The sequence below is a fragment of the Ureibacillus sp. GCM10028918 genome, from assembly GCF_042666115.1.
Classification (GTDB): Bacteria; Bacillota; Bacilli; order Bacillales_A; family Planococcaceae; genus Ureibacillus.
Window position 1 is genome coordinate 344,266 of sequence record NZ_JBHTFK010000007.1, and the last position, 55,842, is coordinate 400,107.

Annotated in this window: 66 protein-coding genes, 2 pseudogenes and 1 riboswitch (2 of these 69 cut by a window edge); of the genes and pseudogenes, 44 read left to right on the forward strand and 24 right to left on the reverse strand. The window is 37.0% G+C overall.

The window, feature by feature from the left end; all coding sequences use genetic code 11:
• Together ACFQU5_RS10960 and ACFQU5_RS10965 are read left to right on the forward strand one after the other, a co-directional pair.
• Positions 1-2,012 carry the 3' portion of a sensor domain-containing protein gene (locus ACFQU5_RS10960; RefSeq protein ID WP_390287673.1) on the forward strand. 64 nt of this gene lie to the left of the window's left edge, so the window shows 2,012 of its 2,076 coding nt (coding positions 65-2,076); its start codon lies beyond the left edge, outside the window; the stop codon is at positions 2,010-2,012.
• A gap of 157 nt (positions 2,013-2,169) precedes the next feature.
• On the forward strand, positions 2,170-2,613 hold the full coding sequence (locus ACFQU5_RS10965; protein ID WP_390287675.1) for a GyrI-like domain-containing protein: 444 nt from the start codon (positions 2,170-2,172) through the stop codon (positions 2,611-2,613).
• A gap of 395 nt (positions 2,614-3,008) precedes the next feature.
• On the opposite strand, the gene ACFQU5_RS10970 is transcribed toward ACFQU5_RS10965, so the two are convergent.
• A complete protein-coding gene (locus ACFQU5_RS10970; RefSeq protein ID WP_390287677.1) occupies positions 3,009-3,149 on the reverse strand; it encodes a hypothetical protein in 141 nt (46 codons plus the stop codon).
• Positions 3,150-3,292: 143 nt separating this feature from the next.
• Complete coding sequence (locus tag ACFQU5_RS10975; RefSeq protein WP_390287679.1) at positions 3,293-3,496, reverse strand: hypothetical protein; 204 nt, start codon at positions 3,494-3,496, stop codon at positions 3,293-3,295.
• Between the two features lie 1,050 nt (positions 3,497-4,546).
• On the opposite strand from ACFQU5_RS10975, the gene ACFQU5_RS10980 reads away from it, so the two are divergent.
• From ACFQU5_RS10980 to ACFQU5_RS11005, 6 genes are all read left to right on the forward strand, one after another.
• Positions 4,547-4,672: a hypothetical protein gene (locus ACFQU5_RS10980; RefSeq protein ID WP_390287681.1), complete on the forward strand. Its 126-nt coding sequence runs from the start codon at positions 4,547-4,549 to the stop codon at positions 4,670-4,672.
• Positions 4,673-4,675: 3 nt separating this feature from the next.
• Positions 4,676-4,873: a hypothetical protein gene (locus ACFQU5_RS10985; RefSeq protein ID WP_390287683.1), complete on the forward strand. Its 198-nt coding sequence runs from the start codon at positions 4,676-4,678 to the stop codon at positions 4,871-4,873.
• A 42-nt stretch (positions 4,874-4,915) separates the two neighbouring features.
• Complete coding sequence (locus ACFQU5_RS10990) at positions 4,916-5,143, forward strand: ATP-binding protein (RefSeq protein WP_390287685.1); 228 nt, start codon at positions 4,916-4,918, stop codon at positions 5,141-5,143.
• A gap of 578 nt (positions 5,144-5,721) precedes the next feature.
• Positions 5,722-6,018 (forward strand): hypothetical protein, encoded by a 297-nt coding sequence (locus ACFQU5_RS10995; RefSeq protein ID WP_390287687.1) that lies wholly within the window; start codon positions 5,722-5,724, stop codon positions 6,016-6,018.
• A gap of 486 nt (positions 6,019-6,504) precedes the next feature.
• Positions 6,505-7,464: an oxygen-dependent tRNA uridine(34) hydroxylase TrhO gene (trhO, locus tag ACFQU5_RS11000; RefSeq protein ID WP_390287689.1), complete on the forward strand. Its 960-nt coding sequence runs from the start codon at positions 6,505-6,507 to the stop codon at positions 7,462-7,464.
• A gap of 338 nt (positions 7,465-7,802) precedes the next feature.
• Positions 7,803-8,819 carry an AI-2E family transporter gene (locus tag ACFQU5_RS11005; protein ID WP_390287691.1) on the forward strand — a complete coding sequence of 339 codons (1,017 nt, stop codon included), beginning with the start codon at positions 7,803-7,805 and terminating at the stop codon, positions 8,817-8,819.
• A 52-nt stretch (positions 8,820-8,871) separates the two neighbouring features.
• On the opposite strand, the gene ACFQU5_RS11010 is transcribed toward ACFQU5_RS11005, so the two are convergent.
• Entirely contained in the window at positions 8,872-9,561 is a 690-nt protein-coding gene (locus ACFQU5_RS11010; protein WP_390287693.1) for a YetF domain-containing protein, read from the reverse strand.
• Between the two features lie 400 nt (positions 9,562-9,961).
• Here ACFQU5_RS11010 and ACFQU5_RS11015 point away from each other — a divergent pair, with 400 nt between their 5' ends.
• Positions 9,962-10,726, forward strand: coding sequence for an SDR family oxidoreductase (locus ACFQU5_RS11015; protein WP_390287695.1), 765 nt, complete (start codon positions 9,962-9,964; stop codon positions 10,724-10,726).
• A gap of 168 nt (positions 10,727-10,894) precedes the next feature.
• On the opposite strand, the gene ACFQU5_RS11020 is transcribed toward ACFQU5_RS11015, so the two are convergent.
• Positions 10,895-11,383 carry a YuzC family spore coat inner layer protein gene (locus ACFQU5_RS11020; protein ID WP_390287697.1) on the reverse strand — a complete coding sequence of 163 codons (489 nt, stop codon included), beginning with the start codon at positions 11,381-11,383 and terminating at the stop codon, positions 10,895-10,897.
• A gap of 506 nt (positions 11,384-11,889) precedes the next feature.
• Between ACFQU5_RS11020 and ACFQU5_RS11025 the strand changes: the two genes are divergently transcribed.
• Together ACFQU5_RS11025 and ACFQU5_RS11030 are read left to right on the forward strand one after the other, a co-directional pair.
• Positions 11,890-12,267 carry an SET domain-containing protein gene (locus tag ACFQU5_RS11025; protein ID WP_390287699.1) on the forward strand — a complete coding sequence of 126 codons (378 nt, stop codon included), beginning with the start codon at positions 11,890-11,892 and terminating at the stop codon, positions 12,265-12,267.
• Positions 12,268-12,620: 353 nt separating this feature from the next.
• Entirely contained in the window at positions 12,621-12,815 is a 195-nt protein-coding gene (locus ACFQU5_RS11030) for a Spo0E family sporulation regulatory protein-aspartic acid phosphatase (RefSeq protein WP_390287701.1), read from the forward strand.
• Between the two features lie 119 nt (positions 12,816-12,934).
• Here the strand turns inward: ACFQU5_RS11030 and ACFQU5_RS11035 are convergent, their stop codons facing one another.
• From ACFQU5_RS11035 to ACFQU5_RS11055, 5 genes are read right to left on the reverse strand one after another with little or no spacing between them, the layout of a single operon-like run.
• Entirely contained in the window at positions 12,935-13,705 is a 771-nt protein-coding gene (locus ACFQU5_RS11035; protein ID WP_390287703.1) for a TatD family hydrolase, read from the reverse strand.
• Complete coding sequence (locus tag ACFQU5_RS11040) at positions 13,702-14,442, reverse strand: ABC transporter ATP-binding protein (protein ID WP_390287705.1); 741 nt, start codon at positions 14,440-14,442, stop codon at positions 13,702-13,704. The genes ACFQU5_RS11035 and ACFQU5_RS11040 overlap by 4 nt, the downstream gene beginning before the upstream one ends.
• Complete coding sequence (locus ACFQU5_RS11045) at positions 14,439-15,200, reverse strand: ABC transporter permease (protein WP_390287707.1); 762 nt, start codon at positions 15,198-15,200, stop codon at positions 14,439-14,441. The genes ACFQU5_RS11040 and ACFQU5_RS11045 overlap by 4 nt, the downstream gene beginning before the upstream one ends.
• On the reverse strand, positions 15,200-15,490 hold the full coding sequence (locus tag ACFQU5_RS11050) for a thiamine-binding protein (protein WP_390287709.1): 291 nt from the start codon (positions 15,488-15,490) through the stop codon (positions 15,200-15,202). The genes ACFQU5_RS11045 and ACFQU5_RS11050 overlap by 1 nt, the downstream gene beginning before the upstream one ends.
• 2 nt (positions 15,491-15,492) lie before the next feature.
• On the reverse strand, positions 15,493-16,512 hold the full coding sequence (locus ACFQU5_RS11055; RefSeq protein WP_390287711.1) for an ABC transporter substrate-binding protein: 1,020 nt from the start codon (positions 16,510-16,512) through the stop codon (positions 15,493-15,495).
• 110 nt (positions 16,513-16,622) lie between these two features.
• Positions 16,623-16,732, reverse strand: a riboswitch (TPP riboswitch).
• Positions 16,733-16,950: 218 nt separating this feature from the next.
• Here ACFQU5_RS11055 and ACFQU5_RS11060 point away from each other — a divergent pair.
• The 8 genes from ACFQU5_RS11060 to ACFQU5_RS11095 all read left to right on the forward strand — a co-directional run bounded on the left by ACFQU5_RS11060 (position 16,951) and on the right by ACFQU5_RS11095 (position 23,038).
• Entirely contained in the window at positions 16,951-17,223 is a 273-nt protein-coding gene (locus tag ACFQU5_RS11060; RefSeq protein WP_390287713.1) for a hypothetical protein, read from the forward strand.
• Positions 17,224-17,343: 120 nt separating this feature from the next.
• Entirely contained in the window at positions 17,344-17,850 is a 507-nt protein-coding gene (locus tag ACFQU5_RS11065) for a GNAT family N-acetyltransferase (protein WP_390287715.1), read from the forward strand.
• Between the two features lie 199 nt (positions 17,851-18,049).
• On the forward strand, positions 18,050-18,496 hold the full coding sequence (locus ACFQU5_RS11070) for a hypothetical protein (RefSeq protein ID WP_390287717.1): 447 nt from the start codon (positions 18,050-18,052) through the stop codon (positions 18,494-18,496).
• 1 nt (position 18,497) lies between these two features.
• On the forward strand, positions 18,498-18,734 hold the full coding sequence (locus ACFQU5_RS11075; protein ID WP_390287719.1) for a helix-turn-helix transcriptional regulator: 237 nt from the start codon (positions 18,498-18,500) through the stop codon (positions 18,732-18,734).
• Between the two features lie 45 nt (positions 18,735-18,779).
• Entirely contained in the window at positions 18,780-19,493 is a 714-nt protein-coding gene (locus tag ACFQU5_RS11080) for a DUF4386 domain-containing protein (RefSeq protein WP_390287721.1), read from the forward strand.
• A gap of 301 nt (positions 19,494-19,794) precedes the next feature.
• A complete protein-coding gene (locus tag ACFQU5_RS11085) occupies positions 19,795-20,913 on the forward strand; it encodes an ABC transporter (RefSeq protein ID WP_390287723.1) in 1,119 nt (372 codons plus the stop codon).
• A gap of 10 nt (positions 20,914-20,923) precedes the next feature.
• On the forward strand, positions 20,924-22,117 hold the full coding sequence (locus ACFQU5_RS11090) for an ABC transporter permease (RefSeq protein WP_390287725.1): 1,194 nt from the start codon (positions 20,924-20,926) through the stop codon (positions 22,115-22,117).
• An 18-nt stretch (positions 22,118-22,135) separates the two neighbouring features.
• Positions 22,136-23,038: an ABC transporter ATP-binding protein gene (locus ACFQU5_RS11095; protein ID WP_390287727.1), complete on the forward strand. Its 903-nt coding sequence runs from the start codon at positions 22,136-22,138 to the stop codon at positions 23,036-23,038.
• 451 nt (positions 23,039-23,489) lie between these two features.
• Here ACFQU5_RS11095 and ACFQU5_RS11100 read toward each other — a convergent pair whose 3' ends face one another.
• Positions 23,490-23,735 carry a YkuS family protein gene (locus ACFQU5_RS11100; RefSeq protein WP_390287729.1) on the reverse strand — a complete coding sequence of 82 codons (246 nt, stop codon included), beginning with the start codon at positions 23,733-23,735 and terminating at the stop codon, positions 23,490-23,492.
• Between the two features lie 371 nt (positions 23,736-24,106).
• On the reverse strand, positions 24,107-24,712 hold the full coding sequence (locus ACFQU5_RS11105; protein ID WP_390287731.1) for a phosphatase PAP2 family protein: 606 nt from the start codon (positions 24,710-24,712) through the stop codon (positions 24,107-24,109).
• 298 nt (positions 24,713-25,010) lie between these two features.
• Between ACFQU5_RS11105 and ACFQU5_RS11110 the strand changes: the two genes are divergently transcribed.
• A complete protein-coding gene (locus tag ACFQU5_RS11110) occupies positions 25,011-25,604 on the forward strand; it encodes a GNAT family N-acetyltransferase (RefSeq protein ID WP_390287733.1) in 594 nt (197 codons plus the stop codon).
• Positions 25,605-26,041: 437 nt separating this feature from the next.
• Here the strand turns inward: ACFQU5_RS11110 and ACFQU5_RS11115 are convergent, their stop codons facing one another.
• Positions 26,042-26,626, reverse strand: a complete 585-nt coding sequence (locus ACFQU5_RS11115; protein ID WP_390287735.1) for a lysozyme inhibitor LprI family protein — start codon at positions 26,624-26,626, stop codon at positions 26,042-26,044.
• 30 nt (positions 26,627-26,656) lie between these two features.
• A complete protein-coding gene (locus tag ACFQU5_RS11120) occupies positions 26,657-27,019 on the reverse strand; it encodes a winged helix-turn-helix transcriptional regulator (RefSeq protein WP_390287737.1) in 363 nt (120 codons plus the stop codon).
• 198 nt (positions 27,020-27,217) lie between these two features.
• Here ACFQU5_RS11120 and ACFQU5_RS11125 point away from each other — a divergent pair, with 198 nt between their 5' ends.
• From ACFQU5_RS11125 to ACFQU5_RS11160, 8 genes and pseudogenes are all read left to right on the forward strand, one after another.
• Positions 27,218-28,411 (forward strand): MFS transporter, encoded by a 1,194-nt coding sequence (locus ACFQU5_RS11125; RefSeq protein ID WP_390287739.1) that lies wholly within the window; start codon positions 27,218-27,220, stop codon positions 28,409-28,411.
• Between the two features lie 57 nt (positions 28,412-28,468).
• Complete coding sequence (locus ACFQU5_RS11130; protein ID WP_390287741.1) at positions 28,469-29,305, forward strand: aldo/keto reductase; 837 nt, start codon at positions 28,469-28,471, stop codon at positions 29,303-29,305.
• 220 nt (positions 29,306-29,525) lie between these two features.
• The gene (locus ACFQU5_RS11135; RefSeq protein WP_390287743.1) at positions 29,526-29,735 is read left to right on the forward strand and encodes a hypothetical protein; all 210 of its coding nucleotides are present in this window, start codon (positions 29,526-29,528) and stop codon (positions 29,733-29,735) included.
• A gap of 274 nt (positions 29,736-30,009) precedes the next feature.
• Positions 30,010-30,882 carry an AraC family transcriptional regulator gene (locus tag ACFQU5_RS11140; protein WP_390287745.1) on the forward strand — a complete coding sequence of 291 codons (873 nt, stop codon included), beginning with the start codon at positions 30,010-30,012 and terminating at the stop codon, positions 30,880-30,882.
• A gap of 139 nt (positions 30,883-31,021) precedes the next feature.
• Positions 31,022-31,378 (forward strand): annotated as a pseudogene (locus ACFQU5_RS11145) (YcdB/YcdC domain-containing protein).
• Between the two features lie 9 nt (positions 31,379-31,387).
• A complete protein-coding gene (locus tag ACFQU5_RS11150; RefSeq protein ID WP_390287747.1) occupies positions 31,388-31,972 on the forward strand; it encodes a YcdB/YcdC domain-containing protein in 585 nt (194 codons plus the stop codon).
• Positions 31,973-32,002: 30 nt separating this feature from the next.
• Positions 32,003-32,467 carry a GNAT family N-acetyltransferase gene (locus ACFQU5_RS11155; protein ID WP_390287749.1) on the forward strand — a complete coding sequence of 155 codons (465 nt, stop codon included), beginning with the start codon at positions 32,003-32,005 and terminating at the stop codon, positions 32,465-32,467.
• 39 nt (positions 32,468-32,506) lie between these two features.
• Positions 32,507-32,958 (forward strand): annotated as a pseudogene (locus ACFQU5_RS11160) (DinB family protein).
• A gap of 102 nt (positions 32,959-33,060) precedes the next feature.
• Here ACFQU5_RS11160 and ACFQU5_RS11165 read toward each other — a convergent pair.
• Together ACFQU5_RS11165 and ACFQU5_RS11170 are read right to left on the reverse strand one after the other, a co-directional pair.
• Positions 33,061-34,389 (reverse strand): hemolysin family protein, encoded by a 1,329-nt coding sequence (locus tag ACFQU5_RS11165; protein ID WP_390287751.1) that lies wholly within the window; start codon positions 34,387-34,389, stop codon positions 33,061-33,063.
• Between the two features lie 41 nt (positions 34,390-34,430).
• Positions 34,431-34,838: a MerR family transcriptional regulator gene (locus ACFQU5_RS11170; protein WP_390287948.1), complete on the reverse strand. Its 408-nt coding sequence runs from the start codon at positions 34,836-34,838 to the stop codon at positions 34,431-34,433.
• Positions 34,839-35,114: 276 nt separating this feature from the next.
• On the opposite strand from ACFQU5_RS11170, the gene ACFQU5_RS11175 reads away from it, so the two are divergent.
• Together ACFQU5_RS11175 and ACFQU5_RS11180 are read left to right on the forward strand one after the other, a co-directional pair.
• A complete protein-coding gene (locus ACFQU5_RS11175) occupies positions 35,115-35,648 on the forward strand; it encodes a GNAT family N-acetyltransferase (RefSeq protein ID WP_390287753.1) in 534 nt (177 codons plus the stop codon).
• A gap of 36 nt (positions 35,649-35,684) precedes the next feature.
• Positions 35,685-36,497 (forward strand): GNAT family N-acetyltransferase, encoded by an 813-nt coding sequence (locus tag ACFQU5_RS11180; RefSeq protein WP_390287755.1) that lies wholly within the window; start codon positions 35,685-35,687, stop codon positions 36,495-36,497.
• A 72-nt stretch (positions 36,498-36,569) separates the two neighbouring features.
• Here ACFQU5_RS11180 and ACFQU5_RS11185 read toward each other — a convergent pair whose 3' ends face one another.
• The 3 genes from ACFQU5_RS11185 to ACFQU5_RS11195 form a co-directional block, all read right to left on the reverse strand.
• The gene (locus tag ACFQU5_RS11185) at positions 36,570-37,091 is read right to left on the reverse strand and encodes a GNAT family N-acetyltransferase (protein ID WP_390287757.1); all 522 of its coding nucleotides are present in this window, start codon (positions 37,089-37,091) and stop codon (positions 36,570-36,572) included.
• Between the two features lie 136 nt (positions 37,092-37,227).
• Entirely contained in the window at positions 37,228-38,247 is a 1,020-nt protein-coding gene (locus ACFQU5_RS11190; RefSeq protein WP_390287759.1) for a DUF4179 domain-containing protein, read from the reverse strand.
• The gene (locus ACFQU5_RS11195; protein ID WP_390287761.1) at positions 38,244-38,807 is read right to left on the reverse strand and encodes a sigma-70 family RNA polymerase sigma factor; all 564 of its coding nucleotides are present in this window, start codon (positions 38,805-38,807) and stop codon (positions 38,244-38,246) included. The genes ACFQU5_RS11190 and ACFQU5_RS11195 overlap by 4 nt, the downstream gene beginning before the upstream one ends.
• A gap of 316 nt (positions 38,808-39,123) precedes the next feature.
• On the opposite strand from ACFQU5_RS11195, the gene ACFQU5_RS11200 reads away from it, so the two are divergent.
• Positions 39,124-39,822: an AIM24 family protein gene (locus ACFQU5_RS11200; RefSeq protein ID WP_390287763.1), complete on the forward strand. Its 699-nt coding sequence runs from the start codon at positions 39,124-39,126 to the stop codon at positions 39,820-39,822.
• Between the two features lie 125 nt (positions 39,823-39,947).
• Positions 39,948-40,436, forward strand: coding sequence for a YndM family protein (locus ACFQU5_RS11205; protein ID WP_390287765.1), 489 nt, complete (start codon positions 39,948-39,950; stop codon positions 40,434-40,436).
• 262 nt (positions 40,437-40,698) lie between these two features.
• On the opposite strand, the gene ACFQU5_RS11210 is transcribed toward ACFQU5_RS11205, so the two are convergent.
• Positions 40,699-41,700, reverse strand: a complete 1,002-nt coding sequence (locus ACFQU5_RS11210) for an NAD(P)/FAD-dependent oxidoreductase (RefSeq protein ID WP_390287767.1) — start codon at positions 41,698-41,700, stop codon at positions 40,699-40,701.
• A gap of 230 nt (positions 41,701-41,930) precedes the next feature.
• Here ACFQU5_RS11210 and ACFQU5_RS11215 point away from each other — a divergent pair, with 230 nt between their 5' ends.
• Complete coding sequence (locus tag ACFQU5_RS11215; protein WP_390287769.1) at positions 41,931-42,578, forward strand: HAD-IA family hydrolase; 648 nt, start codon at positions 41,931-41,933, stop codon at positions 42,576-42,578.
• A 363-nt stretch (positions 42,579-42,941) separates the two neighbouring features.
• Here the strand turns inward: ACFQU5_RS11215 and ACFQU5_RS11220 are convergent, their stop codons facing one another.
• The 3 genes from ACFQU5_RS11220 to ACFQU5_RS11230 are packed head-to-tail and all read right to left on the reverse strand — an operon-like array spanning position 42,942 to position 44,685.
• Positions 42,942-44,078, reverse strand: coding sequence for a zinc-dependent alcohol dehydrogenase (locus ACFQU5_RS11220; protein ID WP_390287771.1), 1,137 nt, complete (start codon positions 44,076-44,078; stop codon positions 42,942-42,944).
• Positions 44,079-44,100: 22 nt separating this feature from the next.
• Positions 44,101-44,463 carry a spore coat protein gene (locus ACFQU5_RS11225; protein ID WP_390287773.1) on the reverse strand — a complete coding sequence of 121 codons (363 nt, stop codon included), beginning with the start codon at positions 44,461-44,463 and terminating at the stop codon, positions 44,101-44,103.
• A gap of 12 nt (positions 44,464-44,475) precedes the next feature.
• A complete protein-coding gene (locus ACFQU5_RS11230; RefSeq protein ID WP_301136054.1) occupies positions 44,476-44,685 on the reverse strand; it encodes a spore coat protein in 210 nt (69 codons plus the stop codon).
• A gap of 196 nt (positions 44,686-44,881) precedes the next feature.
• On the opposite strand from ACFQU5_RS11230, the gene ACFQU5_RS11235 reads away from it, so the two are divergent.
• Both ACFQU5_RS11235 and ACFQU5_RS11240 read left to right on the forward strand, forming a co-directional pair.
• Entirely contained in the window at positions 44,882-45,250 is a 369-nt protein-coding gene (locus ACFQU5_RS11235) for a DUF1801 domain-containing protein (RefSeq protein ID WP_390287775.1), read from the forward strand.
• 78 nt (positions 45,251-45,328) lie between these two features.
• Positions 45,329-45,466 carry a hypothetical protein gene (locus ACFQU5_RS11240; protein WP_390287777.1) on the forward strand — a complete coding sequence of 46 codons (138 nt, stop codon included), beginning with the start codon at positions 45,329-45,331 and terminating at the stop codon, positions 45,464-45,466.
• Between the two features lie 16 nt (positions 45,467-45,482).
• Here the strand turns inward: ACFQU5_RS11240 and ACFQU5_RS11245 are convergent, their stop codons facing one another.
• On the reverse strand, positions 45,483-45,899 hold the full coding sequence (locus tag ACFQU5_RS11245) for a DUF1284 domain-containing protein (protein WP_390287779.1): 417 nt from the start codon (positions 45,897-45,899) through the stop codon (positions 45,483-45,485).
• 251 nt (positions 45,900-46,150) lie between these two features.
• Between ACFQU5_RS11245 and ACFQU5_RS11250 the strand changes: the two genes are divergently transcribed.
• The 5 genes from ACFQU5_RS11250 (at position 46,151) to ACFQU5_RS11270 (ending at position 50,450) form a co-directional block, all read left to right on the forward strand.
• On the forward strand, positions 46,151-46,633 hold the full coding sequence (locus ACFQU5_RS11250; protein WP_390287781.1) for a helix-turn-helix domain-containing protein: 483 nt from the start codon (positions 46,151-46,153) through the stop codon (positions 46,631-46,633).
• Positions 46,630-47,808: a macrolide family glycosyltransferase gene (locus ACFQU5_RS11255; RefSeq protein ID WP_390287783.1), complete on the forward strand. Its 1,179-nt coding sequence runs from the start codon at positions 46,630-46,632 to the stop codon at positions 47,806-47,808. The genes ACFQU5_RS11250 and ACFQU5_RS11255 overlap by 4 nt, the downstream gene beginning before the upstream one ends.
• A 180-nt stretch (positions 47,809-47,988) precedes the next feature.
• A complete protein-coding gene (locus ACFQU5_RS11260; RefSeq protein ID WP_390287785.1) occupies positions 47,989-48,978 on the forward strand; it encodes an NADPH:quinone oxidoreductase family protein in 990 nt (329 codons plus the stop codon).
• 78 nt (positions 48,979-49,056) lie between these two features.
• On the forward strand, positions 49,057-49,446 hold the full coding sequence (locus tag ACFQU5_RS11265; protein WP_390287950.1) for a hotdog fold thioesterase: 390 nt from the start codon (positions 49,057-49,059) through the stop codon (positions 49,444-49,446).
• 227 nt (positions 49,447-49,673) lie between these two features.
• Positions 49,674-50,450 (forward strand): sulfite exporter TauE/SafE family protein, encoded by a 777-nt coding sequence (locus ACFQU5_RS11270; RefSeq protein ID WP_390287787.1) that lies wholly within the window; start codon positions 49,674-49,676, stop codon positions 50,448-50,450.
• A 114-nt stretch (positions 50,451-50,564) separates the two neighbouring features.
• Here the strand turns inward: ACFQU5_RS11270 and ACFQU5_RS11275 are convergent, their stop codons facing one another.
• The gene (locus ACFQU5_RS11275; RefSeq protein WP_390287789.1) at positions 50,565-51,377 is read right to left on the reverse strand and encodes a helix-turn-helix domain-containing protein; all 813 of its coding nucleotides are present in this window, start codon (positions 51,375-51,377) and stop codon (positions 50,565-50,567) included.
• 145 nt (positions 51,378-51,522) lie between these two features.
• Here ACFQU5_RS11275 and ACFQU5_RS11280 point away from each other — a divergent pair, with 145 nt between their 5' ends.
• The 4 genes from ACFQU5_RS11280 to ACFQU5_RS11295 all read left to right on the forward strand — a co-directional run.
• Positions 51,523-53,484: a primary-amine oxidase gene (locus tag ACFQU5_RS11280; protein WP_390287791.1), complete on the forward strand. Its 1,962-nt coding sequence runs from the start codon at positions 51,523-51,525 to the stop codon at positions 53,482-53,484.
• A 140-nt stretch (positions 53,485-53,624) separates the two neighbouring features.
• Positions 53,625-55,046, forward strand: a complete 1,422-nt coding sequence (locus ACFQU5_RS11285) for an APC family permease (protein ID WP_390287793.1) — start codon at positions 53,625-53,627, stop codon at positions 55,044-55,046.
• Between the two features lie 5 nt (positions 55,047-55,051).
• Positions 55,052-55,561, forward strand: a complete 510-nt coding sequence (locus tag ACFQU5_RS11290) for a DUF3156 family protein (RefSeq protein ID WP_390287795.1) — start codon at positions 55,052-55,054, stop codon at positions 55,559-55,561.
• A 21-nt stretch (positions 55,562-55,582) separates the two neighbouring features.
• Positions 55,583-55,842, forward strand: partial view of a hypothetical protein gene (locus ACFQU5_RS11295; RefSeq protein WP_390287797.1) — the start only. 286 nt of this gene lie beyond the right edge of the window; the window shows 260 of its 546 coding nt (coding positions 1-260); its start codon is at positions 55,583-55,585; its stop codon lies beyond the right edge, outside the window.

Sequence of the window (55,842 nt, forward strand, 5' to 3'; positions counted from 1 at the left end):
ATCCCGATCCATGTTATGCATTGGATAAAAACGGAAAATTTGTCATCATAAATAAAATGGCAATGGACCTAGCTGGATATACAGGAGAAGAGTTTTCAAAATTTCACTTTTCAGAAATCGTGGCGGAAGAACATAGAGATATCATGCTTGAAACGTTCAAAGATGTATTAAACAATGGAACAAGAAAAAGCTTTGATGTTTCGGTTAAGCATAAAACAGGCATAATAATCGAATTATACGGAACTTCGGTACCTATCATTGTGGATAATAAAATTTTAGGTATTGCGGGTATCGTGAAAGATATGACTCAAAAAAACCAAATGCAAAGAGAGTTAGAAAGAACAAAAAACGAATTGGAAAATGTATTCAATAACATCGATGTTTGTGTGTGGTCAAGTAACTTTGAACAAGAGGAGGTATTCCAAATCTCTTCTGCCTGCAAGAAAATATATGGATACACCCAGGAAGAATTTAAAAGAAATCCTAACCTTTGGACGGAAGTAATACATCCGGATGATTGTGATTATGTTAATGCGATGCAGCCTAAATTAGCTGAAGGACTGACACTTAATCTGGAATACCGCATTATTGATGCTAATCAAAATACTAAATGGATTTCTAATTATACTACGCCTATTTTTAATGAATCAGGCGATATTATCAGGTTAAATGGAGTTGTTGCAGATATCCAGCAACGTCGTATTGCTGAAGAACAACTCGAATTTATGGCGTTCAATGATGAACTAACTCAATTACCGAATCGCAGACGATTTGAACAGCTTTTAAACCAATCCATTTTAAATGCTATAGAAACAAATACGAAAATGGCGGTTCTGTACTTTGATGTGGATCAATTTAAATGGATTAATGATACACTTGGACATACGATCGGAGACAAAGTATTAAAGGTTATAGCTGAACGATTGCGGACAATTATTGGAGAAGAGGGAATTGTTTCAAGAGTGGGAGGAGACGAATTTATCATCCTATTAAAGGAGATAGAAGAGTCCCAAGCAGTGGAAGAAAAAGCTCAGAACTTAATTGATGAGATGGTGCAACCCATTATTTTAGGGGAAAGAAGTTATGTACTGACAGCAAGTATTGGAATAAGTATGTTCCCGGATGATACAGGTGAGGCAGAGAAACTGATTATATACGCAGATCAGGCGCTGAATGAAGCAAAACGGGACGGCAAAAACACCTATAAGCTATATCGATGTGACTTTTCAGAGGGGATAGTCAGAAAATTAGATATTCTACAGGCACTACGACAAGCGATAAAAAGCAATGATTCTTTAACTTTAAACTACCAGCCAATTGTAGATGCGTGTGATAAAAGAATTGTGGGATTCGAGGCTCTTTTACGATGGAACGATCCGACACTGGGAGTTCTTTCCCCTGCGGAATTCATTCCCATAGCAGAGGAGTCAGGTCTAATTATTCCGCTTGGTGAGTGGGTTATCAGAACGGCATGTACAAAATTTAACGAATTATATAAAAATAGTAAATACTTACCATACTTATCTGTCAATGTTTCTACAAAACAATTTGATAATGAGCAGTTCGTTCCAAAGCTTATGAAGATTTTGGAGGAAACGAATTTTAATCCTGAATATCTTAAAATAGAATTAACGGAAAGCATCATGATGAGGGATGTAGACAAAATTATTGAAAAACTAAATAAAATAAGTGAATTAGGGATTGGTGTATTTCTAGATGATTTTGGAACAGGCTATTCCTCACTTAGCTATCTGGGGGTACTACCCATTAACACCCTGAAAATCGATCGATCTTTTATACAAAATATCAATAATTTAAGTCAAGAAGCGATTGTACGCACAATTATCTCGATGGCGAACAGTTTGGAAAAAGGAATTATTGCAGAAGGTGTTGAAGAAGAGCACCAATTGTTATATTTGCAAGAGTTTGGATGCCACCATATACAAGGTTATATCTTTGGTAAGCCGGTACCGTTTGATGGAGTTCTTGAAATGCTAAAAAAGGCTAATTAGTGGTTCGTTCGCAATTTAACATATAATACTTTTAACTAAAGAGGCGGTTGCACAAGAGATGCAGTCGCCTCTTTTTTTGTTTAAGAAGGTGTTATAAAGGTCCGAAGAGAAGTTATAAATATTGATAAGTCCAAAGCTATATTTGAGGAGGGATATGGTGGAATATAAAACTATTAACAAGAATTTTAAAGTAGTGGGTTTTAAGGGTCGAGGAGCCTTTGATAATTTTGCTGAGGAAGTACCAGCACTTTCAAAGCAAGTATTAAGTCGAACAAACGAAATAGAAAATCATTTAGGTATTGAGATAGCACTATTTGAACCAATAAGGGATAGTAGTCATCGGGTAGGAGATTTTTTTGTAGGATTACTTGTGAATGATTCCTTAAACACGGTACCTGCAGGAATGGAATTTATAGAAATAAATCAACAATATGTCACAGCTAGAGATAAAATATCGAATATCAGCAGCCTTCATTCATACTTATTACAATGGGCCAACGAACAAGGGCATGCAAGAAACCTAGAGTCGTATATTGTAGAGACATACCACCCGGTTCAAGAAGGTGAGGAAGAAGTGCGGATATATTTACCGATTTATTAGAACCTACTGTTATAAAATAATATTCTGAAGCCAGGACAGAAGTAGAAATTTCTCAGAATGATGGAAAAATCTATATTAAGAAATTGATACTTTATAAATTGATTTTCGTTCCGGTGCGAGTGTAGCTGACGGCTATGCCTTTCGCTACAGAGCGAAGCTTCCTGGGGAACAGCACGAGGGAGAGACGCGCGTGTCGAGCCGTGCCATGGATGCGCTTCCGGCGCAACGGAAATCAATTTTAGCTACATCAAAAAAAACACCATTTTCCTACTTGAGGAAAATGGTATTTTCGGGTTTTGTCACCCTCGTTTAGAATTTTTGGTGTTGCATTTTGGATTAACCAGAAACTGAATTGAAAATGGGTTTCTGGTTTTTGTGTTCATGTAAGAAGGGAACTATTCTTCTTCTATTGTATCTCCAAGACCTTTATAAGGTAAGTGGTCAATTCCTAACTCAGCTAATGCTGCCTGTGCTTCATCTATTAGAGTTTGAGCCTTTTCTTTAGTTGCCTCGTCAAGGTCAGCTAAGAAATCCATACGTTCACCTTTTATCCCTTTAGAAGGCAGGTCCACACCAAGTTCCGTTAGTTGAGTTTGAGCCTCGTCCTTCGTGATAGTACCAGCACGCTCTTGATCTAGAATGGATTGAGCCTTTTCTTTAGTTGCTTCATCAAGGTCAGCTAAGAAATCGCCGCGGCCACCCTTATTTCCTTTAGATGGAAAGTCACACCAAGTTCAGCAAGTTGAGATTGAGCCTCATCCTGTGTGATGGTACGTGCTTTTTGTTGTTCTAGAATAGCTTGAGCTTTTTCTTTAGGTGGCTCATCAAGATTAGCTAAGAAATCTTCGCGGCCAGCTTTATTTCCTTTTGTAGGCAAGTCCACACCAAGTTCAGCAAGTTGAGATTGAGCCTCATCCTGTGTTATCGTACCTACTTTTTGTTGTTCTAGAATAGCTTGATCTAGTATCTAATTAAACTTTGTGGTGTTCTATTGAACAATTCATACTTTACTCTTCAATGGTGAAAAAACGGTGAAAAGAAAAATAACTAATCAACTTAAGTAAATTAATTATTACCTGAGGGGAAAAGTTTTACTTTCAAGCCGTGGACAATAAGGGTTCGAAACAGTAGTTAGTAGTTCGCGAGAAGAGGTCTCGTGGACAGTAAGGGTCCGTAATAGTAGTTAGTAGTCGCGAGAAGAGGTCTCGTGGACAGTAAGGGTTCGAAACAGTAGTTAGTAGTCCGTGAGAAGAGGTCTCGTGGACAGTAAGGGTTCGAAACAGTAGTTAGTAGTCCGCGAGAAGAAGTCTCGTGGACAGTAAGGGTTCGAAACAGTAGTTAGTAGTCCGCGAGAAGAGGTCTCGTGGACAGTAAGGGTTCGAAACAGTAGTTAGTAGTCCGCGAGAAGAAGTCTCGTGGACAGTAAGGGTTCGAAATAGTAGTTAGTAGTCCGCGAGGAGAGGCCTCGTGGACAGTAAGGGTTCGAAATAGTAGTTAGTAGTCCGCGAGAAGAAGTCTCGTGGACAGTAAGGGTTCGAAACAGTAGTTAGTAGTCCGCGAGAAGAGGTCTCGTGGACAATAAAAGCTCGAAAGAAGTGTAACTAGTCCGTGACAAGTGCTCCCGCGAACAATCTAACCCTAAAAAAAGGGGGCCACTACTCCAATGAGAAGGACTTATAATCACCCTTTGCTATCAAAGAAGTAAAACCCCATCCACGAAGGTAATATGTCGTATTCAATATTTATCAGAAAGCTAATACTCATGGATTTACTTTTATCTTACTTGCTCCATTAATTTTCTATATTTATAAAGTGGTATCTATAAGTTTCAGTCTAGTATGATAATCATTTTTAAAGATGAACTCTAATTTTTCACCAAGTTTTCACCAACAACAAATAAATTATAGTCATTCGAAAAGAAAGGAGAAAATGTATGAAAACGAATTTGAGGCAAACATTCCTTAAGGGTGCAATCATCACTTCTTTGATTTTGGGAGTTTCCTTAATGCTGGGGGGATACGGTATTTCAGCAGCGGGCATACATGGTCATGGTCCGTGAGAAATGATGCAGACTAAAGGCTTTGGTGGTCATCATGTATTATATGGCCCACAGCATGGAGGATTTTCATGGATAGGTTTAGTTGTGTTTTTAATTGTTGGAATAGTTATTGTCATTTTCATAATGAAATGGCTTAAAAAGAAATCAAAATCTACATCAATGGAGCTGTTCATTCAAACAACTTTGGCGACCAGCCCATAGGTTAGGTACTTCTTTTCATTTATAGGAAAGTAAGATTCACAATTGGTATATATCCTTTTAGACAATGCAATTAAATATACGAGGGCAGGGGGAGACGTAAAAATTTCACTTCTGCAGGAACGTTCTTACCTTTGTATTGCTGTACAGGATACAGAAGTGGGAATTAAAAATGAAGATATCAATCGTATTTTTGAAAGGTTTTACAGAGCCGACAAATCCCGTTCACGCCAAATGGGAGGGCATGGCTTGGGTCTTTCCAGTGCGAAATAGATTGTGGAAACAGATAAAGGAACGATAGAAGTATCGAGTGAACCGGGAAAGGGTAGTACCTTTCTTGTCAAGGTACCCAGAATCGTGTGATAGGTTAGATAGCGTTGATCCAATAAAAGGGATTAGCGCTTTTTTGCTGAAGTTATTGAACAGATGGTATCGTTGACGCATAAGTTAAAATCATATTTTTGGGAAATTTAGTGAACCGAATCATATATTAAACTAAATATAGATATGAGGGAGCTAATAGATATGCTGACGATAAAAATTATGTTCAAACAATTTTTAGGTGAACCATTGTGGTTTAAAATACTTATCTCTACAGCTTTACTTAGTTCTATTGTTTTTAGCAGCTCATTTTTCTCGAACCATCCTTATATTCAAAGCTTTGCCAAGATAGCAGCAGCTGTTTTCTTTTGTGCATACGGATATAAAATGAGAAGGAGTCGGAAAAACTTTATCATTTTTATTTCCTTGGCATCTTTCTGTATTCTTCTAGCTATCCTGGAATTTTATTGGTGACATAGTTTAATTTGAGATACTATCGTGTTTTGAAAAGTAGGAAAAGAGATGGTAAAATGGCATTTGCAATAGCAATTTTCCTATTAGGAATAGCATTGGTTGCAGCTGTTTATTTTACGTTCGGCAAGTCGAAGAAAAGGAAATTGATTGTATGGGGCATAATCACGATGATCGCCATAGCCCCTTTTTTCACATGGTTAGTCAGTATTAGCTTTGCCATTATTGTCGGAGATGGGTTTGCTGGAATCGGTTTAATGATGATTATGTTTCCATTTATATTTTTGGTCGGTATCATTCTGCTTTTAGTAGGGATTTTTGTAAAAACCAAACAGGTGCAATTAAATGAGAATTAATTAATTTAGAATCGTCATTACCTGTATCATGTAGTATCCTCCATAACCAAGTAATTTTTAACGGTAGAGAAAAACAACAATTTCATATATTATTTAAATATACTTTTAAAAGAAACTATAAAATATTTTAAACAAGTGTCTAGCTTTAGCGGCTAGCCCCTCGTGTTACTTCGTTTCCTCTCTAGAAGACAAAAAGCGTCTTCTTGTCGGAAACTCCAGCGCGTGCCGGGGCAGAACAAGCCGCTTCCGCTTTTGTGGTCTAGCTGCAGCGGTTAGCTCTTCGAGGTCCCTCCAGTGTATGTCGGGCTAAACAGCCGCTTCCGCTTTTGTGGTCTAGCTGCAGGGGCTAGCCCCTCGCGTCACTTCGTTTCCTCTCAAGAAGACAAAAAGCGTCTTCTTGAGAGGAAACTCCAGCGCGTGCCAGGGCCAACCAGCCGCTTCCGCTTTTCTTGGTATCCTGCAAATATGAATGATAGGTGGACAAATATGAATTATCGAATTTTATTATATTATCATTACACAACTATTGAAGATCCTGCTAGCTTTGCGGCTGAGCATTTGCAAGCATGTCAGGACTTAAATCTGAAGGGTCGTATTATTGTTGCGACCGAGGGCATAAATGGAACGGTATCAGGTACAGTTGAAGAAACGAATGCCTATATGAATATGATGAAGACGAATCCATTATTTGAAGGGATTGTGTTCAAAATTGATGAGGCAGAAGGACATGCATTCAAGAAAATGCGTGTTCGTCCACGTCCTGAGCTTGTGAATTTAAGCTTGGACAAGGATATTAATCCACATGAAATAACTGGACGTTACTTGTCTCCTGTTGAATTTATGGAAGAAATGCAACGGGAAGACACTGTTGTTCTTGACGTACGAAATACTTACGAATACGAAGTTGGCCACTTCCGAGGAGCAATTCGTCCAGAGGTAGAAACATTCCGTGATACACCGGCATGGATACGTGCTAACAAAGAGTTATTCGAAGGGAAACGAGTACTAACTTACTGCACAGGTGGAATCCGTTGTGAAAAGTTCTCAGGTTGGTTAAAGACTGAAGGAATTGGTGAGGATGTTGGCCAATTACACGGCGGGATTGCAACTTATAGTAAAGATCCGGTGGCAAAAGGGCAGCTTTGGGACGGGCAGATGTATGTTTTTGATGAGCGAATTACAGTGCCGATAAACCAAGTAGAGCATGTTGTTGTAGGAAAGGATCATTATGACGGCACACCTTGTGAGCGGTACGTGAAATGTGCCAATCCTGAATGCAACAAGCATATTTTAGCCTCTGAAGAAAATGAAGCAAAGCACCTTGGTGGTTGTACATTAGAGTGTACCAAACATCCTCGTAATCGTTACATCGCCAAACACGATTTGTCGGAAGAACAGGTACAAGCGATCATTTCCGAATTGGAAAAAAATGAACAGCATATTTAACGAAAAAGGAGTGTGAATCACGAATTCATACTCCTTTTTATATGTATAATAGGGTAAAAGCAGGGCTTAATTATATTTCTGGTTGCCTAAAGAAAAGAAATGTGTAAACAAAACGGGATAATGGCTTTGGCCTCACACTGTAAATGATAATATTATTTTGGAATCATGTCTATTTTGTGAATAATCGCAATTGTTGTCGAAATGTAAGGTTTTAGTATTGTTTATACTGGTCTTTTCGTGCTACGCTGTTAAAAAATCGCTCGAAATTTAGGGGAGTACAGCTACGTTTTTACCAGAAATATTTTTTGGAGATATATGCGAAATGAAGGAGATAGAAAATGAGTTGGTTAAAAGATAAAGTAAATTTAAAGTGGATCATTATGATTTTCATTATCGGTCTCCTATTCTTTTTTGCAAATGCATTAAATTTTTTATTGTTAACATTTATTGTTACATATCTGGCCTATACGATATTTGTAAAGGTGCTGCATATTTTACCCCAGTCTTTAAAACGTCCAAAGCTATTATTGGTGCTTATGTATACACTTATTTTAGTGGTCGTGGGGACTACCGGTTATCGTTATCTTCCATCTGCAATCAATCAATTGTCAGCAATCATTGTTCAAAGTTCCTCTTTCAATCTTGAACTGTATCGTGATATGATTCCCGAGAAAATTTACGGATTTATCTTAAACCTTGATATGGAAGGGATTTTAAGAGATATTGGTGGAACGATATTAGATAAAATAGGAGATGTCAGTACATTTCTATTAGAGGCGTTTATGGCACTGCTATTAAGCTTTTTCTTCATTTTGGAAATTGATAAAATTAAAGTGTTTTGTAAGTCCTTTAAAACAAATCAAACAGAAAAAATCTATAACCAAGTCGTTCTATTTGGGAATAGTTTTTTGAATACTTTCGGTCTAGCCATTAAAGTACAAATAATGATTTCAACAATAAACACGATTTTAACAGTCATTGGGTTATTAATTTTAGGGTTTCCAAATATTTTAGGATTAGCGATCATGATTTTCTTCCTAGGCTTAATGCCGGTCATCGGGGTCGTCATCTCTCTAATACCTCTTACGATTATTGCATTCCAAATTGGCGGAGCAATGTATGTGATTTATATTTTCGCTATTATTATGATTATCCATGCCATTGAATCCTATATTTTAAATCCTAAACTCTACTCCATTACGATGAAATTACCAATCTTCTTTACATTTATGGTTCTGATGGTAGGGGAGCTCTTATTCGGTGCATGGGGATTAGTCATCGGTATTCCATTGTTTGTATTTATAGTCGAAATGATTAAAGGTACAACGGATTTGAAACAAATATTAACAAAGTAAATAGTGAGGAACGTTAATCCAAATAGGATTGACGTTCCTTTTTTAAATTCACTCATTGCCCATTCATTTTTAAGCAGAAAAATCCGTCATCCTCAACCCATTCCGCATACAATGCGTCTTCAAATCGGGTGATATCCCTTTTTTTAAGCTGTTTAAGAAGCCATTCTTCATCATATCCTGCTTCTCTTAAATTATCTGGAACCACTTTGCCGTCACTAATTAATGTAATTGGTAAATAGGCAGGTTTTTGTTTGACACTTAAATCTTCTACTGTAGGTGATGCATATTTCGCTTTTCGCATAACACTGATTTGTCCGTTTGGCTCTAAAATCATATACTCAACCTCCCGAATAGAGAAAATATCTCTTTGCTGTCTAAGCATTTGCTGTAATTGATCGATATCAAGATGGTTTGAACTTAACTGCTCCCGATCAATTTTTCCTTTCCTGATGATAATCGATGGATTGCCTTCAAATGTTTTTCGTAATCTCCGAAATTTTTGTGTTAGCTTTTCAACTGTAAAGATTAAGACGGTCCATAAAAATAATGCGTACAATATCGACCAGATTTTGATGTTATCATCATAAACACTGTTTCCAACAAGTTCTCCGAGTACCATGGCAGATATAAAGTCAAAGGGCGTCAGCTGTGATATCTGTGTTTTTCCCAATATTTTAGCAGCAAATAACAAGGCTATAAATCCAAAAATAAGTTCGATTGTTGTTTGTCCTAAATTCTCCACATTATTTCACCTCTTTAAAAACCATTTCTCCCTGAGTATAGCCAACAAAGTCATTACAAAAACTCCAACAATAGAATAACAAACGGTAGTTTCACAATAAAAGGTTAGTACTGATAGTTTATTCAGTACTAAAACGAGAAACATTGAACAAACTTAAAAGGATATCCCTTTCCACGAAACATGGGTAATAAGTAAAATGGGCCGGGATAGGAAGGAAAGATTTGAACCTTCTATTTGAGAATGAACGAAATTGGTTTCTTCAAAATATTTAACAGTAGAGTACCTTTTTGTTGAAGGGTTTGACGGAAAGGAATAAGTTAAAAGGGAAAGACAAGTGGGCTTACATGCTTTATGGAGTAAGGAATTGTAGACTTTAAAAATTATGAACGGGGTGGATATGATGAAATTATCCGGTAACACAATTTTGATAACAGGCGGGGCATCTGGAATTGGACTTGCTTTTGCTGAACAATATTTGAAAGAAGGAAACGACGTTATAGTTGTGGGTCGTCGGGAAGAAAAACTGGCTGAAGCAAAAGAAAAATATCCGCAGCTACATACCCGTGTTTGTGATTTGTCCGAAGAGCGGGAGCGCATTCAATTGTATGAATGGGCTATAAAGGAATTCCCGCAGCTGAATGTTTTAATTAATAATGCTGGAATACAGCAAAGGGTAAATTTATTAAATGCAGCAAATGACTGGAGATATTACCAAAACGAGCTGGCGATCAATGTAGAAGCACCAATTCATTTATCTATGCTATTTATTCCTCATCTGATAAAGCAAGAGGAAGCAACGATTGTAAACATTACCTCAGGATTGGCGATTCAGCCTGGTATATGGGTGCCGATCTACAGTGCTGCAAAAGCTGCAATGCATTCATTTACACTAACATTGCGTCAGCAACTAGAAAACACGAGTGTTGAAGTAGTAGAGATATTGCCTCCTGCCGTCAATACAGATTTAGGAGGCGTTGGCCTTCATACTTTTGGAGCACCGTTACCTGATTTTATTGCTGGGATTTTTAATGGTTTAAAAAATGGTAAATCAGAAATTGGCTATGGGGGTACTGAACAGCGACTTACTGCCTCAAAAGAAGAAATTGAACAAGGAATGAAAAATGCCTGGCAGGGCTTTTTGAAAAATAATCCAGACTTCTTGTAGTGATCTTCTGTTTTGCAATCTTCCAAGGGTTAATGTAAACATAACTGGCAGATGAAGAACAAAGCATCGTAAATTAAAATGCTTTGTTCTTTTATGCTTGCTGAAGATACCAACACAAAATTAACTCTAGGTTTGCCGAAAACTAACGGAGATATTGCAGCAGTATCTCTAACGCCACCGTAATGAAATGGATAGCTTGCAACAATCTAAATTTTTTACTTTTGATTTGAATTCTAATTCTAAACCATCTGGATTGTATTTTATCTCTACATCTGACGTAATCCCAACGGAATGTATTAACCTTTCTACCTCTTGGCTATTCGATTGTTGTGCAACGTCCATTAATCTAGCACCAAATTCCTTTGAAGAAGCTAATTTGTCCAGAACCATGCTCGCTTCTTTCATAAGCTTATTCGATTGAATTGCAGATTCGTACAATAGTTCGGGATCAACTGGCGGATACGGGGACCGACTTAAAGGCTGTGGATTTTGACTTCCAGGAACACCAGGATGTTGTACTACATATTGCAATTGGTTTGCATGCATAGGAATTGAGGGCTGATACATAGGATTGACTACTTGATTTCTGGCAACCGGGTGATAAGCAGCATAGTTATAAGGCGACTGGTAGTAATGGGGCTGGTAAAAGTAATGCATAAAAAACTCCTCCTAGTAGATTCATACAAGTAACTATCTCTAGAATATGGGTAGTAGTTCATTTAGTTTAGGTTTGTGACTAAGTGATGTAATTTAGCTCCCCTATTTAAGAAATACTGTAAAAATTATCAAGCTTTATTAAAGGGTATATTTATTTACAAGTGCCGAAGCTTCATGTAATACCTGAACGGAACTCAAGAGTGAAAGATGAAGGTATCCACATTCTTAGAGACAATAGAGTGAAAGTATAACAAGAAGGATAAGCAACCCCATGAAAAGCAGCCGATAAAGCGATGTATTACGCAAAAAATAATGGGAAGAATAACTACCAAATATACACCAATGACTTAAATGATATTGAAGTTAATGGTAAAGGAATCTTTAAAAATTGGATGGAAGTATTCAAAGTCCTTTGAATTAAGATAAAAAAGCAATAAAGCAAGCGCCGATACTGTAATTCATGGTACAGTTAGAGAGAAAATTATAAAGAAGAGTAGGAGTACAATATGATTGAGGTAAAAACCTCTCCAATAAGTGATGGAGAATTTAATAGAGGCGTATTTGCAACACAGGATATCAAAAAAGGGGAGCTTTTTCATGAAGCACCTGTCATTTCTTATCCAAACGAGCAGCATCAACACATTGAGAAAACCTTGCTAGCTGATTACGCTTTTGAGTATGGGATCAATCATACGGCGATTCTTCTCGGCTATGGCATGTTGTTTAACCATTCCTATGAACCGAATGCCATTTATGAGATTAATTTTGACAATCATACATTTGACTTTTATGCATACAAGGATATAAAAGCTGGTGAAGAGATTCTCATCAATTATAATGGGGAAGTCGATGACAAGGAGCCACTTTGGTTCAATAAAGACTGAAGTAGAGAATGCCTTAAACAGGGATACTAGAGGAAATAGTAAATTTAATAGAGATTTTATATAAAAATGCGTTAATCCAAATATGGATTAACGCATTTTTGGCGTAAGAAATTTTGCAAAGAATATAAATTTGAAGTTTACTATGCTACTATACGGGTACTATGGCAATAATAGGAAATATTTTGGGTGTTTTAGGAAGAGTTTCCTATTTATTGATTATAAAAAGATATAAAAATAAGAATGTATGGTGATATTGATTTTAAAGAATTAGATAGATAATTAACTAAAAATAGATTAAAACCAAAACAATTATGAATCTATTAAAATACTAAGAAAGTTGGAGGGAATATGTTGTGGCAAAAATAGCTATTACTTTATTAGATTTGGAAGATGCAATTGCAACTCTACAGAACCGAATGATTGATATCGGCCTATCAAAAGGTTTAACTCATCCAGATACCGTCAAATGCAGTCAAGAACTAGATATAGTCCTAAATCACTTCCAACAAATCAACGCACGGCAGGACTGTTATGTTCCGATAAACTAATTCCATACACCATGGGTTGTTAGATAAATCCTTTATCCAGTAATCCCTGCTTCTCAATAGGCTTATATAAAAAAGAATGTCTCAAAAGCATAATTTTCTATTGAGACATTCTCAGGTAATTAAATCCCATAAAACTTCTTAGTATTTTCATATAAAATTTTTGCGGTTTCCTCAATAGTGCGAGCTTGGAGTTCTGCTATTTTTTCTATGGACTGAACCATCATTTTTGGTTCGGTCCGTTGATTTGTATATGGTCCTTCAAACGGCCATGGCCCATCCGTTTCGATCATCATTTGTTCAATAGGGTACTTGCGAATGAGCTGCTGAATTTCATCCTCATATAAACAATCCGGTGTAATGGATATAAAGTATCCATTTTTTACCATCCTTTTAACAACGATATCATCGCCCTTAAACCAGTGAAAATGAGCTTTTGTCACGCCATGCTTTTCTAGTAATTCACATGCAATTTGTGCATCATCGTAGACTGCATGAAGAACAATGGGTTTCTGTGAAGAAGCAGCAAATGCGACAAATCGGTCTAGCAACTGAATGTAAGGTTCGTAGTCCAAGGGTACCAGACTTTCTAATTTCTTATAGTAAGGTAACCCGACTTCACCAACTGCCACCATTTCGTCTATATGCTCTTTCATCCATGAAAATAGCTGATCCATTTCTTCAATTGAAGGTATATCCTGTTCAGGGTGAAAACCATAAGCTGCATGTATACGGTTATCCTCAAGAGAAGAGCTGCGATTCTTGATACAAGAAGGCAAGTCAAAGGATACAGCCACCAATGCTTCAACACCATGCTCTGCAAGCTTGGCTAAAATTTCTTTTCGATCGTCCTCATCATAATGGTCGAGATGGATATGGGCATCAATCATCATTCTGCTATTTCCTCCTTCATGTATTGGAAGATTTGTTGCTTTAGTTGGAAAAATTCATTCGTTTCAAATAAAAGCTCGTCTCTTGGTCGTGAAAAGGGGACGGTGATTTCTGCTTTTATATATGCTGGTCTTTTCGATAAGATATAGATTCGGTCTGCTAAAAATAATGCTTCTTCTATGCTATGGGTAATAAACAATATAGATTTGCGGTCTTCTTCCCAAATGGAAAGAAGCCATTTTTGCATCTTGATTCGCGTAAATTCATCCAAAGCTGAAAAGGGCTCATCTAAACAGAGAAGGCTTTCATTGCTAAGTAACGCACGAATAAATGCGACTCGCTGCTTCATCCCTCCTGATAATTCATTGGGATACGATTCTTCGAATTCTGTTAAACCGGCTTTTTCAAGCAAACGTCTTGCTTGTTCATAATCGGGTTTTCTTTTTAGTTCTGCTGCAAGAACAACGTTTTCTAACACAGTACGCCATGGAAGTAAGGACGGGTTTTGAGGCATGTAGCTAATCAAGCCTTTCTTTCCATTAATCGTTTCTCCGTTTAACTGAATACTTCCGTTGTCTGGTGCAAGAAGGCCGCCGACAAGTTGAAGAAGGGTACTTTTCCCGCTGCCAGAGGGTCCAAGGATTGCAACGAACTCATGTCTATTCACTTTTAGATTCAATTTATCCAGTACTGGAAGCTGTCCAAAAGCTTTATTTAATTCAGTAATTGTTAAACTCATCTCATTCCCTCATTTCGACCTTTAATCAATAGTTTTTCCACAAGCCGGATTAACCCGAACAAACAAACGCTTAATAACATGATAAAGCCAATCGCTACGAATACGCGATCAATGCGAAAAGAAGATTGTGCTAGCGTCATATAGACACCAATGCCTTTTTTGGCACCAAGCCACTCGGAAATGACAGCGCCCATCACACTGTAGGTAGCTGAGATTTTTAAACCGGAAAAAATGGAGGGAAGGGCATGGGGCAGCTCTAGCTTCCAAAAGATTTGTTTATTGGTAGCACCAATCATTTTCATATAATGTTTTAACTCAGGAGCTGTTTGCCTAAACCCATCCATGCTGGCTACAACAATCGGGAAAAAGCAAACTAGGCTAATGATAATGAGCTTGGGCAGCAGCCCGAAACCAAACCATATAATTAATAAAGGCGCTAACACAATCGTTGGGATATTTTGCGATAAGATTAAAAGTGGATAAAGGACTTCATTTACTTTTGGCAATCGGTGAAGAATGATGGAAATCAGAAGTCCGACACTACTGCCTATAATAAGTCCAACAATCGATAAACTAATGGTAGAAATTAGATGACCATAGAAGTCGCCAAAGCCAATTGACGCCTCTTTCAAAACGTCGCTTGGAGCGGGCAATAGCCATTTTGGTGTATCCGTCAGTCGAATGAGTAGCTCCCATAGGATAAATAAAAAGAGAAGGAAGAAAAGAGACCTTCCTCCACGCATCCGCATTTTTTTCATTAATGATATTTCTCCGTGAGGGCTTCCATGGATGTTCCGCTTGGTTGATATAGAATTTTCACCTGCGTAATCACATTAATGCTACCTAGTTCAATCATCTTTTTATTCATTTTTTCGATGATGGATAAAAGTGTGGAAAGTTCGCCCTCCATCGTAGTTTCCAATGGCTGAACCTTGTATTTCACACCGGACTCCTCAATGACAGCAATTGCTGCATCTACCAAAGGGATTACATCTGCAAATTCTTTTGTTTTTGGGATAATTTGTACACTAATCAATGAATTGGCCATTTTTATTCTCCTTCTTTCGGTAAAAATTCATTTGTAAATGCTGCTTCTGGGTCAAAGTCGCCTTCTAATACACCGTTTTCTTTCATCCACTCGGCATAGTTTTGCCAAACCTCTAATTTCTGTTCTCCAAAGCGCGGAGCATCGTCCTGATATTTATCTGCCAGCCATTTTTGGCTTTCCAGCACAAGCTCGGTATCCAGTTCGGGAGCTGCTTTAGAAAGGATAGCCGCTGCTTCCTCTGGTTTTTCAATTGCAAATTGATAGCCTTGAGACGCTGCTGCTACAAAGGCTTTCACTGTTTCTGGCTTTTCTTCAATCATTTTTTCATTTGTTGCAAGAACCGGAGTATAGTAATCTAGTTTTTCACTATAGTCCGTTAAGTAGACCATATTGATGTCTTCGCCACGAAGTTCAGCTTCAATTCCTGTCCATGCGTAATAAATCCACGCAAAGTCTATTCCTTGATTGGTCATTGTGAAAAAGTCGGCATCACCGGCATTTACGATATCAAGCTTATTGATATCAGCATTTTCTGTGTTCATTAAAGTTTCTAACACAGCCTGTTCAATAGGGGAGCCCCAACCTCCATATACTTGTCCCTCGAAATCTTTTGGAGAAGCAATCTTTTTGGCTGCTGGTGAGGCAAACCCTGATGTGTTGTGCTGAATCACCGCTGCAATCGAAACAATCGGTACATCCTGTGTACGTGCTAGAGTAATTGATTCTTGGTAGCTTACACCAAACTCTGCATTACCTGAAGCCACAAGCTGATCGGCACCCGCATCACCTGGTTGTATAATTTCAACGTCCAAGCCTTGCTCTTCGAAATAGCCATTTTCTTTTGCAACATATAACCCTGTGTGATTCGTGTTAGGTGTCCAATCCAACACCACGCTTACTTTCTCTAATTCATTTGTTTCGTTAGTTTGCTCGTTTGATGTTGAGTTTGTTTGTGCTACGTTCGATTGGCAGCCAACAAGCGCGAATACTGCAATCATCACAAAGATGTAAAATCTTTTCATGGGAATCCTCCAATACATTTGAATTAATCCATAAAAAGAAGAAATAAAAAACGTCTGGGATAGAAATAATCCCAGACGTAAATAACATTCATTTCAATATGAAAGAAACTCAGATTGAAGCCAATGTTCCCTACGCTGGTATTAACCAAATCAGGTTCAAAGGGTCAGTATCTAACGGATACAGTCTCAGCTGGCTAAACCAGCACCCCTACATTCTTCTTGATATGAACTTATATTTCCTATTTTAGACAGAACTATGAGAAAAGTTCAATATTATTTTGAAATACATTTTAGATAAATAGAGTCGTGGATATCCATCTTCGTACAAATGATAGAATTTCAAGTGTTCACTTGGTTACAGGAAGATGTGAGTTTTGTTATAATCGGAATTAGAGAATCTACAACCAAAATAGTATTAGAATTAGGGGAGAAAAACATTTGCCAATTGCTATCACTATCTTAGTACTTGCCTTCGGTTTGGCATTTTTTACTAGCCGTAACAAGGCAAGGAAAAAGAAGCTTGTAACTTGGGGAGTGGCGACAATTGTTGCTATTGCCCCTTTAGTAGCTTGGATTGCCGGGATTTTATTTGGAATGGATGAAGAAGACGGGTTTGTAGGATTTACTGTTATGATATATAGCTTTATCTTGCTTGAAGTCATCGGTTTTGCCCTTGTATATCTTGGCATTTTTAAAAGAATGGTAAAATAAGTGTTTCTACAAATGTAGGGGCGCTTTTTATTTTTGCGTATCTTCCCAAAGATTTTATTGTATTTCGGTGTAAATAGAATTAACATGGATTTAAAATTATAATAATTATGAGGTGTTTTTATGGCACTAGAGATTACATTTCGCGATGCGACACTAGAAGATTTACCGAAAATTGTAGAGATTTATAATTCAACGATCGCAGGCAGAATGGTTACGGCAGACACTGAACCGGTTACGGTAGAAGATCGATTAAAATGGTTCCATGAGCATAACCCTTCCAAAAGACCTCTTTGGGTAGTGGAAACAAGTGGTGAAATCTGCGGATGGGTAAGCCTTCAAGACTTTTATGGAAGACCTGCCTATCAAGCAACGGCAGAAGTCAGCATTTACTTGGATGAAAATTTCAGAGGAAATGGTCTTGGAAAGACAGTGTTATCGAAAGTCATTGAAACGGCACCAAGCTGTGATGTGGATACTTTATTAGGATTTATCTTTGGTCACAACGAGCCAAGTCTTCGTTTATTTGAAAAGTTCGGTTTTGAAAAATGGGCTCACTTCCCGGAAGTGGCAACTTTGGACGGAGTAAAAAGAGATCTAGTTATTTTAGGGAAAAAGCTTTCGAATTAAAGAAAGTTTAATAGTTCAACAAAAAAGGCGTTGTCTCAAACTATATATGAGGCAACTCCTTTTTTTGTCGAACAAATAGCAAAAGAAGAGTCTTTTGAAAAATTAATGTAACATGTAGTTAACTTTTTGTGTAGTTCAACATACATTATGTATAACAAACTTTACTTTATGTAAAAAATAATAAACAGGGGGTGAAGATATGACCTATCAAGAAAAGAAGAGCATCGTATCGTTGATCAGTGCCATATTTATTTTTGTAACCTATTGCTTGTATATGTACCCGCGTTATCCTGGAGAAGGTGTGGAGTCGATGGAGAGCTTTCGTTACTGGGGTTCTTTCGTGCTAATTCTAGCTGTGTTTTCAATAGTGGCACATATCATTATCAGTATTATTTTTAATATTGTCTTTAGAATGACAACAAAAGAAAGGGAACCAAAATTTGCAGATGAACTGGATAAGTTAATTGACTTGAAAGCGTTCCGGAATTCATTTTTTGTATTTATCATCGGCTTTATTCTTGCCATGAGTTCACTTATTATCTACCAGCCTTTGCAGGTGATGTTTATTATCCTAATCTTCTCAGGTTTCATATCGGATGTGACCGGATCTGCTACAAGGCTATATCACTATAGGAGAGGAGTGTAAGATGGGAAAAAGTCTTGTTGGCAATCACATACGAAAACTACGATTCAACCATGACGAAATGACTCAACAGCAATTGGCTGACAAGGTGGGTGTAACAAGACAAACAATCGTGTCTCTCGAAAAGGGAAATTACTCTCCATCTTTGGAACTGGCATTTCGTATTGCTAAAGCCTTTAATTTACCGTTGGAAGAAGTATTTTTCTACGAAGAAGACACAAAGCAGAAGAACTTTGATTGATATTGCTATATCGTTTTTGAAATTATTAAACAAAGGGGATAAAAAATGAGTTCAAATAAGAAATCGGCAAAGATTGTAGGAGTTCTGTTTTTACTTGCAGCCATTACGGCAGTTATTGGTCTTAATTTATATGATCCTATCCTTAATGGATCGGATTACCTAAAAAGTGGTGCCGAACATGCAAACCAAGTGATACTAGGTGCAATTATGGAGCTGATTCTTGTAGTTTCAGTAGTTGGAACTGCAACAACAATGTTTCCTATTTTAAGAAAGTATAATGAGACGGTGGCTCTTTGGCATGTATGTTTTAGATTCCTTGAAGCTGTTATTATTACTGTTGGAATAATTAGCGTGCTTTCTCTATTGACGTTAAGTCGGGAATTTGTTGCAGCAGGATCTCAGGATTCGGCGTACTTTCTGGCTTCTGGAACTCTTTTAAAAGCAATACACGACTGGACATTTTTACTGGGTCCTCTTTTCATGCTTGGTATAAACACGATTATGTATAGTTATATCTTTTATAAAACGAAGCTAGTACCTAGATTCATATCGACATTAGGAATGACGGGGGCGATGCTTGTTTTCATTTGTGCCTTCCTGGTAATGTTCGGTGTATTTCCGCAAATTTCATTATGGGGTGGAATATTTGCGCTACCAGTAGCCGCGAATGAAATGATTTTAGCGATATGGCTGATCTTTAAAGGATTTAACGAATCTGCACTTGCTTCCATTTCTGATAAAAATTATGCGATCAGGTAGTGGCATGAATCTAATCCTGGAATAACGAAGTTTGCATTAAAGTAGAGATATAAAAAGGAAGATTTCTAGAAATGAACTGCATTCCATTGTTAGAAACATCTAACATGGAGGTGCAGTTTTTTATGTTTGGGATGGTATCCTTCTGAAGAAAAAAAGGAGTGAATTCTAGTAATTGGTGTAGTCCTAACAGATTTTTTATATCTATATAATAGTCGGAAAATTTGGTATACTGAAAAATATTCCCTTTCTTTGGAAAAATTCAGAGTTTTTACAGAGTATAAATTTAATATGGAGGGTGTCTATGTGGAAGCTTTTAAAGAATGATTTTCTTATAGAAAGAACAAATAAGAAGAATATTATTGCCTGTATTGTCGTTGCACTATTTGTTTTTGGGCTTTTTTCTTATATAAAAATCGAAAACTCACAAAAACTTATAGACGAAAAGGCAAGTGAATATCAATCTGTCGCATCAGCTTTGACGAAGTTTCAAACCGCAGATGCCATGGATTATGGGAATGGAAGCGACTTATACTATAATTTGCTCCAGCAGCAGCGGTACGTAGTGAATCAAAGTATGGCTCTTAAAATAGAACGCCCGCAATTATATCTAGATACGGGGATAAAGCTGGCTGAGTTAAGGGAGAGTGCTTTTGATTTAGAAGGATATGAAAAGGTAGCGGCAAATCTTCCTGGCAAAACAGAGAATCAATTGGATTCGATACTCTATCAATTCATGGACAAAACGGGATTGTTGGTCTCTCAGGATACACTATCATTCTTTCCATTTCTCTTAAATTTATTTATGATGCTGGGGTCTTTTTGGTTTATTTTCATCAGTATTTTTTCATGTGGCATTTTAATTGAGGAGTTCCGTCATACCTCTTTAATAAAAGGGTATCCTGTTTCCTTTGATAAATATGTCTTGGCAAAATCTGCTTCAGCAATGCTCATAGTCTGTTTTTTTATAGTAGAACTATTTATTTGCAGTTTGCCCTTCATATACTTTTACGGGGCAGGGGACCCAAAGTATCCGATTGCTATATTTGATGGCAGTTTTAAAGTAATCGGGACTTTCGAATACATAGGGATTGCCGTGGTTTATATGATTTTTATAGCGATTTTTACAATTCTTCTGTCTCTTATTCTAAATGTGTTATTAAAGAATACGTATTTAACGTTATTTGTTCAATTACTATTGTTTATTGCTCCTTCTTTATTTCCTGCGCTAGTTAGCCTTGTCCCATTTAATCCATTTAACTATATGAATTTTACTAATCTTTTAAGTGGACAAAGTCTCGAGCTTGCAAAGCCAATCGGATTGGAACTGATCCATGGATTAATCTGCATCGGTATAGGTATTGTTCTGATGCTGATTGCTGTTAAGCTATTCTTTACTGCTGGAAAACTAAAAAAAGTATAGGGGGAGACAAATGCGAGCCTATTTTAAGTTTGAATTTATTCAATTCATGTTCAATAAGAAAAATCTAGCCGTCTATGTCATTCTGCTGTTTTTTGCATGCTTCTACGCATTAAAAATTGCTCCTTTCTATGATCCGATTGAAAAGGTCGATAGAGATGAAATTGAAGCGAGATACCTGACAAGAGAGGACTTTTTAAACAACGTTGTTCTTGATGAGAATACATATCCTTTAACAAGATTTGCAGCTGCCATTTATCCGGAGTGGAACGAATACGATAAACAACGATTAGACGCAATAGATAACAATGATCTGAAAAAGTATGCAGAGGCGACTTATAATTGGTACGAATACTCGGATAGCTTGATTTTTAGAAGTGGTAAGGGTCTTCTTTATTATAATCCTCGTTATTACACGGCAGGGAATCTTTATGCAACAGAGGATGGGCACTACGCCTATATGTATTCTGCCAGTCGTTTTAAAGGCTATGCAGAAGGAACTTCTAATTTATCGATGGATGTATTTGAGGAAAGGACAGCCTTGCAAACGTTACAGCGATTGCTGCATGGCTATCTACCTTTGATTCTCCTTGTCAGTTGCATTCTCTTCACTGTAGATATTGTATTAAAAGATAAACGAAATCCAACGTTAATAAAGGGTTTCCCGATTTCGATATGGAGAAGGCTGCTTGTAAAAGGAGGGGTTGCCCTAATAGGGAGCATCCTGGCTATTATTCCGTTGTCTGTGGGTTTCTTCCTCATTGCGATTCAAAATGGGCTGGGTGATTTGGATCTGCCGGTGCCGATTTTTAGCTACGAAGCCAGAGCCTTTACTGTAATTACAATGGGAGAATACCTATTCCAAAACGCACTGTTGATTCTTTTCTGGTTTTTATTGCTGATTTCATTGCTATTGCTAATAAGTATTACCATAAGAAATGAATTTGCCAATTTAGCATTAGGCTGTGTCGTTGTTTTTGCCGAGTTTTATTATTATGTGAGAGGGCTTGGATTTGTAAAGGATATTCAATGGTATCCATCGAGCTATGTTCATGTAGGGCAAATAATTGCAGGTTACCGCGAGTACCTCAATAATTCAGTAACGCTGACATTGACAAATGGTCTTCTTGTCATGATTGCATGTACAGCTATTTGTCTTTTCATTACTTTCATAATTAGTAATCAAAAAAGGTTTAAGATACTTTGATGAACAGGAGGAAACTATATGATGGAGCTAAAAAATATAGGGGTGAATTTTTCAGGTAGAGATATATTAAAAGAGGTCTCAATCAATTTCCATCCTGGGGAAATCATTGGTTTGGTTGCACCTAATGGAACTGGGAAATCTACGTTGATGAATGTAATCATGAATTATCTTCGCCCAAACAGTGGGAAAATAATATTTAATAAGGAACTGGAATATACAACGAAAAAAAATGAAGTAAAAATTCACAAGCTCGTTTCCATGATGCCTGACCAAAGTGACTTATACAATCACCTTTCCGGAAAGCAGCATCTCAAAATGTATTCATCCATGTGGGATAGTAATCCAGAATTAATCGAAAGCACAATTAATTCACTTGGAATGGAGTCCTATGTAAATAAGAAAACGGGGACCTATTCATTAGGGATGCGTCAAAGACTTTGCTTTGCTATGCAAATTGTTTCAGATACGCAAATCATGTTAATGGATGAAGTAATGAACGGTCTAGATCCTACGCAGGTTGAAATAATTTCACAAATCCTGGTGGAGAAAAAAGCGGAAGGAAAAACGATTATCATCGCTTCTCACTTACTTGAAAATCTGGAGAAATACGCAAATCGCATTTTCTTTGTGAAAAGTGGAAAGCTGGATTTCATTGAAGATATCTATAAGGATTTAGGAGTCAAAGGAAATGTCGTCATTCGAGTACCCGAGGGAACGCCGGAGTTGCAGGAAAAGCTATCGCAAGCCTTCCCGGAACTGAACATCCAATTATTAGCCAACAATGTTGCATTAATCGACTTCCTTAAAAATGAATCGGGAAAGTTAGAAAGTATATCAGCTTTTCTAAGTGAAAATCACAAACAAGCATTCAGTGTAGGGAAGATGACATTGAGTGATCTTTATTCTAAGTATTATCACTAGAAGGAAAATGGACACGAGCTTGAAACCTAAAAGGGGAGTCTTGGAGAAATCAAATTGAGGAAGTTTCAAGGACACCATTTAAACTAATCCGATAAGACTTGTCCATGAGAAGCAGTCTCGGGGACACCATTTAAACAAATTCGCTAAAGCTTGTCCTTGAGAAGCAATCTCGAGGACACCATTTAAACAAATGCGATAAAACTTGTCCATGAGAGGCAGTCTCGGGGACACCATTTAAACAAATGCGCTAAGACTTGTCCATGAGAAGCAGTCTCGAGGACACCATTTGAACAAATGCGGTAAAACTTGTCCATGAGAAGCAATCTCGGGGACACCATTTAAACAAATGCGCTAAAGCTTGTCCTTGAGAAATATACTCTCCGCCACAACATCAGATTTAAAGGTGCTACCCTAAAGTCTCGATGACCTTAGGGTAGCACTTTTATAATGATTAATGGAATAGCTTGTCTACACGTTCGCAAACCTCATCAGCAGAAAGACCAGTAGCATCTATAACAGATCCTTTAATGGCAGTATCGCTGATTCCCATCACATTATCATCTTGACCAGTAATCACACAAGCATCACAGTTTTGTGCATCTGCTTCACTACGAAGCTGAACTACTTCATAGCCTTTTGCTTTTAAAGCTGCTTCCACGTTAGATAATGATTGTTCAACACCAATAGTATTCGGCATAAATCTTCCACCTCCCATAATGTAATGTGTCAAATAGGCAGATGAATTATTCATTTCAAACAAAAAATAATTTAAATAAAAAAAATGCCACACTTTTGTTAAAGTGTAGCATCAAAAGAGGAGCATACTAAAAGCTACTTAATTTTCTTGCGTGCTTTTTCTTTAACCCACGTCTCTGCATTTCTATTTTAATAAGGGATAAAGCTTTTTTGCACTCGAAAAAATGATTTAAATCATATAAGGACTGCCTTTTTTTCTGTTTAAACAATTTCTTTTCTTTCCTGTATTTCATATATAAATCGGATAGTTCTTTATCAGTTAACTTCATTATTTTCACCTACAAATAGTAATGACATTTCTGTATCCGTGTTTTATATTCGGTTAAAATCGCGAATACTTATTTTATACCACCAAGAACACAGGGTAAACCAAGTATACCCAAGTGACCAGCCAGCTAATACATCAGATGCAAAATGACGGCCTTCTGTAATTCTGGAAAGGCCAATAAACACAAATATTATAATAGCTAAAACCCAAGCAATCTGTGAAGCTTTTTTTGATTTAACAAGTTTGCTAAATACAAAGGCAAGGGTCAGTAAAAATAAAATGCCATGGGTTGAATGCCCTGATGGAAAGCTAAATGTGGAAAGTTGATCGACAATTTCGGGACGGGGCCGTTCAACTACGCGTTTTAAAAATTGATATAGTCCAAATCCCACGCCGATTGTTAGAAACACGAAGAACATTAATTGATAATCACGAAGGCGAACCCAAATAATTGCGAGAACAATCAGTGAAACACCAAAAATGACCTTCGTTTCACCCAAATAATGAAAGGGTGTAATTAAATCAAATCCGAACAATATGTCCGAAACTTTTTGGTCAAAAGCTTTGATAGCAGGTGTCTCATAGGTAATCCATAAAATACAGAATACAACAAAAGCAAAAATAGCGAAACCATATCGAAATTTCTTCATTCGTTTCATTCCTTTTAATTAACATTTCCCATCTGGAATTAAAACGTACCACATATTGAAAATAGAAGGCAAATACAAATATATATAAATCCAATATAATTTCTCTCTATTTTGTGAGACATACCCATTGAGACGGAATAGCCTTGAGATGATTTTATTTATTAATAAATTTAAACTATTATATAATTAGTCTAGGGAAAATATGGATGATCCTTTGGAATCATACTAAATATCTTAAATACTTTGCAGATTTAAACTATAACTAAATTATCCAATCTTAAAATGGAGGTGCTAAAACTTGAGAACGGAAAGAAATGTGACATTGGAAGGAGATACAATAACCCTTGTTCCGCTTGAAATGAGGTATAAGGAAGAATTATATGAAGCTATTAAGAGTCTCGATGTATGGAAATATACATGGAGGGAAGTTAAAACAATAGAAGACCTAGAACAAATTTTATCCGTAGCTATGAAACATAAAAATGACGGTACCCAAATCCCCTTTATTATAAAAGATAAATTATCAGGTGAAGTACTAGGGACTACCCGTATTGGTGACATTGATTTAGCAAATCGAAATGTTGAGATAGGATGGACATGGCTTTCTCCTGCTGTTTGGAGAACTAAGGTAAATACAGAATGTAAATACGTATTACTGTGTTATTGTTTTGAACAACTAGAAGTTTTACGTGTGCAATTTTCAATTAGTGGACAAAACAAGCGCTCTCAAAAAGCGGTAGAACGAATAGGCGCCGTAAAAGAAGGTACATTTCGAAAACATCGAATTAAGGCTGATGGAACAATACACGACAACATCTTCTACAGTATTGTTGATACAGAATGGAATGAAGTAAAAGAAAGGTTGATTGGTTTACTGGAGAAGGAGTACTGAGGTTAATAAATGACAAGAGGAACAATAGAAAATTTAAGAATCGTCTCCAATCGAAGAGACCGCATTTGGGGTAATTCGCTATTGCTCAAATTCCGATAGGCGACAAACAGCTGGGGAAATTGCTTCCATGTTTTTTAAAATTATGTCAAAAGGACCGCTTGATGCGATTGGCATAAAGAAATATATACTTGAAAAAACCATAAAAAGAGGACTATTTCATATAGTCCTCACAGAGTGTAGACAAAGTCGGAAATCGACTTTGTCTACACTCATTTTTAGAGAAATACTTAAAAAATAAATATCCTCAGACTGACTTGAAAACGCTTGTCAGACAAGGCGGGAAGTCGAGCGAAGACCCGAATAGAACATAACGTTCATGAGGGGGCGAGTGAGGCGACCAACGCAGTATGCGAGCGTTTGTCAACAGTCTGAGAGGACTATTTCATATAGTCCTCAACTAATTCAAAGCATCTTTCTTCTGTAAGATAATTCAGGACCACAACATATTCTAAATGTTCCATCGTCCCGCCCTTATATTTTAGAGATGCCTCAAGTGCAGTTTGATCTCGGTAATCTATCCATTTGCGTTGTGCTTCTCTTAGTTGGTCCATGTCTTCAGAAGGAAGCTGCTGCTTTAAGACGCCGTATATTTCATTTAGCAAACCGTCCCAAATATCGTATATTTCGCTTTCCGCGTCTTTAAGAGCGGTTGTGCTTTCATCTGTTGGATTATTACGCATCTCGTCGGTTTCTTTTTTCGTGTCATTTAACTTCTGGAGATATTCTTCCTTCAGACTAGTTGCAGTATTATTGGAAGATGGGTCTTCAACTTGTGCAGGGTCATTCTTTGATGTATCCACTATTTCAGAAGAGACGGCGTTAGTAGAATCATCGCTTGAGTCTTCAGTTGAGATAGTGTGATCCAACGAAGAATTTGAGTCATCACCTGAATTTCCACAAGCCGCTAAGAGAACAGATAATAAGGTTAGCATTTCCAATAGAAACTTACGGCTATTTTTCATAAAAACTACCTTTCTTCTTTTAGTTTGCTATTAAGTGTTTAAAATGCTCTCTTCTAAAACCTCTGATTTATCACCGTAAACTTTCATAATGTGATTGTCTCCCCAATTACATAGGGCATTTAAGATTCCTTCTAAGCTCTTACCATATTCACTTAGTTCGTACTCTACTTTTGGAGGAACTTGATTATAAACAATGCGATTAATGACGCCATCCTCTTCAAGTTCGCGGAGTTGTTGAGTAAGCATTTTTTGCGTAATGCTCGGCATAAGTCGTTTTAGTTCACTAGTCCGCTTTTTTCCATGAGTAAGGTGACAAAGGATGACACATTTCCACTTACCTCCAATAACCTCCAAAGTTGCTTCGACTGATATGTTATATTTCTTTTTCTGCATATGTGAATCCTCCAATTTAATAGGCACTAAAAAGTACCTATATCACTTTTTGGTACCTATATTACTTTTAAGTGCGTACTTTTATTTTCAATCCGTATATCTCATAATAACATTTGCCGGCCGATTCTTACTACACTTTCTTTTAATAGTTAATCTGTAAGAAGGTTTAGAAGAATTACTTACTGGAGGGGAGACAATATGGATTTAAGTAAAAAACAAAGCACATGGGCATTACTCGCATTAGCGGTAAGTGCATTTGCAATAGGTACGACTGAATTTATCAGTGTCGGATTACTGCCGCTGATAGCGGATGATTTAAGTATACCGGTAACAACTGCAGGGTTAACGGTTTCTTTATATGCATTAGGAGTTACTTTTGGGGCTCCTGTGCTGACTTCTTTGACATCGAATGTACCGCGCAAGACGTTATTGCTGTGGATTATGATTATTTTCATTGTTGGAAACAGTCTAGCTGCATTTTCTGAGTCTATCAGTGTGTTGCTTATCGCACGCGTTATCTCGGCTTTCGCACATGGTATTTTCATGTCAATTGGAACGACAATTGCGGCTGATTTAGTACCTGAAAATCGTAGAGCAAGCGCCATTTCCATTATGTTTACTGGTCTTACAGTGGCTACTGTAACGGGTGTACCATTTGGAACATACATTGGACAGCAACTAGGCTGGAGAGCGGCGTTTTTTGTTATAGTAGTAATTGGTATACTTGCGTTTATTGCAAATAGCATCCTAATTCCATCTACTTTACGTAAAGGGACAAAATCAACATTTCGCGATCAGTTTAAGCTCATCGCAAATGGTCGCTTATTGCTGGTCTTCATTATTACTGCATTAGGCTATGGTGGGACGTTTGTTGTGTTTACTTACTTATCACCGTTACTTCAAGAGATAACCGGGTTTAAAGAAGAAACGGTAGCGGTTCTATTATTAATTTACGGAATTGCCATTGCAATAGGGAATACGATTGGAGGAAAACTTTCCAACCGAAATCCGATCAATGCATTGTTCTATATGTTTATTGTACAGGCAATCATTTTATTTGTTTTACTGTTTACGGCACCGTATAAAATCGTTGGATTAATTACAATACTTTTCATGGGACTCTTTGCCTTTATGAACGTGCCAGGTTTACAAGTATATGTTGTAATGCTGGCGGAACGATTTGTACCTAGTGCAGTGGATGTAGCATCAGCTATCAATATTGCTGCGTTTAATGCAGGGATTGCAATAGGTTCATTTGTTGGAGGGCTAGTCACGGATTCTATCGGACTTATCCACACATCCTGGATTGGTGCACTTATGGTTTTAATTGCGGCAATTCTAACAGGATTTAGTAGAGCATTGGAACGCAGGGATCGAGCAAAAAATGCTTAAGTATTAAGGGTGTCATACCTAAGGAAATAAAAATACGAAAATTTGGAGGAAGTAACAATGAATTTACAAGATACAACAACTTTGCATAACGGCGTTAAAATGCCTTGGTTTGGGTTAGGAGTTTTTAAAGTAGAGGAAGGCCCTGAGCTCGTAAATGCTGTAAAATCAGCTATTAAAAATGGATATAGAAGTATTGATACTGCAGCGATTTATGGAAATGAAGAAGGAGTAGGCAAAGGAATTCAAGAGGGCTTAAAAGAAGCTGGAATTTCGAGAGAAGAGTTATTTGTCACTTCGAAAGTATGGAATTCTGACTTAGGTTATGAATCAACTCTTGCAGCATTTGAGACAAGCTTAGCGAAGCTGGAATTAGAGTATTTAGATTTATATCTTATACACTGGCCAGTGGAAGGGAAATACAAAGATGCTTGGCGAGCACTAGAAACGCTTTATAAACAAGGACGAGTAAAAGCGATTGGTGTTAGCAATTTCCAAATTCACCATCTCGAAGATCTTATGAAGGATGCTGAAATCAAGCCGATGATCAACCAAGTAGAATACCATCCAAGACTCACGCAAAAAGAGTTGCAAGCATTCTGCAGGGAAAACGGAATTCAGCTTGAAGCATGGTCACCTTTAATGCAAGGACAATTACTGGATAACGAAACGTTACAAGAGATTGCTGCTAAATATAATAAATCCGTTGCCCAAATCATCCTGCGTTGGGACTTGCAAAACGGAGTGGTGACAATTCCGAAATCAACAAAAGAACATCGTATTATTGAAAATGCGAATGTCTTTAATTTCGAATTAACGAAAGAGGATATGGAGATTATCGATGGATTAAATAAAAATCATCGAGTAGGTCCAGACCCAGATAATTTTGATTTTTAATAGTTACTAAAGTAAAAGCCGTATCGATTTGATACGGCTTTCCTTTTTCCCTTTTATGAAAGAATAGGATAGAACTAATTTGTTCTCATATAGTTACCGAGTTCGCGTTAAAATAACGTTATATATAAATGTTGACAAGCACATGATATAATGTAGAACTTAAGAAGTGGATTAGGAGCAAAAATAGCCTCCGCTTAATCTAAATTGGAGGTGTAGGAGAATGAATAAACGATGGACAATCGGAAAAATTAAAGAATTTGTTGAAAGTAATTCGGAAAGTAAGTTGCTAACGACAGAATATCACGGTTTTTCTCAAAAATTATTATTTAAATGTTCTTGCGGAACAAATTTTGAAAAAACATTTACGAAGTTTAAAAATAATAACCAACGTAAATGTGACGTATGCCAGCCACCAAAAGAGTCACGCTAAGTGTATAAGTGTCGATTTTCTATTATATAGAAGTCGGCACTATTTTTTTGCTAAAAATGAAAATTAATATCAACAGAGAATTGTAACTTTACCTATGAAGCGAAGTCTAATAGGTTGACTGGTTTATGCAAAGGAACAAACTAGGTTGTGAAATATTTAATCAATTTTATATAACAACTCCGGTATAGACAGAGCTATCCCACAAAATGGTGCACGGATTGTCGGATGAATACGATTGGCTCCTGCTATTCTGTTGATGAAGGGAGGTCATATAATGGATTCGCTTAAACATATGAACGATGCCATGAACTATATTGAAGAAAACCTTACGAACGAAATAGACTTCAAGATGGTGGCAAGTTTGGCACATTGTTCTGAGTACCATTTTAAAAGAATGTTTTCGTTCCTTGCAGGTATTCCGCTCTCAGAATATATTCGTCGAAGAAGACTAAGTTTGGCAGCTTTTGAGTTGAATAGTAGTAACCTCAAAATAATAGATATTGCCATTAAATATGGATACAATTCACCCGACTCTTTTACTAGAGCATTTCAGAATTTACACGGTGTAACTCCATCAGAAGCAAGAAATAATGGCCAGCCATTAAAATCCTATCCGCTAATGACCTTTCAATTATCCATTAGAGGAGGAAATGAAATGAATTATCGAATTGAACAGAAAGAGGCCTTTAACATAGTTGGCATCATGAAAAGAGTTCCGATTATTTTTGAAGGGGAAAACCCGGAAATTACAGAAATGTGGAAATCATTGAACACGGAAAAAATAACTCAACTAAAAAATCTATCTAATATTGAACCTGTCGGGCTGATTCAAGCATCTACAAACTTTTCGGATGGGCGCATGGAAGAAAAAGGGGAGCTTGATCAGTATATAGGAGTGGCAACAACGAATAGGTGTCCTGAAGACTATACAAAGCTTGGAGTGCCTGCCCTAACATGGGCGATATTCGAATCGACAGGGCCATTTCCTGGGTCCCTGCAGGAAACGTGGGCAAGGATTTATTCTGAGTGGTTTCCATCCTCCAGCTATCAAGTAACAGAAGGTCCAGAAATGCTGTCGATTAAAAGTAAAGATTTAACATCACCAACTGTAAAAAGTGAAATTTGGATACCAGTTTTAATAAAATAAAAGATGTAGTTATTAAAGATTGATTAAAATCATCTCCCCTCTAAGAATAGCAAGAGGAGAGATGATTTTTTAATTGGATATATATGTTAATATTAATCTGAATGCTGAGAAATGAAATTACTTTTTGGAGGTGGTTTTGTTGAATAAAGAACAACTAAAGGAACGAGCAAGAACATTCGTCCAGATTCCTAGTCATTTTCAACATGTTATAGAAGAATATTATGAGTGGGGAGATGGCGAAGGAGAAGCCGTGTTTTCATGGGCAGATGAACAACAAGATGAAGGAATCTAGATTACACTTGACTTTACTGGTAATTTGACTAGTTTATCCATTGAACGGGATAACACGGAGACTGATAGAATCGCTTTAAATGAAAGTGAATTAAGGGAAATAGCGGAGCGCTATTTGTGTAGTCATTATCCTCAAGACATACAATTCTTAACTCTTTATGAAACAAAAAAATCAACAAATGATGCCTGCAGATTTTCCTATTAGCAAATCGTGATGGATAGCTTTTTACAAAGGCATAATAAAGATACCGTAAAAGCCTTCATTTCGAAAAAAACGGGGAGAATTAGAAGGTTTGTGTGGTTTAAGGAGCGAAGTGGCGACCTTTGTTTAAACCGTGAACAATGTTATCAAAAAGCCATTGATTTTCTGCAAATGAGTATTCCAAATTATGATCAATACCTGCAATTACTTGTCCAGAACCATGACAACGGTGAACTGGATGAGCCTGGAATGACAGAAGCATTTACCTTTCAAGTTCACAATTGGCAAGGTATACGGGTTCCGTTGGAATTGGTAATAGTTACGGTTAATCGGCAAACAGGTCTGATAGATTATTATAGTGGTCCTAGTTTTGATTTTGAACAACTTAAGGCTATTCCATCTGAACCAGTTATTTCTCAAAAAGAAGCACATAACATTTTTCTAAAGTCTCTGGATTTTGAATTAGCACGGAATATAATCTATGAAGAAAATGAAGAAGTCTATGTGCTTGCTTATGAAACTTGCGATCGTGAGAAAAGAAAAGCAATCCGCTACATTGATGCAATGACAGGAGCGGTTATTACAGAAAAAGAATGATAGCATCCTGGAAATGAGAGGGAAGAAAAATTGATACTTGAAACAGATAGATTACAAATCATACCTTGTACAAAAGAAACCGTTCAAATAGCCATAAACCAGAACTATAATAATGGTCCGCAAATTGCTAATTATTTAGAGGATTTAACTAAAGATTCCTCCTTATTATATTGGGGTTGTTGGATAGTTGTTCGAAAATCAGATGATCGGGTGATTGGAGATATAGGTTTTAAGGGGAAGCCGGACGAGAATCTAGCAGTTGAAGTGGGCTATGGTTTCCTTGAAGAATATTGGGGCAAAGGCTATGCAACGGAAGCAGTCGAGGCTTTAATAATGTGGGCTTTTAATACATCGAAAGTAGAGAAAGTAAAAGCTGAAACGCTAAAAGATAATTATGGCTCTATCCGAGTACTAGAAAAGCTGGGAATGCAAAGAATTGATCAGACTGAATCTATGGTTAATTGGAAAATAGATAAAAAATCTTATCTAAAATAAGTATTTTAATATTAAGAGTGTGGGGAGAGGGGAATCACAATGAAAGAAAGACATAAAATTCTTTTCAATCAGCTCGAAACCTATAGAGAAAATGTTCTTCACGTTCTAAATGATGTAGCAGCAGAAGCAGCGGAAATCGTGCCAAACCTTTTTCGGAATAACATTCGATGGAATATGGGCCATATTTATCTAGATCAATACTTATGGATACAGGCTTTGACGAGGGAAAAAACAGTGGCACCTGAAGAATTTAAGAACCAGTTTGGATACGGAACAACACCGGATGCTTTCACAGAGGAAACTCCTTCTTTTGAAGAACTGAAAGAAATGCTGAACCGGCAAGATTGTTGGAAGCCTATGGTCATCGTCTAGATGAAGAGTATTCACCAACAGAAATGGGTATGCACACAATTGAGCAAGTGTTGATACGAACGATTTTCCATGAAGTAATGCATTTGCAAACAATAATTGATATTAAGAAATGTTTATAATGATTCGAGAAGTTACATATGAAGAATATTTTTATACTGCCTCTAAAAATACCATTTTCCTACTCGAGGAAAATGGTATTGGTTGGTAATGTCCCAGCTCATCTAGTCTACTAATTCTTCGCTTAGATTAGATTCTGCTTTTATTACCTCAATATATTGAAGTTGTTGACCTTCTTTTTGCTGAATAGAAAAGTTATATCCCTGATGATGGAGAACTTTTGATAAGTCCAAATCTGGATCCTGCGTATAATACCAGCCACCAATTGTATCAATGCCATCTATTTCGAAATCGACAAATAATAGCTTTTCCACGTCAGCAAGTAATACTTTTGAATCGATAAAATAATGGTTCTCACTGATTTTGCGAATATCAGGAATCTCTTCACCATCGTATTCGTCACGTATTTCTCCAACAAGCTCTTCCAAAATATCTTCAACGGTTACCATACCACTTGTTCCACCATATTCATCCAATAAAATGGCGATATGAATTCGCTCTTTTTGCATTTTTTGCAATAAATTATGGATTGGAATCATTTCAATTACTTGAATGACAGGGTTAATATAATTCGTTAAATTAAATGTTTCAGGCTGAATTCGGTTATTCATGCCAAGAGTTAAAAAATCCTTGATGTTTAAAAATCCTATAATATTATCCCGGTCGCCTTCAAATATAGGGTATCTTGTATATTTTTCTTCTGTTACTTTTGTTAATACCTCTTCAAAAGTAGCATTTAACTCGAAACCAATAATATCGGTACGTGGCATCATAATTTCACGTGCAATTCTGTCATCGAACTCAAATACATTATTCACATATTGCAACTCATTCATATTAATTTCACCGGATTTATAGCTTTCAGAAAGTAAAATTCTTAGCTCTTCCTCAGTATGTGACAGCTCATGTTCTGATGCAGGTTTCATACCAAATAGCTTCAATAGTAAACGAGCCGAACCGTTTAATATCCAAATGAAGGGATATAGAATTTTATAAAAAATTTGAATTGGTTTTGAAAATGCTAACGTTACAGCTTCTGCTTTTTGAATTGCAATTGTCTTCGGTGCAAGTTCTCCTACAACCACATGCAAAAACGTTGCTATGACAAATGCTGCTCCAATTGTAAACCAATGAATATAGTCAGTAGGGATTCCTAAGTTTTCAAACAATGGATGTAAAATAAATTCAAACGTCGGCTCCCCAACCATACCAATTCCTAAAGCTGTCACTGTAATTCCAAGTTGACAGGCTGATAGGTATTCATCTAAATGCGTTGTAACTTGTTTAGCAGCAATAGAACCTGCTTTTCCTTGTGCAACAAGCTGGTCAATGCGTGAATGACGCACCTTAACAATTGCAAATTCTGTAGCTACGAAGAACGCTGTTAAAGCAATTAATATGGCAAAGATAATTAAATATATGACAGTTGACAATAGGTTGTTCTACTAAAAAGGTAGAACATTCACCTCCTAAGTTATTGTATTAAAAGAATTAAGGATTGCATTAAAGCAACACTTTCTGGCGTTACTTTTCGTTTTAGATTTTGTTTTTCTTGCTCGCTTAAAGATTCCATAATTTTCGTGACATCGTTCTCTAGTTTTTTCATTTGAAGGCGAAGCTCATGGATATTCACTTCTTCATAGGGTTTATCTTCTGTTGTATGGTTGCCTATTATTTTGGCTATTTCCGATAAACATTTTCCGGATTTTTTTTGTTGTTCAATCCATTGTATACGCTCAATCATCTCTACAGGATAGAGTCGATAATTTGATGGAGAACGCTCCATTTCAAGTAATCCCAAATTTGTATAGTAATCGATCGTACGTTTTGTAACACCGGCACAAGTTGCAAGATCACTAATTTTTATTTTCTCGTTCCCAATTTGTCACCCCTCCAAACTATTACGTGATACTTAAAGTATAACGTGATAGTTTCTGTTAAGCTATTAAAATGCATTAAGTTATGATGATTTTAAAATTTAAGAGGGATGGTGAATGAAGATAAGAAGTGTTTGGTACTGTGAAAATTTTCTTTTTAAAGTGAAGCGGGTGTCACTATAAGGAAGCGCTGCACACTCTGGAAAATACAGGTAACTACAATTTGAAGGATTTTCACCACTTTAATAGAACTAAGTAAAGAATAAAGAGGGGGAGATCCAATGTTTCCGGTGCTAAAGACTGAAAGACTGAATTTGCGGGAAGTAACAAAAGAGGATACAGCAGCAATTTTTGCTTGTTTCTCAAACGAAAATGTTACTCGTTATTATGGGGAGGAAACGTTGATTCATATAGAACAAGCAGAAAAGTTTGTTGATTTCTTTTCAAAAAACTACGAAGCAAAAAGAGGTATCAGATGGGGAATCGAGATTAAAGGGAGCGAGGGGATCATTGGCACAATTGGATTCAATGCTTGGTCGCCTAAACATAAAAGGGCAGAAATCGGTTACGAAATCCATCCAGACTATTGGAGAAATGGGTATACCTCTGAAGCACTATCAGAAATTCTTGCATATGGATTTGAAATGTTGGGTTTAAGACGAATTGGGGCAGTTGTATTTATGGAAAATGACGCATCTAATAAGTTACTAACAAAAATAGGTTTTAAAAAAGAGGGAGTTTTACGGGATTATATAGTACAAAATGGTACTTCTCATGATACATACGTCTATTCATTACTGAAAAATGAGAACTAGAGTTTCTAGAAAAATTCAGATTTGGAGTGTAAAACTATGACATTAGTTTTAAATAATGAGTTAGCAGAAAAATTGAATCAATCAGAAATGGATGCTTTACGTTCTAGATTAACAGCCATTCAACAAATTCAAGGAAATCCGATGGGCGTGGAGATTCAAAAGTTTGGACAGGCAACTGCATTCTCGGTTCAAAATATACCAGGCCCAGCTTTCAATACAGTAAAAGGGTTAAAAGCAGGTGACGAACCGTACATCGAACAGATTCTAGCCTTTTACAAGCAAAAAGAGATTCCTGCTCGTTTTGAACTCACCCCAGCTGCTGCATCTTCAGAATTGCTCACATGTCTTAGTGAAGCTGGCTATTATCAGCATGATTTTTATACAACACTGTACACGTCTCTTTCCAAAGTAAATATTGAAACATCAAACCCACCCAAATTAAGTATTCGCAAGCTTGAAGGGCGCGAATTTGATATATTTGCTCATATTTATGTAAAAGGGTTTGGCATGCCGGAGTTCCTGAAAAGTGGGGTAGCTCAAAATAATGAAGTTCTTTATGACAATGGGCATTGGACATTTTATCTTGCAGCGTATAAGGGCGAAGCTGCCGGAATTGGGGTATTGTTTATGAAGGATTCAATAGCTACTCTTGCGGCTGCTGCGACAGTTCCGAGTATAAGAAATAAAGGAATACAGAGTGAGTTGATCAAACATCGTATAGGTGAAGCAATTGAAAAGGAATGCAACTTAATTGTTGGACAAGCAAAATTCGGCACTGTCAGCCATAATAATATGGAAAGAGCGGGATTGCAAGTCGCTTATACAAAAGCAATATGGATTGCTAAATAATTAGTTCTTCATATAGAAAAGGCGTTGATCTAAGGAGATTAACGCCGTAAATACATCCAGGGGTAATGGAGCTTATAACTTGTTTAGAACTTCATCAACGTTATCCCATTCATAAATGAGTTCATCCAAAAGCTTTCCACCTATTTTGATTTGAGTTGTTGTATATAACTTTGCACCATAATATTCGTAAAAATGACGAGTTTTATTATCTGCCAATACATCGACGAAGATCTTTTCATGACCTAAGCTTTTAAAGTGTATAAAGAGATGTTTGAGCAGTTTTTTACCAATCCCTTGTCCATGGTATTCTTCTAGCAAGTATATAGTGGTTAAGTCACACGAATTGGGAACCATATTCGTTTCACGTTTTGAGCCAGTCGCAAAGCCGATAATTTTACCTTCTGAATTTTCAGCAACTACTACATAATTATCCTCTTGTACAATATTTTGAATCCACAATTTTGTTCTTTGTTCATAGGATAGCTTATTTAAAAAGTCATCTGGAATGATTCCTTGATAGGTTGTCCTCCAACTATCCACATGAACTTTTGCGATCCCAGCTGCATCATCCATGGTTGCGATTCTTATTTGCATATCAAACACCTCCATAAAAGATATTTCTTTAAATCATGCAAAAATTCCTTTTTAAAGGGAGAGGAGCATGCCTTAATACAAAAAAACACCTCTTCGGAAATCAACAATAATGCAACTTCCAAAGAAGCATTTTATTCTATTTCTTTAAATCAATCACAATCGGTTCCAGTTCAATTTCAATATGTCCTTGTCCAGATAGTTGACTTGCGATATCGACTGGTTGGATGATCAGTTGACTAGCATCGCTTTTTATAGTACCGAATGCCGTTGTTCCAATAAAGGTTTTCCCATTATCCTCTGAACTGCCACCACCACTTGTTTCATCTACGTATACATTCCCAAGATTATCTGTAATTCGGAAAACAGGTGTTACACTTTGCCACTTTGAAAGAAGCTCGTCCGAGACAACTTGCTCATAGGAAATAACCGTCGAAACATCCGTATATTCAATCGTTTGGAGTGTAAAGTCCACACCATCTTTTTGAACATTTCTATTTACGAGTTGTAAATCTCCTTCCAAACGCTCTAAGGAAAAATCAAAGGACCAATCACCCTCGATTTTTAGATTATTGGAAATACTAGTAAAGGCTTGTGGGCTCCAAGTCACTTTCACCGTTTCTGGATATGCATCATTTTTGAAGTTTGGGGTAATTGTTGCTAACCCTACATAACGTGTATCACTAATCTTTGTGATTTGTTCTTCTCCACCATGACCGGTAGCACCAGCCACATCAAACCAATGAGGAATCATCAATTCTTCTCCAAAATCATGTTCTGTTTCAATTGCATACGAAACTGTAATATTCGTACCGTCATACACTGCATCATCAATCATGACAGTAACCCCGTTACTTGCCTGCGAAAGATTAATATCTGAGGATAAGTCATCAAAGTTCGTATAACGATGTTCGTTGTCATTAAAAAATTGAATGACATTATCCATAAAAGGAAGCTGAGATGCAAGAGAAGGGAAAGCAAACCCGGTTGCAGTAGTAGTACCGATAAGAATAATTGAAGCCGCAGCAATCCTGCGCCAAATAGCTGTTTTGCTGCGTTTTTTTAGTACATGCTGTTTGACGCGAGCTTTCTCGATTTCTGTTACGTCAAGTAACTCAAGTTGATCAATATCTAAGTCGAGCCATTCTTTTTTTGTCATACAAATCGCTCCTTTATTTTTGAGTTTGTGGCTAGAATTTTCTTCCCACGATACAGACGGTTATCAACGGCGGCCTTCGATAAACCGAGATTTATGGCAATATCCGAATTTGATAGCTCTAAATAATATTTCATCATAAAAATATCGCGGTCGATTTCTTCTAACTGACTAATCGCAAACAATAATTCCGTCTTTTCTTCTCTTTGAAGGACGGTGAGATCTGTTTGTAAAGAGCTTGCTTTCTGTTCAAGTGGTGCATCGGTTTGTTCGTGGAAAATTTGCTTTTCAGCCTGTCTGTATCGATCGATAGCTTTATACTTTGTAATCATGCCAATCCATTTCTTAAAGTCCTGTGCTTCCCCGTCAAATTGATGGGCATTTTGCCAAACGCTTAGAAACACATCATTTACACACTCATCAATATCTTGTCGTTTCATCGTGTGCAAAATTTTAGTAGCAATCGTTTTTACCAGTGGCAAATAAGCCTCGATTATATAATCCAGTGCATCTTCTTTTTGTTTCTTTAATCGGGGGATAAAGTTTGTCGATGAACATTTCATTTATTTCGCTCCTTATGGTATTGAAAAAGCTTTTTCATAAAGTACAACGAACGGTTTAAGTATTTATTCTCAAAATATCTTTTACTTAGTAAAATTGTACAGGTTGTTTATGCTAAAACATGAGATTTATGGTATTGAAATTATTTTACTTTAAACAGAACGGTGCTTGCGAAAAAGATAGGACATTTTAAATGCGGAATATATTCTGGTGTAACGTAATAAAATTCATTTGGTGACAAATAATGAAGGAATGAGAAGTCTTTGTGAAACTAAATAGAAAGTAACTGCGTATATGTAAAATAATGGAGGGGATTAGATGGTAAATAGATATTCTATTGAAGAATTTGTTAAAAATACAGAGCAAGTCGATAAAGGAGAAGGGTTTTTCGAACTCGAGACACCCCGTATTTTAGAGGTAAACCTGGATGGTCTTGTATGGGCTAAATCAGGGGCAATGATTTCCTATAACGGGAAGATCAAGTTTGAACGTGAAGGAATATTGGAAAATGGCATTGGCCATATGTTCAAAAAGGCATTTACAGGTGAAGGCACGACCCTGATGAAGGCGAATGGAAAAGGGAAATTATATTTAGCTGATAGCGGAAAGAAAATCATCATTCTGAATTTGCAAAACGAGGCCATTCATGTAAATGGCAATGACTTATTGGCGTTCGAGCCTTCCATCAAGCACAATATCAAGCTGATGAAAAAGGTTGCCGGGATGATGGCAGGTGGCTTATTTAATGTGAGATGCGAAGGAAAGGGAATGATTGCTATCACATCGCATTATGAACCACTGACATTACGTGTTACACCAGGAAACCCAATTGTTACAGATCCCAACGCAACAGTGGCATGGTCAGGAAATCTTCAGCCGGAGTTCCAAACTGACATTTCACTAAAAACCTTTGTAGGTAGAGGCAGTGGAGAATCCATTCAGATGAGATTTGAAGGAGATGGATTTGTTATTGTTCAGCCATTTGAAGAAGTGAATATGCAGTCAACTAGTAGTTAAAATTCAAACTGTTTTTGTATAGCTGTTTTTTTCCTTGCGTTCTTTCTTTCTTTGTTTCTTGGATGTATGGCGGCCTAAGTTCGGGAAAGTCTATACCTTAAGAAATAAGAAAGGAGGAATTGTAAATGCAGTATACGAAAGCTTTTCTCATTAAACTTGCCATGACAATCGTAATCTTGTGGATTGTATTGGGATTATTTTATGGAGTTTCATTTGGAAACATACTTCTTATAAGTACGCTCTTAACTATTGTTGCTTTTGTTGGAGATGTGTTTATACTACCTAAAGTGGGAAATTTTATAGCGTCAGTTAGTGACTTATTCCTCGCCTTTTTTGTAATCTGGGGGTTAGGGACATGGGTAAACGGTGAAAATACCTCAATGTTTGCTGCTGCCTTTTTATCAGCTCTTTTTATTGGAGTAGGGGAAATGTTTTACCACCGATATTTCCGGGATCATGTGATAGAAACGGTCCAGGAGCCAGAAAAGAATCATGGCTATACTTATACTCCTAGAGTAACGCAAACTGAGTTCTCAGAGGATTTTGATGAGGGCATGGAAAGAAGACAGAACAATGATATTACTAAAAGTGAAACCGAAGATCCAATGAAATAAAAGAGGAGCTGCCCCATCATTTTAGGGCAGTCCTTTTTTGGCTGAATTAAAAAAGTCTATATTTTTTGAACAGTGTCCAGCGCAAGCGGCCCAGCCCCTCGAGTCGCGGTCTGCCTTTTCCTCGAAGGCAAAAAGCGTGATCTTGTCGGATGCTCCAGCAGCTTGGGGCTCACACGATGTGAGTCATGTCGACTTTGCCACAGGATGTGGCGTTTTCGTCGACACGGGGCCAAACAGGGCGCTTGCGCTTTTCTAATGCACCTTATTTATCATTAAACATATCCGAACTATGCGGGACATGGCTTCTTGTAGATGGGTCGATATAATGTTTAGCAGCATTGATTGCAATTGTTGCTTCACCAAAGCCTGTTGCGATTAACTTCACTTTTCCTTCGTAGTCACAAACGTCCCCGACAGCATAAATGCCTTCAAGATTCGTTTCCATTTTGGAGTTCACATTAATGGAAATCTTACTCATATCTAATCCCCAGTTATTTAAAGCGCCTAAAGAGGAAGTGAAACCATAGTTAACTACCAGTTCATCTGCTTCTAGGGCTTCAAATTCTCCGGATTCCCCATTTTTAAAGGTGACTTTTTGTAGTTTGCCATTGTCACCCTCAAGTTCTGTAGGAACAAGAGGTGTTTTAATATGCACAGATGATTTTTTCAATTGCTCTACACTATGTTCATGAGCGGTAAATTTATCTCGTCGGTGAACAATGGTTACACTCTGTGCAATCTGCTCTAACATTAAAGCCCAATCGACAGCCGAATCACCGCCGCCCAAGACAATGACTTTCTTCCCTTTGAACAGACTCATATCATCGATAAAATAATGAAGAGTCTTTCCCTCGAAGCTTGCAGCATTTTCAATCGTTAATTTTCTTGGCTGGAACGCACCTAAACCTGCTGCTATGATAATGGTTTTTGTCAGATGGTGTTCTTTATCCGTTGTGATTTTGAACACGCCGTTATCTAATTTTTCGTAGCTTTGAATCGTCTGCTCTAATACGAATGTTTGCTCAAAAATTCCTAATTGTTCTTCAAGGTTGGCGATTAATTCTTTGGCCCTTACCTTTGGAAAACCTGCTACATCATAGATGAATTTTTCAGGATAAATAACTGAAAGCCGTCCACCTAGCTGGGGGAGACTTTCTATGATTTTGACAGACAAACTTCGCATTCCAGCATAAAAAGCAGTAAACAGCCCTACTGGACCGCCACCAATAATCGTTACATCATAAACTTTTTCATCGGTTTTCATAATATCCACTCATTTTCTTTTTAATGTTTTGTTGATATTAACTATTTATGAGGAGTATTACCCTAAAAGTAGCGATTTATATTGAAATTGGCAATTTTTATCCTCTGAATATGGAAGTGTTGAAATTAAAAAGTTTGGTTGTTATTTCAATGGACTTGAATTTTTTGCCAATGATTGTGTGAACCTTTAAGATAGGCATATATAGTAAATGAAACGAGGGACTCTTTATTATGAAATATATCATTTTTGACTTTGATGGAACTTTAGCAGATTCAAGTACTGTTTTTATGAAAGCATGGAACAACTATGCAGATACATTTAAGTATGATCGCGTTAAGAGTGAAGACATTACTGCTACAAGAAATTTAGATTTACACCAAAGAGCAAGACTGTTTCATTTCCCGATGCACAAACTCCCGATTATTTTGCCAAAGATTTATGGATATTTTAAAGCTCATATTCAAGAAGTGAAGGTATTTGAGGGCATTAAAGAAATGCTTGATACACTCTCTCAAAGTGGTTATAAAATTATCATACTCTCATCGAATGCAAAGGAAAATATAGAATTGCTCTTAAGGCAGGAGCAGATTGACACAGTATCTCAGGTACTTACATCTAGCAAATTATTTGGCAAGGATGCAGTCTTAAAAAAGTTTTTGAAAAGACAGCAGTCAACACCTGAAGAAGTCCTTTATGTAGGAGATGAAATTCGAGATATTATCTCCTGCAATACGGTAGGGATTCCGTTTATGTGGGTAAGTTGGGGATTGGATGGTTATGAACTCATAGAAAAGGAAAAGCCAAAGTATGTTGTCCATACTCCTCGGGAGATAATTGATACTTTAATTTCACCAATCAGCCTCGTCGTAACTCCATAATTTTTCAAGAAAATGCTATAAACATATGATTTAGATGCTATTTCTCCAAGAAGATTAGCACCTTCCCATAAAAAAATCCCCAATCATAAATGACTGGGGCAAAAATTCTCATATTTATCACCTGAATTTAGGTGAAAAGGCTAAGTTAACAACCGTTCAAAGTATTAACTTACATTTATCATATAGACTTTAGTGTTTTTGCTCAATGCAATATTATTGGCAGTAAGTGATATAAGTGTTTCAAATGGCGTTATTTAGTATTATTGAGGGGATTCTAGAAATAGTGGTTCATTTGTACAGAAAGAAGGTTAATAAAAAAGATACTTTTGAACAGATATCAAAAGTATCTTGTCATAGTTCGATTCAAGGTTTTAAAACCACTTTAATGCAATCCTCTTGTTTTGTATCGAATATTTCATAACCGTGTTTTGCCTTTTCTAGTGGGAGGACGTGTGTAATGATATCACCGGCATTCACTTTACCTTCAGCAATTAGATTATAGACGTGAGGCATGATGTGGACAACTGGGGCTTGTCCAGTACGAAGCGCTACATTGCGTTGAAAGATGTCACCGAGTGGGAAGGCGTTGTATCGACCGCCATAAACACCGGTAATTTGGATGGTTCCACCTTTTCGTACAGCTTGACTAGCTGTGACAATGGCACCCATAGCTCCACTTTGCAGTTTTACGCCACTTGCAAGAAATTCTAGAGGCGTCATTTTACCGCTCATCCCAACACAATCAATGACAACGTCTGCACCGCCCTTTGTGATTTCTTTTAGATACTCACCACAATTTTCATGATCTTCAAAATTGACGATTTCCACGTTATTAGTCTTCTTTGCATGTTTCAGACGATATCCTACATAATCCACGGCAATAATTCTTTCTGCACCTTTGAGCCAAGCGAATTTTTGTGCTAATAATCCTACAGGTCCACATCCGAGAATAATCACTGTATCACCCTTTTTTACACCTGCATTATCGACACTCCAAAAGGCGGTTGTAGCAGCATCGGCAAGGAGAACTAGACTTTCATCTGAAACCTCGGATTTCTCTGGGATTTTAAAAGGGAGAAAATTGCCATACGGAACACGCATATATTCTGCTTGTCCACCAGGGAATCCTCCCGTTGTGTCTGAGTATCCGAAGTAGGCGCCCATTTCACCATTATCATTTGCATTATCACACTGACTTTCTAAATCGTGATTGCAATACCAGCATTCTCCACATGCAACATTAAAAGGAATGACAACACGGTCACCTTTTTTTACCTTCGTCACCCCTTTACCGACTTCTTCTACAATGCCCATCGGTTCATGTCCAATGACATAATCTTGTCCAAGGTTCGGAATCATTCCATGAAGTAAATGCAAGTCCGATCCGCAAATGGCAGTAGTTGTTAAACGAATAATAATATCATCGGCTTTTTTTATTGTAGGGTCTTTTACTTCTTTAACCTCAACATTTTTTATACCTTGAAAAGTGACCGCTTTCATTAAAAAAATCCCTCATTTTCTTTTATTTTTTCGGTGGGGTAGGGAACATTCCTTTTCGATTCATGCTTTTAGGGAATAAATCCAACTGAGCAATACTAATTGCATTTTCTGCAGATTTAATATCGAGTTCCTTTTGGCTTTCAAGATCATATGGCTTAAGCCATTCTTTTTTCAACATCAGCTCGGAAATCTCAAAATATAAGTCAATCATGACATTCAGCTGAGTTCTCATGATTTTTTGAAGAGCAGGGGAAGCCGTTTCAGTTAAGGCAATTGAAAGGTTTCGAATACCTGTTTTTGTAGTAAGTAAAAACTCTAGCGCCACTCCGGAATCAGTTAGCTCTGGCATCCCAATTGAGTTAATAGGATCTAAATAGTCTTCCATATAAGTGTCCTCCTAGTATTCTAATTCCGATTTAGAATAGAGCTTGATCATAGCTGTTAAAGCGGGGGTAGATAATTTCACATTTTTGTCTAATAGCGCTCTTAAGTCATCGTCAAAGACAACACCTTGGCTAAGCTTTGATTTAAGTAAACTCGTCGTCATAAAGTTAATGACTTCATGAAATTCCATTGTTTCATGAAGTGCTAATTTTTTTTCGAACATGAGAAACTGCACCTCCTGATTTTCCTTTAAAAAGGCTACCCTGTAGTGAAGTTATTTATACAATTAAACCTTTCATTTAGGTTGCAGGTGAAAGTCAAAAAACTTTTTAACTATCACAAAAAAGAGATGGCTACTTTGTTGTAGAAACCTATAGGTATAGTAGATAATGTATAAAACAACAAAAAGGAGTAATTTCATGAGTAACGAAGATAGAACAATAGTAGAGGTCGACCAATTTATTGAAAATCTGCCGGAAGAGATTCGAGAAATTACTGTAGTGTTGCGAAAAATTATTCTCGAAGCCTCCCAGGAAATCGTGGAAGAATATAAATGGTCAATGCCAAATTACTCGTATAAAGGATTGGTTTGTTACCTGCAAACAGCAAAAAAACATGTGAAGCTAGGCTTTCATAAAGGGAACCAACTTCAAGATGGCGTTGGAAAGGATATACTAGAGGGTACTGGAAAAACAATGAGATATATCACTTTGAAAAAGAAGGAAGATCTAAATCCGGCGGTTTTTACCACTCTTATTCTAGCGGCGATGGAAATGAATGAGGTTTAGCTAGTCAGGGCGACTTATTTTTGTAACATGTTTCTCTGAAACACGACTATTCTACACTTAGCTAGATTGGAGTGAAACATGAAACTGATGGCTACCTTGCTTATTGCTTTTACTGTACATTTATCAGGGTGTGAATCAAATAGAACAACAGAGGGAAACAGCATAAAGTTGATGCCGGATGAGATGCCAATTGATTTTGATTTTAAGCTGCAGTAGTAGAATGGGGAAGGAACTAATGAACTTCCTTTAATCCCTTCCCTTGATGAATTTCTTGAATTCCTTCTTCGCATACTCCAAGTGAACGCCAAGTACAGGTTTTGCAAACGACTTGAATATCTGAAGGGGTAATATATTCCCGTATTCGGGATTCAATGTCTTCCCATTTAAGAATCTGACCTATTTCGAGATTCATTTTATTTAATATGTCTTGATCTCTATCATAAATAGTCAAGTTTTCGCAATGGTACTCGCCTGTTGCAGGAAATTTATCGCATAAATGATCTGGTCCCTTTACAATCTGAATCCAAGTGCCTGGGTTGTTTCTCAACGATTGGTGGATCCGGGTCATATTTTCTACATATGCAGGCGAATAGCCCATACCACGATAGCCTAAAAGGCAAAACAGATGGTGTCCGCGTAGTTCAATCAAAATACCTCACTCCAATTAACTTAGTTTCATCGTTAATGTGTTAACTTATAATCTAATAGGGTTAACTTAATATTATTCTATCAAATATTATCTTCTAGTGAAATGTCTAATTATTTGATTGTTAATCGTCCTAATTTGCAGATAGATAAGCTTTCATCTCAGAAAGGATACTATCAATCCACATATGGGAGGGCTTTATTTCTGCCATTATTTTTAACAAAAAATGTGGCAGATTATTGGTAGATTTTAATATGGACCTTAGATATATTAAAGAAAATGAAGGGAATGACGGTATGATTGGTATGAATATTCGTATATTACGCAAAAAAAATAAAATGAGTCAGGAACTTTTGGCTGAACGACTGAATGTATCGAGGCAAACTGTAGCTAAGTGGGAAAGTGATGAAGCCTTACCAGATATTCAAAAATGCCAACTGCTAAGCAATATCTTTCAAATTACGTTAGACCAATTAACAGGTGACATGAGTGAGGAAGAGGTTGAACATTTGGCTCCTATAGGAAAACGTTTTTTTGGAGTAGTGAAAGTTGGCGAACGTGGCCAAGTTGTGATTCCAAAAGAAGCTCGAGATATCTATCAAATTCAAGCGGGTGACAGACTCGTTGTCTTGGGGGACGATAGTCTAAAAGGATTTGCTCTGCTAAAAAGTAATGGATTTCTTGAATTTGCAGATATGATTCGTAAGTTTGAAGAAGTTGGGGAGGAATCCCAATGAGTAAAATTGTATTTTTTTCTATCCCAGCACATGGACATACTAATCCAACAATTCCAGTAGTGGCTGAATTAGTAAGTTGGGGCCATGAGGTATGGTATTATTCATTTAATGAATTTAAAGAGAAAATCGAAAGCGCTGGCGCAAAATTTATCTCATGTGATAAATTTCTGCCGCAGATAACAGAAGGAGAAATAGATAGAATTGCAGGTAAAGATTTTGCAGCATTAATAGAAATGGTTGCAGAAACAACAATTGCGCTTCAAGATAGAGTTTTAACAGATTTAGAGCTTTTTTTACCAGATTGCATTGTATCTGATTCTGTATGTGTTTGGGGGAAGCTATTTGCCAGGAAATTAAACATCCCCTATATCTGTTCCACAACTACTTTTGCTTTTAATCAACATACGGCAAAGCTGATGAAGCAAAGTTTTATGGAAGTATTTAAATTGATTATTGGACTTCCACGAATTAATAAAAAAATAAAACTTCTTAAGGATCACGGATATGAAGTGAAAAATTTTTTATCACTAATTCAAAATGATAATGAAACAGATACCATTGTTTATACATCAAAAGAATTTCAACCGATGCATGAAACCTTTTCTGATAGATATACTTTTGTAGGTCCTTCTATCAATAGAAATGTTGAAGCACGGAAATTAAGTAAAAGCCGAAAATTAATTTATATATCATTAGGTACAGTCCTAAATCAGAATAAGGATTTTTTTTACAAGAATTGTATTCAAGCTTTTGAACATAAAGAGGTAGATGTTGTGATATCGGTTGGTGAAAAAACAGAAATTGCTGCTCTTGGTAACATTCCAATTCATTTTACGCTTAAAAAGCGTGTAAACCAGTTACAAGTTTTACAACAAGCAGATGCATTTATCACCCATTGTGGTATGAATAGTGTGAATGAAAGTCTTTATTTTGGAGTCCCTATGGTTTTATATCCATTGCATAGTGAGCAAAAGATGGTTGCAAACCGTGTAGAAGAACTTGGAGCTGGAGTGAAACTCGTCGGAATCAAACCAACTAATTTGGAACAAGCATTAGAGAAAATATTCGATAACAGCTCTTATCAAAAAAATGCACTGAGGTTATCCGACAACTTTCAAAATACAGGCGGAGCAGAAGAAGCTGCAAATGTTATTTTAGCTAAGATTAATAGATAATTTTAATAACTTGTCATAACGATAGCGCTTAATCAATGAGTTTACTATACTCTTGGTATAGCCCAACATTTAAGTGAAGGACAAAAAGGGTAGGTATAGAGTAAAAGGATTTCCACATTTTTTGTGGAAGTGTTAAATTAAGAGAAAAGTTTAGAGTCATAATTGAAGGGGAGTATCTTAATGCAATCATTTGATGCCTTAGTTGTAAATAAACAAGAAGAGCAATTTTCTGTCGATATTCAGAAGTTAACAGTAGAGGATTTACCAGCAGGAGAAGTATTAATTCGTGTTCAGTATTCTGGTGTGAACTATAAGGATAGCCTGGCTGCAATTCCTAATGGCAATATCGTGAAAAATTATCCATTTGTACCTGGAATTGATCTAGCTGGAGTAGTTGTGTCGTCAGATGATCAACGCTTTAAGGAAGGCGATGAAGTCATTGCAACGAGCTATGAAATCGGTGTAGCGCATTTCGGAGGGTATAGTGAATATGCTCGAATTCCTGCTCAATGGATTGTTCCGTTACCGAAAGGTCTTTCCTTAAAAGAGGCAATGACTATCGGAACAGCTGGATTTACAGCTGCATTATCTGTTTTGCGTTTAGAGGAAAATGGTGTAAAATCTGAAAAAGGAAAAGTGCTAGTAGCAGGGGCAACTGGCGGGGTTGGAAGCTTTGCTGTTTCTATTCTTTCAAAATTAGGGTTTGAGGTAGAAGCAAGTACAGGAAAAGAATCCGAAGCAGCCTATTTAAAGAAAATCGGTGCCTCGTCAATCGTTTCACGCGAAGAAGTTTATGATGGGAAAGTTCGAGCTTTAGGCAAACAAAAATGGGCTGCAGCAGTTGACCCGGTTGGTGGAGAACCTTTAGCAGCTTTACTTAGCCAAATTCAATATGGTGGCTCCGTAGCAGTAAGTGGTTTAACGGCAGGTACAAGTGTGCCGACAACTGTTTTTCCATTTATCCTTAGAGGTGTGAATTTACTCGGGATTGATTCAGTATACTGTGATATGGAAACACGCCTAAAGGTATGGGAACGACTGGCAACAGACTTTAAACCAGCCAACTTAGAAGATGTCATTCAACAGGAAGTTACATTAAGTGAACTTCCAGAAGTTCTGCCTACACTGTTGAAGGGGCAGGCAAGAGGGAGAATACTAGTTAAATTATAGGGGGCTATGGAGATGGTTGTTTCGCAAGAGGTGTTAAATCGATTTGGTGCGAAAGATGAGACTGCTTTTATTGAACAAATGCAATCAAAGGCCGGTAATACATTGATTGAGGCGCTGGAGATTAAATATGTAGAATTATCATTGGATCGTGTAGTGATGACAATGCCTGTAGGAGCAAAAACGAGACAACCCGCTGGTATTCTGCATGGAGGAGCATCTGTTGCTTTAGCGGAGACTGCAGCTAGTGTTGCAACAGCAATCAACGTTGATCTAACAAAATACAACCCTGTTGGACTTGAAATCAATGCAAACCATATCCGAAGTAAACAAGACGGCATCGTTACAGCAATTGCAACGCCTTTACATAAAGGCCGTAAGACAATGGTTTGGGATATTAAAATTGTAGATGAAGACGAAAAGTTAATCTGTATCTCACGCTGTACAATGGCAGTTATAGCTAAAAATTAATAAAAAGAGAAAGACTGTTTTAAAGAAATTTTTTAAAACGGTCTTTTTTTGTGCATGTAGCCACTGTCTATGCTGCATAAGTGATGGAAGAAACGATACCAAAACAGAGAGTGATAATAGATTAGCCTCTTTTTTAAAAATGATTAATAAAAGGTAGGTTGAAATAAGCACCTTTCTCTAGTAGCATAAGAGAGCTACTAGATTTACATCAGAAAGAAGGAAACGACATGGAGTTTTATTATGTGGTGCTCCTTTTCATGTTAGGCTTCATTGGATCATTTTTATCGGGGATGCTTGGCATTGGCGGTGCAATTATAAAATATCCAATGCTGCTAATGATTCCACCATTATTCGGTTATCAGGCTTTTACTGCTCATGCGGTATCAGGCATCAGTGCATTAGATGTTTTATTTGTTTCAATCGCAGGCGTACTTGGATATCGTAATGCCGGTTATTTACATAAATCATTAATACTGCTCATGGGGAGTTTTGTGCTATTAGGTTCTTTATTAGGCAGCTTTGGGTCAGAATATTTGACCGAGACCCAAGTAAATGTTGTTTATGGTTACTTAGCTTTACTTGCGGCCATTATGATGTTCATCCCCAAGAAGCGAATCGATGAGTCTCATATAGAGCAAGTACCATTTAATAAACCCCTAGCTGCAATTCTTGCATTCTTCGTAGGAATTGGATCGGGAATCGTAGGGGCAGGTGGGGGATTCTTGCTGATTCCCATTATGCTACTAATTCTTCGTATCCCCACAAGAATGGCCATAGCTTCTAGTTTAGCTATTACTCTTATTTCTTCTTTTGCGGGTTCAATAGGGAAAATAGCAACCGGACAAGTGGAGTATCTGCCTGCACTGATCATTATACTAGCAGGTTTAGTCGCAGCACCGATCGGGGCAAAAGTAAGTACGAAGCTAAACACGGAAGTATTGGAAAATATACTAGCATTCTTGATACTTGGAACAGCAGTGAAAATTTGGATTGATATATTATAGTTCTAGGTTAGGCAGACACGTATGAATTATATGTGTCTGTTTTTTTATAAAGTTTTTTCCAAGTTTAGTGATTCTAAAGTTTCGTTATCAATTATATAACTTTGGAATCGGAGTCTACTGATTTCTCAAGGTCTTTTGATATTGAATAGGGGTCATGCTCGTGAATTTCTTGAAGGTTTTATAAAAATGAGATGTATCATAATACAGGTATTCGTTCAGGTGATGATCAATACGGAAATTACCTTTTACAATGTCGTTCACAATATATTGGAAGTTGATGAGCTGAAGAAATGTCTTTGGTGCAATGCCTAGATCATTTTGGAACAACATACGCAAGTAACGCTCCGAATAACCGGTAAAACCCTCCAAATCCTTCACATGTAAATTGCCATGGTTCAAAAAAATCTCGTTGATACAGCTTGTAACAATTGTGGAATGTTTTGCAATCTTTTCCGAAGAAGTCGAAAGGAAAGTCTCAAGTTGAAGAATATGCTCTTTTAAAGTAAAAGTATGAAGTATCTTTTCATAGAAGGAGAGTAAGTATGGCGCTATCGTAAACAAAGGTAGGAAAATTTCATTATTAATCTCTTTTAAAGAAGCTTGGAAAGTAAACAATGTTTGCAGCGGAAAAAGACGAATTCCTAGATAGTTAGAATCAGCTTTAAAAGTTAGTAATTTACGCTTTTTTGGACTTGGTATAAGTAGACAATCAGAATAATCGCCATCCAAATTAAATAATAAGTCAATACATCCATCAGGTATTCCTGGAAGAATTACCTTATTGCCTACATTTGCGAGGGTTTTTAACTTGTAAACATAAGCGATTGAGTGTTGGAACCGAGGAGAAGTTAGTGACATTTGCAAAAATTGTACATTCATCTCATTCCATTCAGGTTGAAGTGGATTAAATAATTTTAAGAACTCCATATTTACACCTCATTCTTAAATATATAGTGATAATTATCACGCAATTTTTTAATTGTAAGAAAATATAACATGAATTTCCGGTTTTTACAATGTTTTTAATTTTCTGTCATCTTATAATACAGATAGATGAAAGGAGATGTAACATATGGTAAAAATCGAAGAAAGTATTACAAAGGTGGCACATCCATTAGCACCATTAACTGAAGAGGAAATACAAAAAGCGGTTGCAATTTTAAAGGCCGAAAAAAATTTAAATGATCTTGTTCGTTTCCCTACAGTAGCATTGAATGAACCTAAAAAAGAGATTGTTCTTAACTATAAAGAAGGGGATGCATTTGATCGTGAAGTCTTCTTTATCCTTTTAGATAACTCTATATCAACTACGTATGAAACAGTTGTGTCTTTAACAACATCTTCAGTTGTTCGATTTGAAGAAATTCCAGATGTACAGCCTGGTATTATGTTTGAGGAATTTTTAGAATGTGAAAATCTTGTAAAAAACCATCCAGACTTTAAAGAGGCTCTTAAAAAGCGAGGGATTGAAAATTCAGACCTTATCATGGTCGATCCGTGGTCTACAGGCTATTTTAATATTCCAGAAAATGAAGGAAAACGTTTAGCCCGTGCAATTTGTTGGCAAAAGAAATTTGAAGATGATAACGGATATGCATACCCGTTAACAGGGATTGTGGCATATGTAGACTTGAATAAAATGGAAGTTGATAGAGTAGAAGACTATGGGGTACGGGAAATACCTACTCATGATGGCAACTACTATCCAGAAACAAGCGATTCAATCGAGTTTCGACAAGATCTGAAACCATTAGAAATTATCCAGCCAGATGGACCAAGCTTTACTGTTGAGGGGAACTTGATTAAATGGCAAAAATGGAGCTTCCGTTACGGCTTTACTCCACGTGAGGGGCTTGTAATTTATACGATAAATTATAATGACAAGGGTGTTGAGCGTCCAATTTTATATCGTGGTGCACTTTCTGAGATGGTTGTTCCATACGGTGATGCTTCATTTGCTCATAATTCACAAAATGCTTTCGATGCTGGAGAATACGGAATGGGCCAATTAGCAAACTCACTGGAATTAGGCTGTGATTGTTTAGGACATATCCATTATTTTGATGCAGTATTATCTGATAGCGCCGGAAACCCTCGAACGATTAAAAATGCGGTTTGTTTACATGAAGAAGATTATGGTATTGGATGGAAACATACGGATTGGCGTACAGACCATATGGAAGTGCGACGTTCTCGTAAACTAGTAATCTCATTCTTCTGTACAGTTGGAAACTATGATTATGGTTTCTATTGGAGCTTTTACCAAGATGGCACAATTGAAGTGGAAGTAAAGCTGACAGGAATGTTAAATACGGGTACTTTCGATGAGACAGGTAAATCAAAGTACGGCACAGAAATTGCGCCGGGCTTAAATGCAGTGCATCATCAACATTTCTTCAACTTCCGTCTTGATACGATGTTAGATGGCGTGAAAAATTCGGTAGTTGAAACAGAAACTTATGCTGAACCAGAGGGGCCAGAGAATCCTTATTCAAATGCCTTCTATCCAGTATCAAGAACGTTTAAAACCGAGAAAGAAGCGACTCGAATCTTAGATTTGCAGACACAACGTACTTGGAAAATAGTTAATAAAAATTCATTAAACTTTGTCGGTCAACCAGTTGGCTACAAAATTATGCCAGGTGAAAACTGCTTACCATTTGCTCATGATAGTTCGAGTGTGATTAAACGAGCAGGATTTATCAAAAACCATTTGCATGTAACTAAATATGATGAAAATGAAATGTATGCTACGGGTAAATACCCAAACCAACATAAGGGTGGGGAAGGTTTACCAAAGTACATCCAAAAAGATCGAGCTATCGATGATGAAGATATCGTTGTTTGGTATACAATGGGGCATCATCATCTAACTCGCCCAGAAGATTGGCCGGTTATGCCAACTGCTTATATTAATTTCCATTTAAAACCTGTAGGCTTCTTTGATCGTAATCCAGCATTAGATGTACCACGTCCGCCAAAGAAAAACGCTTGTAGTGTTTCGAATACGCAAGCAAAACCAAGCTGTCACTAAGTAGATTTGCAGAAACGCTTTTTAAAAGTGTTTCTGCTTTTCGTTAATGCAAGGGATTTGTGAATGTATGTATGAGATACTTGCCATTTTCGTTAATCGTTAGTATAAGTTTTTCTTATTAAATAACAGGAGGAGATTCAATGGTCGAATTGAAAAGAAAACTAGGTTTTTGGCAAGCTTATGCGACAGCGACAGGGCTAGTGGTTGCTGGGTCCACAATGGTATCTCTTGGAAATGGTTTTGGTTCAATTGGACCGGCATTTATTGTGGCTTCTTTCATTGCGATGATTATCAGCATCATTATTGCTTTGTCCTATGCTGAGTTATCTTCCATTATGCCTGGTCCCGGAATGATAGGGGATTATACACTTGTTTCAATGGGGCGCTTTATGTCAATTGTTACACTGCTAGCGGGATATTTGGTTTTGGCTGCAACTGTTGGACCGTTAGAAACGATGACTGCCAGTATGGCTATTGAATATCTGATTCCAGGTGTTGATACATTGTTTATTGCCGTTGCCATTTTAGTCTCTTTCTTAGTTATTAACATACTTGGTGTACAGATATTCGGATCTGTTCAGCTTGGAATAGTATTAACATTAATGCTGTCGACAGCAGCGATGGGCATTTTAGGTTTATTTGATGTATTCACTGTGTCGGCTTCAACTGTGCCAGCATTTAATCCATACGGTTGGTCTACAGTGATGCAGGCAATTGCTTTAGGGTTATGGCTATTCATTGGAATAGAGTTCGTTATTCCAATGGGGAATGAAGTGAAAAAGCCTGAAAAAACCATTCCAAAAGCAATGATTTTCGGACTGATTACAATTTTCATTGTGGATATGTTATTTGGTTTTGCTTTAACAAGACATCTTGATTTAGCTAGTTTAGCAGGTGCAGATACGCCTCAAATTGCAGGTGCTGCCGCAATGTTTGGAGATATTGGGGGGATTTTTATGGCCGCCATTACAGTACTGGCAGCAACAAGTTCTATTAATGCAAACTTTGCAGCTGTCCCACGTATGTTCTATGGGCTTGCTCGGAAAGGACTCTTGCCAAAACCGTTTAAGTATATCCACCCTAAATTTCGAACTCCTGTATTTGGAATTGTATTTGTCTTCCTATTATTTACACTCCCATTATTTGTACTAGAATCGAATATTAATGTCATTATGACACTTCTTTCTGCAGCAAGTGTAACTTGGTTTTTCTCTTATATCGTTGCTCAAATAGATGTATTAATATTACGTAAACGTTATCCAGAGATTGTACGACCATTTAAAGCACCGTTTAGTCCATTTCTTCAAATCGTTGGAATTGCTGCTTGTGTGTATATGATTGTGACAATTACACCAGATTGGTCTGCTAAATTGATGATTTATGGAATCTCGGGAGGGATGATGCTTTTAATTTGTTTGTATGCCTTCGTTTGGTTGAAGTATAAGAAGCTGCCGATGTTTACGCCTATTTCTTTAGAAGAATTAAAAGGGGGGCAGGAAAGCGTTGAAGAAGAGGAAACTCCAGAATTCACCCCAACAATGGAAGCTTTAGAAAAGTGGTGATGTAGATGGGTAAAGTGTTAGGCGAGGTTAAAGTAGAGCGATTTCTAGAACATTTAATTCGGCAGCTGCCATATAAAATAGATGAGAAGGAAGGGTTTATGTACAAGTTCCAACAAAACCACTCAGTATGTTCAATCGGATATGAAAGGAACAAGACATTATTCTCGAAAGCCTACCATTTGACGGTGAAAATTGAGAAAGAAGTCCAAACAGCAAAGGTTGGGAAACAGGAAATAAGCTATCTGTTTAATCGGCAAAAATGGATTTCGAAAAAGGAAAGTCAATTACTTAAAATGGCCAATAGACATTTTCGATGGAAGTGGTCAGAGATTGATTTAGTGAATTTAACCCTAGTTGAAGAAAATCAAAAGCGTATATTAAAAATGTCCTTACTGCCTGGCAGCTATAATGTTTTGCTTTTTCCTCCACTCACACAAGGTATTGAACTTTATCCAAATGAACTGAAATGTTTAGTGAATTGGATTGATGTTATTACAAAGCAACTGGATAAATAATAATAGATTTGGAGGTTTTTTATGCTGGCCATAGTAAGTATCTTCGTCGTTTTGGTGTTTACGTTACTTAGTGGATTACTATTTAGAAAGCAATCGAATGCGAATCATATATCAAACTGTTTAGCCATGCTTGTTACAATGACGAAAAGTACGCTTGTTGGTATTTTAACTGCACTTTGGATTCAAGATATGGTAATCTCTACAATCGTCTCGATTATCATAAGTTTTGGTTTAATTACATTTATGACGTATAAATTACCAACCAAAATTTTCATAGAAAG

Excerpts from the sequence above, each read along its gene's own strand:
- ACFQU5_RS10980 (WP_390287681.1), top strand. The coding sequence starts at position 4,547 with ATGAAAACGAATTTGAGGCAAACATTCCTTAAGGGTGCAATCATCACT.
- ACFQU5_RS11065 (WP_390287715.1), top strand. The coding sequence starts at position 17,344 with ATGGCACTAGAGATTACATTTCGCGATGCGACACTAGAAGATTTACCG.
- ACFQU5_RS11290 (WP_390287795.1), top strand. The coding sequence starts at position 55,052 with ATGGGTAAAGTGTTAGGCGAGGTTAAAGTAGAGCGATTTCTAGAACAT.
- ACFQU5_RS11080 (WP_390287721.1), top strand. The coding sequence starts at position 18,780 with ATGAGTTCAAATAAGAAATCGGCAAAGATTGTAGGAGTTCTGTTTTTA.
- ACFQU5_RS11215 (WP_390287769.1), top strand. The coding sequence starts at position 41,931 with ATGAAATATATCATTTTTGACTTTGATGGAACTTTAGCAGATTCAAGT.
- ACFQU5_RS11050 (WP_390287709.1), bottom strand. The coding sequence starts at position 15,490 with ATGGCCAATTCATTGATTAGTGTACAAATTATCCCAAAAACAAAAGAA.
- ACFQU5_RS11070 (WP_390287717.1), top strand. The coding sequence starts at position 18,050 with ATGACCTATCAAGAAAAGAAGAGCATCGTATCGTTGATCAGTGCCATA.
- ACFQU5_RS11040 (WP_390287705.1), bottom strand. The coding sequence starts at position 14,442 with ATGAGTTTAACAATTACTGAATTAAATAAAGCTTTTGGACAGCTTCCA.
- ACFQU5_RS11240 (WP_390287777.1), top strand. The coding sequence starts at position 45,329 with ATGAAACTGATGGCTACCTTGCTTATTGCTTTTACTGTACATTTATCA.
- ACFQU5_RS11180 (WP_390287755.1), top strand. The coding sequence starts at position 35,685 with ATGACATTAGTTTTAAATAATGAGTTAGCAGAAAAATTGAATCAATCA.
- ACFQU5_RS11225 (WP_390287773.1), bottom strand. The coding sequence starts at position 44,463 with ATGGAAGACTATTTAGATCCTATTAACTCAATTGGGATGCCAGAGCTA.
- ACFQU5_RS11260 (WP_390287785.1), top strand. The coding sequence starts at position 47,989 with ATGCAATCATTTGATGCCTTAGTTGTAAATAAACAAGAAGAGCAATTT.
- ACFQU5_RS11150 (WP_390287747.1), top strand. The coding sequence starts at position 31,388 with ATGGATAGCTTTTTACAAAGGCATAATAAAGATACCGTAAAAGCCTTC.
- ACFQU5_RS11100 (WP_390287729.1), bottom strand. The coding sequence starts at position 23,735 with ATGCCGAATACTATTGGTGTTGAACAATCATTATCTAACGTGGAAGCA.
- ACFQU5_RS11135 (WP_390287743.1), top strand. The coding sequence starts at position 29,526 with ATGAATAAACGATGGACAATCGGAAAAATTAAAGAATTTGTTGAAAGT.
- ACFQU5_RS11140 (WP_390287745.1), top strand. The coding sequence starts at position 30,010 with ATGGATTCGCTTAAACATATGAACGATGCCATGAACTATATTGAAGAA.
- ACFQU5_RS11055 (WP_390287711.1), bottom strand. The coding sequence starts at position 16,512 with ATGAAAAGATTTTACATCTTTGTGATGATTGCAGTATTCGCGCTTGTT.
- ACFQU5_RS11255 (WP_390287783.1), top strand. The coding sequence starts at position 46,630 with ATGAGTAAAATTGTATTTTTTTCTATCCCAGCACATGGACATACTAAT.
- ACFQU5_RS11235 (WP_390287775.1), top strand. The coding sequence starts at position 44,882 with ATGAGTAACGAAGATAGAACAATAGTAGAGGTCGACCAATTTATTGAA.
- ACFQU5_RS11085 (WP_390287723.1), top strand. The coding sequence starts at position 19,795 with ATGTGGAAGCTTTTAAAGAATGATTTTCTTATAGAAAGAACAAATAAG.
- ACFQU5_RS11190 (WP_390287759.1), bottom strand. The coding sequence starts at position 38,247 with ATGACAAAAAAAGAATGGCTCGACTTAGATATTGATCAACTTGAGTTA.
- ACFQU5_RS11015 (WP_390287695.1), top strand. The coding sequence starts at position 9,962 with ATGAAATTATCCGGTAACACAATTTTGATAACAGGCGGGGCATCTGGA.
- ACFQU5_RS10970 (WP_390287677.1), bottom strand. The coding sequence starts at position 3,149 with ATGGATTTCTTAGCTGACCTTGACGAGGCAACTAAAGAAAAGGCTCAA.
- ACFQU5_RS11035 (WP_390287703.1), bottom strand. The coding sequence starts at position 13,705 with ATGATGATTGATGCCCATATCCATCTCGACCATTATGATGAGGACGAT.
- ACFQU5_RS11115 (WP_390287735.1), bottom strand. The coding sequence starts at position 26,626 with ATGAAAAATAGCCGTAAGTTTCTATTGGAAATGCTAACCTTATTATCT.
- ACFQU5_RS10985 (WP_390287683.1), top strand. The coding sequence starts at position 4,676 with ATGATGCAGACTAAAGGCTTTGGTGGTCATCATGTATTATATGGCCCA.
- ACFQU5_RS11105 (WP_390287731.1), bottom strand. The coding sequence starts at position 24,712 with ATGAAGAAATTTCGATATGGTTTCGCTATTTTTGCTTTTGTTGTATTC.
- ACFQU5_RS11175 (WP_390287753.1), top strand. The coding sequence starts at position 35,115 with ATGTTTCCGGTGCTAAAGACTGAAAGACTGAATTTGCGGGAAGTAACA.
- ACFQU5_RS11285 (WP_390287793.1), top strand. The coding sequence starts at position 53,625 with ATGGTCGAATTGAAAAGAAAACTAGGTTTTTGGCAAGCTTATGCGACA.
- ACFQU5_RS11185 (WP_390287757.1), bottom strand. The coding sequence starts at position 37,091 with ATGCAAATAAGAATCGCAACCATGGATGATGCAGCTGGGATCGCAAAA.
- ACFQU5_RS11120 (WP_390287737.1), bottom strand. The coding sequence starts at position 27,019 with ATGCAGAAAAAGAAATATAACATATCAGTCGAAGCAACTTTGGAGGTT.
- ACFQU5_RS11130 (WP_390287741.1), top strand. The coding sequence starts at position 28,469 with ATGAATTTACAAGATACAACAACTTTGCATAACGGCGTTAAAATGCCT.
- ACFQU5_RS11020 (WP_390287697.1), bottom strand. The coding sequence starts at position 11,383 with ATGCATTACTTTTACCAGCCCCATTACTACCAGTCGCCTTATAACTAT.
- ACFQU5_RS11200 (WP_390287763.1), top strand. The coding sequence starts at position 39,124 with ATGGTAAATAGATATTCTATTGAAGAATTTGTTAAAAATACAGAGCAA.
- ACFQU5_RS11025 (WP_390287699.1), top strand. The coding sequence starts at position 11,890 with ATGATTGAGGTAAAAACCTCTCCAATAAGTGATGGAGAATTTAATAGA.
- ACFQU5_RS11220 (WP_390287771.1), bottom strand. The coding sequence starts at position 44,078 with ATGAAAGCGGTCACTTTTCAAGGTATAAAAAATGTTGAGGTTAAAGAA.
- ACFQU5_RS11265 (WP_390287950.1), top strand. The coding sequence starts at position 49,057 with ATGCAATCAAAGGCCGGTAATACATTGATTGAGGCGCTGGAGATTAAA.
- ACFQU5_RS11210 (WP_390287767.1), bottom strand. The coding sequence starts at position 41,700 with ATGAAAACCGATGAAAAAGTTTATGATGTAACGATTATTGGTGGCGGT.
- ACFQU5_RS11270 (WP_390287787.1), top strand. The coding sequence starts at position 49,674 with ATGGAGTTTTATTATGTGGTGCTCCTTTTCATGTTAGGCTTCATTGGA.
- ACFQU5_RS11205 (WP_390287765.1), top strand. The coding sequence starts at position 39,948 with ATGCAGTATACGAAAGCTTTTCTCATTAAACTTGCCATGACAATCGTA.
- ACFQU5_RS11095 (WP_390287727.1), top strand. The coding sequence starts at position 22,136 with ATGATGGAGCTAAAAAATATAGGGGTGAATTTTTCAGGTAGAGATATA.
- ACFQU5_RS11005 (WP_390287691.1), top strand. The coding sequence starts at position 7,803 with ATGAGTTGGTTAAAAGATAAAGTAAATTTAAAGTGGATCATTATGATT.
- ACFQU5_RS11125 (WP_390287739.1), top strand. The coding sequence starts at position 27,218 with ATGGATTTAAGTAAAAAACAAAGCACATGGGCATTACTCGCATTAGCG.
- ACFQU5_RS11275 (WP_390287789.1), bottom strand. The coding sequence starts at position 51,377 with ATGGAGTTCTTAAAATTATTTAATCCACTTCAACCTGAATGGAATGAG.
- ACFQU5_RS11195 (WP_390287761.1), bottom strand. The coding sequence starts at position 38,807 with ATGAAATGTTCATCGACAAACTTTATCCCCCGATTAAAGAAACAAAAA.
- ACFQU5_RS11230 (WP_301136054.1), bottom strand. The coding sequence starts at position 44,685 with ATGTTCGAAAAAAAATTAGCACTTCATGAAACAATGGAATTTCATGAA.
- ACFQU5_RS10995 (WP_390287687.1), top strand. The coding sequence starts at position 5,722 with ATGGCATTTGCAATAGCAATTTTCCTATTAGGAATAGCATTGGTTGCA.
- ACFQU5_RS11075 (WP_390287719.1), top strand. The coding sequence starts at position 18,498 with ATGGGAAAAAGTCTTGTTGGCAATCACATACGAAAACTACGATTCAAC.
- ACFQU5_RS11280 (WP_390287791.1), top strand. The coding sequence starts at position 51,523 with ATGGTAAAAATCGAAGAAAGTATTACAAAGGTGGCACATCCATTAGCA.
- ACFQU5_RS11090 (WP_390287725.1), top strand. The coding sequence starts at position 20,924 with ATGCGAGCCTATTTTAAGTTTGAATTTATTCAATTCATGTTCAATAAG.
- ACFQU5_RS11250 (WP_390287781.1), top strand. The coding sequence starts at position 46,151 with ATGGACCTTAGATATATTAAAGAAAATGAAGGGAATGACGGTATGATT.
- ACFQU5_RS11045 (WP_390287707.1), bottom strand. The coding sequence starts at position 15,200 with ATGAAAAAAATGCGGATGCGTGGAGGAAGGTCTCTTTTCTTCCTTCTC.
- trhO (WP_390287689.1), top strand. The coding sequence starts at position 6,505 with ATGAATTATCGAATTTTATTATATTATCATTACACAACTATTGAAGAT.